Genomic DNA, 57671 nt, shown 5'->3' on the forward strand with positions numbered 1-57671 from the left:
GGGGGGGAGTCCTGCGTCCGGGCGCTGCGGTTGTTGGGCGCGGCCGTCAGTGCCTTGCGGGGCTGCGCACAGCGGTTGTTTTGCGAATCTACGCGCGCTCGCTCACAGGGCCGTTCTCGATCTCATCCTTGGTGAAGCCAAAGAACCACGTGACGATGAACGAGACAGCAAAACCGGCGGAAGCGGCGATGCAGGCGGAAACGAGGTTGCCCGTACCACCTCCCACGAACGTGAGGATGGAAAGCACGCTCGAGGGCAAGCCGGCGACATAAGCCGTCACGCCAAGAGCAAGCGCGAGGGCGCCCGAGACAAAGCTGCCAACCATGCTGCATACGAAGAGCTTGGGGTAGCGGAAGTCCATGCCGTAGATGAACGGCTCGCCGACGCCACCAATGAGCTGTGCGATCAGGTAGCCGGCGCAGGCGCTCTTCTCTTCAGCGAGCTTGAGCTTTAAGAACGAGGCAATCTCTGCGCCAAAGGCCGGCCACAGGCTGATGGTGATTGCCACAAAGATGAAGGGATCGGAACCTGCCTGGAGGAAGGCGACCTGTGCGATGCCGATGAGCGCCACATGCATGCCGGTGATGACCATGGGCAACCAGGCAGCAGCGAGGATGCCGCCGCCGATGATAGAGATGATGCCGCCCGAGGTGCCAATGAAGTTGAACGCAGCGGCGAGTCCGTTACCGAGCCACGAGCCAATCGGCGCGAGCAGGCAGAGCATAATGGGCAGCGTGATACCAAGCGTGAGGAACGGAGTGAAGACGGTCTGCAGCGCATCGGGCATGTTCTTGCGCAGGATGCGCTCGAGTGCGTAGGCAACGGGGATTGTCAGCAAAATGGGGAGCACGGTTTGAGCATAGCTGCCCGGGGTGCAGGGGAAAGCGCCATAAATGCTGAACGCAGTTCCCTCGCTGGCGAGTGCCGAGAAATTGGGCTCTATGAGCATGCCACCCAGAAACGCGCCGAGGATGGGCGTGAGGCCGATTTGTTTGGCAGCGTTGTAACCAAGGTAGATGGGCATGAAGTAGAACGCGGCGTTGTAGATCATGTCCATAAGGCGCACAACATCGCTATCGGCGGCGAGCACGCCCGTCATCGTTGGCCCGAGCACCACACCGACGGTCTTGAAGAGACCAGCTGCGAGAAGCACGGGAATCATAGGCGTCATGGAGCCGGCGAGGTAGTTCATGATGCGCTTGCCAACCACGGAAGGGGTCAGCTTCTCGGCAGGGGCATCGAGGTTCTCGTCGATGGCCGCCTGCTTGGCAAAACCACCCATGGCGCAGAGCTCGTCATAGACCTTCGGCACGTTCTGGCCGATGATGATCTGGAACTGTCCGCCGGATTCCTGAGCACCCAGCACGCCGTTGATCTTTTTGACGGCAGCGGCATCGGGTACGGTGCGGTCCTTCAGCGTGAAGCGCAGGCGCGTCATGCAATGGGTTACGAAACTGACGTTGCTCTTGCCTCCCACAGCTTCGAGCACGTCTGCTGCGATCTGCTTGTTGTCAGCCACGGCTGCTCCTTTCTCTGTCCGCCTTTGCAGGCGGTGGTCGTTTTGTTTCACGACCGCTGATGTTCCCTATGCCCTGGTCGGCGTGCGCGCCGCACCGACCCCGGATAGCAATCTTTTCGCGTCGAGCACCGGGGTATTAACCCTCGTTGGCGCTTGGATGCGAGCAGATACGGTTGATATGGAGGATGAGGTAGAGCTTCTCCTCATCGGTAAGTTCTTGCTGGTACGTGCTCATCAACAGGGCCGCAATGGCTTCTACACAGGTGGATGCCTGCGGATTGTCGGTGGCTGCCAAGGCATACATGCCCGAGTTCTCGCTTGCGATGGCGTCTCCTGTCGCAACGCGCCGAATGAGGTATTGGACGTGCGTGGCAAAGCGCGCAAAACCAAAGCCCTCGCGATCGACCGCTGTGCCCATGGTCTCCTCAACAATGCGCGTGATGTCTTCCAGTAGGCGGTCCTGCGTCTCGGCGGAATCGCTGGATACGGCACCGGCGGAGCTGTATGCACCGTTGATGATGCACATAGCAATGCCGGCTATCTCGTTGCGAGGCAGCGTGACCTCAAACAGGTGGTCAATACGTGTGAGCGCCCACTGCGCGATCTTATATTCCAGTGGATAGTTCTGCTGCAAATCGTAGGAAAGGGGCGTCGAGAGATAGATATGCTCTCGCATGCGCTGCACGGCAAATTGGATGTGGTCGGCTAGCGCTACCTCGATATTAGGCGAGAGCCCATAGGTGAGCATGCTGCGTGCCATGTCGATGATCTGAGCGCTTACCTCCAGATAGGCAAGGTCGAGGTCGCGCATGAGCTCAACATAGCGCGGTTCAACGTCATAGAAGGTGTGGTCGACAAGGTCGAGGTCAAGCTCGCTGCCGAGTGTGGCCTGTGCGAGCCCGCGACCGAGCGCCACGACCTGATGGCCAGCGGAGTCCACGCAGAGCACGGCATTGTTGTTGATGCGCTTAACGACGACCACGGTGCCTCCCCTCGGCATGAAAAAACGGAACAGACATAGTACGCCTCTTAGCGTCCAGTCTGCCCCGTCGCGATTGCGTGGGTTACACCCTGTGCTCCCGCATAGTAGGAGCGCGGGCGCTGGTCTGTCAAGTAAGCTTTATCGCCTACCGCTCGGCGGCGAATTTCTACCGTTTGTCTCTTGTGGATCAGAGTCGGATTCCAAAATAGACAGCTAATCATATAGATAATTATCTATATAATGTAGGGAATATAGATTATCAGGGGAGGTCCCAATGGTTTTTGAGCCGGCAAGCGTGTATCCCATCAGCGCACTTCAGAAAAATCAGCGTGAAGTTCGTGAGGCGGCAAAGAGCAAGCTTCTGCGCATCACGGAAAACGGGGCCTCTGCCTATGTGTTCTGCTCGGAGGAAGTGCTCGAGCAGACCATCGAGCGCGCCGTAGCAGAGGCTCTTTATGAGCGCGAGTGCCTTGAGGCGTACGAGCGCGGGGAAAGCGATATTCGAGAGGGCCGCTATGTGGAGGGCGTCGATGCCCTAAAGTCCGCTGTTTCCGCGCGCCGTGCGCGAGTTGCCTAATGACGCGCCTGATATTCTCCGATACGTTTGTCGATGCGCTGGCAGACGTTCAGTCGGAGCGCGTCTATCAGCGCATCATTACGCTTGTGTCCTACCTTGAGCACATGCCAGAGATGGGCTCCCCCGATGTGCCTGAGGCGGCGCGTCGGCGTTTTGGCGAAGGTGCGCGCAAGCTGGTCGCGAGCCCCTTTGACGTGCTGTACCTATACGATGCCGACCGCGATGAGGTGCATGTTGACGGGTTGGTGCACCAGCGTGCATTGTGACGAGCGGCCGGTTTCGAATACGTTCGAACCGCGTGCGATATAGCAGAGATGGCAGCCAGTCGCCGAATACGTGCGTGCCGTCCGCCGGTGTTCGCCGTCAGCTTGCGGCACAGAGGCAGTAGCTTCGATACAGTTGACTCGCTGTGCAGACAATTCGAGCCAGGAGGTTTTATGGTCAAGCTGGGAGTCTCGGTCTACCCGGAGCAGGAGTCGGCGGAAGAGCTCGCTTCGTATCTCGAGCGTGTGGCGGCTGCCGGTTTCAAAAAGGTGTTTACCAGCATGTTCTCGGTCGACGAGGGGGCAGATGCTCTTGTGGAGCGTTTTGGGTCGCTCGCGGAGCGCGTACATGCGCTGGGGATGGAGCTCTCGGTTGACGTGAACCCCATGCTCTTTGACCGTATTGGGGCTGCGGCCGATAACCTCGAGATCTTCCACCGCATGGGCATCGACGTGCTGCGCATGGACATGCCGTTTTTCGATGAACGCAACGCCGCGCTGATAGAGAACCCCTATGGTATCGGCATCGAGTTCAACGCCATGATGGAGGATCTGCTCTGCCGCTTCATTCCGGCGGAGCTCATGCCCAAGGTCGCGGTGTGCCACAACTTCTACCCGCAGCGCTTCACAGCGGAGAGCGTCGAGGCCTACTGCCAGATGAATACTTTCTGGAAGGCGCGCGGCGCGCGGGTGGGCATGTTCATCAGCAGCCGGAGCGAGGGCGCGCGCGGCCCCTGGCCGGTGCGCGAGGGCCTTCCCACCGTGGAGGACCATCGCGACATGCCCCTTGAGCTGCAACTGCGCCATGCCCTGTTGCTGGGGGACGTCGACGAGATCCTGATCGGCAACGAGCCGGCGACCGACGAGGAGCTTGTCGCCGTAGGCGCGCTCATGCGCAAGCTCGCCGGCGAGGACGAGCCGAAGGCTTCGGACGGCGCCGCATCGCAGTTCGACGGGATCGCGGCGCTCTTCGGTGCGGGCGAGCGCACGCTCCTGCACGTCGACCTCGATGATGATATCTCGCCCATCGAGCGCTCGATCGCGCTGGACTACCGGCGCCACAGCGACGGCGGCGACGGCACCGCGTACATGCTGCGCTCCCGCATGACGCGCATGTCCTACCGCGGCCAGGCTATCGAGCCGCGTGCCTGGGCGGAGCCCATGTTCCATCGCGGTGATATCGTGGTGGTGAACGACAATCTCGCGCATTACCGCGCCGAGCTGCAGATCGTGCTCAAGGATATGCCCAACGATGGACAGCGCAACCACATCGGCCGCATCGCGCCCGAGGAGCTTTTCCTGCTCGATGCGCTGGGCCCGCGCGTCACGTTCCTGCTCGAGGAGGCGTAGCCGGCGGCTGCCGATGCAACAGTTGTACGCGCCCGCCTCATGATGGGGCGGGCACGTGTCTGTGCGGAGCGCCTTACCTTATGTGCAGGACCGTCCAGCTGATCGGCGGCAACGTGACGCGCACCGTGCCGGACGCGGCGTCGAGCGCGGCCGAATCGTTGGCGTAGGGAGCGACGCGCTCCCGGTCGTTAAGGGTGTTGGCGGCAAACGGGTCGCTGTCGTGCAGGGTCGTCGCCTCGACGGTCTCCGCGGTGCCGGGCACCGTGACCTCGAAGGCGGCGGGGGCGTCTTGCGAGCGGTTGGTCGCGAACACGGCCAGCGTGCCGTCCGCGCAGCGCACCGCCACGGCGTTCACGCCGTTGACCGCGCCGTAGCGCGGGGTCGCCACGGTGTCGGCGGTAAGCTTGGGCTCCAGCACGGTGCCGCCCTTCGCCAGGCGCGCGGTCAGGGCAAACGGCCAGAACGTGGTCTGGCGCCACGCCGGACCGCCCGGCTCGGTCATGATCGGGGCGATGACGTTCACGAGTTGCGCCACGCAGGCGGCGCGCACACGGTCGGCGTTTTTCAGCAGCGTGATAAGGAGGTCGCCGAAGACCACGGCGTCGGCGACCGAGTAGATGTCCTCGAGCAGGCGCGGGGCGACCGGCCAGTTGCCCCTGCCCTCGGGGACCTTGCTCGGCTCCTCGCCCTGATACCAGACGTTCCACTCGTCAAACGAGATAGAGACGTCGTGCGTGCTTTTGAGGCGCGCCTTGGTGGCGTCGATGATGGCGGCGACGTCGTTGATGAAGCCGTCCATGTCCTCGCCCGACGCGAGGAAGCTCGCCATGTCGCGCGTGCCATCGTCGTTGAGGGCGGGCTGGTAGTACGCATGGCAGGAGATGAAATCCACGTTTTCGAAGGTCCGCTCCAGCACGGTCTGCTCCCAGGCGCCGAAGGTGGGCATGCCGTGCGACGAGGAGCCGCAGACGACCAGCTCGACATCTGGATCGATCTGGCGCATGCCGGCGGCGACGGAGGCCGCGAGCGTGCCGTAGTCCTCGGCGGTCTTGTGCCCGAGCTGCCAGGGCCCGTCCATCTCGTTGCCAAGGCACCACATGCGGATGTCGAACGGCTCGTCGGCGCCGTTGGCGCGCCGGCGCTCAGAGAGCGCCGTGCCACCGGGGATGTTGGCGTATTCCAGGAGGTCAAGGGCCTCTTCAAGGCCGCGCGTGCCGAGGTTCACGGCCTCCATCAGCTCGTTGCCGCCCGTGGCTGCGAGCCATGCGGCCATCTCGTGCAGGCCGAACTCGTTGGTCTCGGTCGAGTGCCAGGCAAGATCGAGTCGGCGCGGGCGCTCCTCCCGGGGGCCGACGCCGTCCTCCCAGCGGTATCCGGAGACGAAGTTCCCCCCGGGGTAGCGGACGGCGGTGACGCCGAGTTCGCGCACGAGCTCGATCACGTCGCGGCGAAAGCCATGCTCGTCGGCGGTGGGGTGCTCCGGCTCGTAGATGCCGGTGTATACGCAGCGGCCCAGGTGCTCTACAAACGAGCCGAACAGGCGGTCGTGAACGGCCCCCACTTGAAAATCGTCTTCAACGACAAGACGCGCCGAGAGATGGTTCTGCTGATCCATGGGCTTCCTTTCACTTGGGTGTGCGCTCGGAGCGATGCGGACGGGCCGTTGGCGCGCGCCGACGCCCGGTACCGAAACCTTAGTACAACTCGGTGCCGGGGCAGGGGACTCATTTTTGCGGCGCCGCAAGCGATCCTTTCGCGGACGGCGGCGTGGGGCCGGGCCGGGCGAATCGGGGGGGTGCGTGCAGGGCGATTGCGCCGGCGCCCGGCGGGCGGGCCGGTGACGGGATGGGCCGGTGCGCACCCTGTTTTTTCACCTTCTTGCCGCGAACGGTAGCAAACAGGTCGTGAACGGCATTTTGCCGAAATGCATTTTTTCTGGGCCGGCGTCGTTCACGGAATCCCATCCTGTTCGAGCAAGTTGTACGCGACAGGCATAATGCAAATCGGAGTGAGATAGCGGCCGCGTTTCTCTAACCACAAATGTCCTAACTGAGACCCAATCAATTTGAGGGGAGTGGGGTCAATGAAGGTAGATGTGGCTGGAGTCATGAAGCGCTTTTCCGGCGCGATGATTCAACCTGTGATGCTCTTGTCGGTCGCCGGCATCATGTTGGCGCTTGCCTCGGTTCTGCGCCTGAAGAGGCGCGCCGGTGCGTCTCGGGTGCGTAAGACGAGAGCGCCCGGCGATGACCGGGCGCTCTCTTGTAGACGGATGGACGTCGGGCGCGAGCGATATGCCCGCCGCAGCGCGGCACGGGCGACGCTCCTTCTGCCCTCTTAGGCAAACCAGATGGCGGTGTCTTGCACAGTTACCGAGCCGTCGTCGTGCTTGTGGAGGTTGCCTGAGCAGGTGTGCTCGGCAACGAGGCACATGGTTACCGGGTCGTAGCCCGCGGCGCGGATCTTCTCGATATCGATATCGAGTAGCTTCTGGCCAGCCGTGACGCGGTCGCCCTGCGCAACGTGCAGTGTGAAGCCATCGCCCTGCATCTCAACGGTGTCGATGCCTACGTGGACCATGACGGTGATACCGTTGTCGCCGGTGATACCAAAGGCGTGGCCCGTGGGGAAAAGCGCATCGACCGTGCCCGAGACCGGGGCGATAACAGCACCCTCGGTGGGCACGATGGCCACGCCGTCGCCCATGGCCTTACTGGCAAACGCCTGATCGGCGACGGTAGAGATGTCGGCCAGTGTGCCGGTGACCGGGCAGAGGACGCTCGGTGCGGGTGCGGAGGTATCGGCTTCTTTGGTGAAGAGCTTGGAGAAGAGTCCCATGGTGTTTCCTTTCTAAGCGGGCGGCTGGCCAATGCACCGTGCCCGATGGATGTGGGCAATTGCCTGGGGCGGTACTTGAAACCCTAGGCATGCAAAAACCCCGGCTGAGCAAACCGGGTTCTGCGGAAACACGCGACTCTATGCAATTCTTGCGACAAGGACAGTGTAGTTGTCCGTCCTGCCCGCGTTGCGCAGCCATCCTCCGAGCGGGCGCAATCGCTCGGTAGACGGCTGCGGCACGCAGGCGTCAGCGCTCGAGGCTCTCTTCGGTGGCGGCGCAGGTGAGCTCGCCGTGCTTTACGCCCCGCAGCCCCAGGAGCTTGTCGGCAAGCTCGTATACGCGCTCGCCACGGCCCTTAAGGGCAAGAATCTCCAGGCAGTTATGGTGATCGAGGTGCACGTGCATGGTCGAGACGATCTCGTGCGTGTAATCGTGCTGGATGGCGTCGAGCCTGCGGGTGAGGTCGCCCGTGTGATGGTCGTAGATCATGGTGAGCGAGCCTATGACCTCGGCATTGGGCGTGCGCAGCTCGTCTTGCACCAGGGATGCGCGGATGAGGTCGCGAATCGCCTCGGACCGGTTGGCAGGGCCTCCGGCGCGCGCGATCTGCGCATCGAAAGCGGCAAGGAGCTCAGCCGGGATGGCGATGGAGAAGCGGGCAAGTTCGCCTGTGGTGCCGTGGGCTCCCATGGCTACACCAGGCGCACGGAGCCAACGGAGTTGTGGTCGGCCTCGATGGCGTCCTCGTAACCGGCGAGCGCTTCGCGCGCCTCGTCAAGCGCCTTCATGGCGCGGCTGAGCTTCTCCTCAATGCGCTGCATGTCAAAGGCCTCGGTGGCATGGTAGAGGTCGTGGCTCCACGTGCGGGCAAGCGCGATGGTGTCGTCTACCTGCTTGACGCTCATGGCGAGCTGACTCATGTTCATTCCAACGTCATGCATGGTATGTCTCCTTACACGGCGGGGTTTCGCTGCCCTGCGCTTAGTTTAGGTGGTCGTCCCGATTGTACCAGCATCATCAACAGGCGGTGCATACCGTGAGAGGCCGTATATGCAAACGCCCCGGGCCGCATTGGTGCGGGCCCGGGGCGAGAGACGAGGCGCAAGCGCGGGCGGGGGAGTCGCGATCCCGCCCGACGCCGCGCTTACAGGTAGTTCTCGAGCTCGGCGGCAAGACGCGCCTTGGGCATGGCGCCCACGGTGCGGCCCACCTCCTGGCCGCCCTTGAACACCACGAGCGTGGGGATGGACATGACGCCAAACTTCATGGCGAGGTCCTGGTTCTCGTCGACGTTGCACTTGGCAACCTTGAGACGGCCGGCCAGCTCGTCGGCCAGCTCGTCGACGATGGGGGAAAGCGTGCGGCACGGGCCGCACCACGGTGCCCAGAAGTCGATAAGGACGGGCAGCTCCTCGGTCATGAGGGCATCAAAGGACTCGGCGGTTACCGTCGTGATATCTGCCATGGTTCCTCCTCGGGGGAGTGCGCTTATGCGGCGCTTCGGTTGGTTACGTTGGGGCTTATACCCATCCGGCGGCAGCTTACACAAAATGAGGGCGCACAAGAATCCTTTTTCTTGCGGCGAGCGCGTACAATGGGTGGCACGCGCCGCCGACCGGGCGGCGCAGATACGGAGGAGGATCGATGGGCATATCGGCGCGCGAGACACGTGCGGCGTATCTAACTGCGGCGGAGGCCGAGCTCAAAAGCCTGGAGGCGCGGGGCGTCCGTATGGAGGGCGATGGTTTTTCGCCCATCGTGCTCGTTAAGGGTGAGCTCAATGACGCCGAGCGTGCCGGCGCGGCGCTTCTCTCCGGCGCCGACGGTACGGCCCTGCGCGCGGCGCTGCTGCGCCTCGGCTACGCTCCGGAGGATTTCTGCGCGCTCGCCACCGTTGCCGGGGATGCCGACGATGGCAGTCTTGCGGCCGGTGATGAGGTGCCCGTGGAGCTCTTTCGCGAGGCGCTGGAGGCGCTCGACCCCGAGGCGGTCGTGCTCCTCGACGGGAAGGCGGCGCATGCGATGCGCGAGGCGTATGCCGATGCGCTCGCGCATATCGAGCAGTTTGAAGTGGCGATGCTGGAGCCCGGGCTCGTTGCCCGCGTGCTTGGCCGCCGCGTGCTCGCCCTCGGGGGCTTTGAGGCGTCGCTTGCCGATGCGGCCTCCAAGCAGCGCGTGTGGGCCTATCTCAAGCAGCTCCCACCGCTCGGCTCACCATATTAGCCCCATCTTTTTAACTGCATCTCTCTCAGCTCGGCCCCTCCGCTGCCCGGCCGTACATTAGCGCGTACATTGCCGCGTGTTTTGCCCGGGTGGCCGTACATTTTCTGCGGCAAAGAACCCGTCAATGTGCGCGCGAGTGTACGGTGCGTGAAACCGCAGGTAGCGGCCTGTACATTTCCCCTCGCAATGTGCCCTGGGCCCCGCCTCGGCCGTCGGAGCGCGTTTTGCCGTACATTGCGGCCGATATTGCACCGCGGCCCCGGCAAAAGGGCCTGCAATGTACGCGGTAATGTGCGCAATGAGCCGGGCGTGAAAAAGGGGCTCCCCGCGGGGAGCCCCTATGTGAGCGATGTGCTCGAGTCGTGCGGGCAAAGCCGCCATCGACGATGCAAGGCTAAAGACTAGTCCTCGGTGATCTCGGTGATGGCGCCGGCCGGGCAGTTGTCCTGGCAGATGCCACAGGCGATGCAGGAATCCTCATCAACCACGGTGGCAACGTCCTGCATCTCGAGGACGCCCTGCGGGCAGTCGTCAACGCAGACGCCACAAGCGATGCAATCGTCGGCAGAAATAACGGGATGGGCCATGGTAGTTCCTCCTCTAATAGCGCCCGGCGTCCCAGGCGAATGAGCCGGGTCTGATGGGTTCAATATACCCCGCGCGCGTCTATTTGCAAGACCCTAATGCGGCCAATTCATACCGTTCACCGAGTCAGCCATGGTAAACCTTTTGCAGGTCAATGGCCTACGGGATACCGTAGCAGCTCAGAGGCTGCGCTATGGTGGAGCGCGAGCGGAGCGCGGTAACACGCGGGGTTCGTGCGCGCCACTGCGGTTTGTGGTTGGGCCCCTCGGGGATGGCCGCGCGCGGCAGCGCGGCCCATGCGCCTCCGTCGACCTGTTGGTGGTCACGCTAAAAAATCTTATATGAATTGACTTAGATTTTCTGAAACGTGGCGTATAGGGTGCCCCTATGCAGGATAAGATAGGACCGAACGACAACGATGTCGTGATGTTCCGGCGGCGTGCCGGGGCGCGCGGCAGCAACCGGCGGGCGATGCGCCCCCGGCAAAAGGAGGGACATCCTATGAGCAACAAGATCCTCGGTATCGACCTCGGTACCACCAACTCGGCTATGGCCGTCTTCGAGGGCGGCAACCCCACCATCATCGTCAACGCCGAGGGCGATCGCACCACCCCGTCCGTCGTGGGCTTCCGTGCCGACGGCGACCGCGTGGTGGGCAAGGCCGCCAAGAACCAGGCGGTGACCAACCCCAAGAACACCGTCTTCTCCATCAAGCGCTTCATGGGCCGCAAGTTCTCTGAGGTCTCCTCTGAGCTCAAGACCGTGCCGTACAGCGTCAAGGAGGGCCAGGGCGGTCGTGCCGTCGCCTCCATCGATGGCCAGGACTTCACGCCCGAGCAGGTCAGCGCCATGATTCTGCAGAAGATGAAGACCGATGCCGAGAAGTACCTCGGCGAGACCGTCACGGACGCCGTCATCACCGTGCCGGCCTACTTCAACGACGCGCAGCGCCAGGCAACCAAGGACGCGGGCAAGATCGCGGGCCTGAACGTCAAGCGTATCGTCAACGAGCCGACGGCCGCAGCGCTCGCCTACGGCCTCGACAAGCAGGGCACCGACCAGCGCATTCTCGTCTTCGACCTCGGTGGCGGCACCTTCGACGTCTCCATTCTGGATCTCGCCGACGGCGTGTTTGAGGTGCTCTCCACCTCCGGCGACAACCACCTGGGCGGCGACGACTGGGACCAGCGCGTCATCGACTGGCTCGCCGACAAGTTCCAGCAGGACAACGGCATCGACCTGCGTCAGGACCCCATGGCCCTGCAGCGCCTGAAGGAGGCCGCCGAGAACGCCAAGAAGGAGCTCTCCGCTGCCCAGCAGGCCACCGTCAACCTGCCCTTCATCACCGCTGACGCCACCGGCCCGAAGCACCTCGACTACACGCTCTCCCGCACCGAGTTCGAGCGCATCACGCACGATCTGCTCGAGCGCTGCAAGCAGCCGGTGACCAACGCCCTGCGCGACGCCAACCTGCGCCTCTCCGATCTGACCGAGGTCATCCTCGTCGGCGGCTCCACGCGTATGCCGGCCGTTCAGGACCTCGTCAAGAAGATGACGGGCAAGCAGCCCAACATGTCGGTGAACCCGGACGAGGTCGTGGCCTGCGGCGCTGCCGTTCAGGGCGCCATCCTCGCAGGCGACGGCCCGAGCGACATCCTGCTGCTCGACGTCACCCCGCTGTCGCTCGGCGTCGAGACCATGGGCGGCATCATGACCAAGATGATCGACCGCAACACCACGATCCCGACCTCCAAGACCGAGATCTACTCCACCGCCGCCGACAACCAGACTAGCGTTGAGATCAACGTCCTCCAGGGCGAGCGCGAGCTGGCGCGCGACAACAAGTCGCTCGGTAAGTTCCAGCTCACCGGCATCCCGGCCGCCCGCCGCGGCGTGCCGCAGATCGAGGTCACGTTCGACATCGACGCCAACGGCATCGTGAAGGTCTCCGCTAAGGACAAGGGCACCGGCAAGGAGCAGCAGATCACCATCTCCGGCTCCACCGCGCTTTCCGACGAGGAAGTCGACCGCATGGTCAAGGACGCCGAGGCGCACGCCGAGGAGGACAAGAAGCAGAAGGAAGAGGTCGAGGTCCGCAACCAGACCGACAGCCTGTGCTACTCCACCGAGCAGACCCTGGCCGACCTCGGCGACAAGGTCCCCGGCGACGTGAAGAGCGACGCCGAGAGCGCCATCGCCTCCGCCAAGTCCGCGCTCGAGGGCTCCGATGTGGATGCCATCAAGGCTGCGGGCGACAAGCTCCAGGAGGTCGCCTACAAGCTCGCGCAGATCGTCTACAGCGATGCGCAGGCCGCCACGGAGGGCGGTGCGCAGCCGCAGGGCGCCGATGACGACGTGGTTGACGCCGAGTACGAGGTCGTCGACGACGATAAGGACGCGAAGTAATCATGTGCGCCCGGAACGCTCGCACGGAGGCGGCTCACCCCGCCGCCTCCGCTGACTCTGAGGAGAAGGACGTGAAGATTCCCGTAGAGGACGCCGACGAGGTTCGTGCCGACACGCCTGCCGAGCCCGAGCCCGTGGAGGAGACGCCCGCTGAGGGCACGGACACCGCCGCCGCCGATGCGTCGGAGATGTCTGAGGAGGAGATGATCGAGGCCGCCATCCGCGCCGGCGAAGAGGCCGCGGAGAACGACTTCAAGCTGAAGTACGAGCAAGCGCAAAACGAGCTCGCCGAGGTGCGCCGTCAGCTTGCCGAGGCGGAGGAGGTGCGCGAGGGCGCCGATGCCCGCGTGCGCGAGGCGACCGAGCGCGCCGCCCGCCTGCAGGCCGACTGGGAGAACTTCCGTCGTCGCACGGCGGCTGAGCGCCTGGCCGAGCGCGAGCGCGCCACCGAGAAGCTCGTGACGGCGCTTCTGCCCGTGCTCGACGATATCGAGCGTGCCATCGACCATGCCCGCACGCAGGAGATGGCCGACGACATGAAGCAGTTTGTCGACGGTGTGGACGCGGTTCACACCAAGATGGTCGACGTGCTCGCGCACGAGGGCGTCGAGACCATCGATCCGGCCGGCGAGGCGTTCAACCCGCTCGAGCACCAGGCCGTGGGGCGCGTCGAGGACCCGAGCGTCTTTGACGAGACGGTGCGCGACGTGTACCAGAAGGGCTACCGGATGGCCGACCGTATCCTGCGCGCCGCGATGGTGACGGTTACCTACGGCGGGGCAAAGCGCCCTGCGCCGGAGCCCGCGGATGTGGAGGAGCCGGCTCGGGAGCAGCCCTCGGACACGGCGACCGAGGCGCCTCAGGAGTAAGGGCCAAGGGCTCCGGGCTGCAAGGCTCCGGAGCCCTTATTTTCGAACGGCCCCGCAGCGCCCATGCGGCGCGTGCGGGGCGATAATCTGAGAGGAGGCAAGGCGTATGCCGCAAAAGAATTTCTACGATGTGCTCGGCGTCAAGCGCGACGCCTCCGAGAAGGAGATCAAGACCGCCTTTCGCAAGCTCGCGCAGAAATATCATCCCGACGCGGGCGGCGACGAGGCGAAGTTCAAGGAGATCAGCGAGGCGTACGAGACGCTCTCCGATCCCCAGAAGCGCAAAGAGTACGACCAGCTGCTCATGTTTGGCGGCATGCCCGGCGCCGGCGGACGACCCGGTGGCGCATACAGCTATGCGGGCGGCCCGGGCGCGGGCGGTTGGAGCGATATCTTTAGCAGCATCTTTAATGGCGACGGTGCGTTTGGCAGCGATTGGGCGCAGGGCTTCGGCAACATGGGCGGCGCCCGCGCATCGCGCCCGCAGCGCGGTAACGACCTGTCGCTCACGGTCGATGTCTCGGCTGAGGACGCCTTTATGGGCGCCACGCGCAAGGTGACCTACCGCATTCCCTCGACGGGCGAGCAGCAGGTCATCACCGTGTCGATTCCCGCGGGCGCCGTCGATGGCGGCAAGCTGCGCTACAAGCGCCGCGGTGAGTACGGCGCTAACGGTGGCGAGCGCGGCGATTTGGTGGTGACCACGCATGTCGAGGAGCATCCGCTCTTTAAGCGCAAGGGCGCCGATGTAACCATGACGCTGCCCATCTCGGTCGCCGAGGCGGCCCTCGGCTGCCAGGTGGACGTGCCCACCCCGGGCGGCGCGACGGTGCGCCTCAAGGTGCCGGCCGGCACACAGACGGGCAAGACGTTCCGCTTCAAAGAGATGGGTGCGCCCGACGTGAAGCGCCGCGGGCGCACGGGAGCGCTTCTGGTGAAGATCGAGGTCGAGGTGCCAACGCGTCTGAGCGATGCCGAGCGCCGCGCCTTTGAGCAGTTGCGCGATGGCGATACCCGGGATTATCGTGAACAGGTGAACCGGTACCGTGCACGTGTCTAGCTGATGTGAGGTCTCGGCGGCCGTCGGCGCTCTCAGCGCGGGCGGCCGCCGGTTGTACGAGGAGTTGGTTGAGATGGCTCAGGCGGATCGCGACAAGCCGCTGTACATGATCAGCGTGGCGGCGGAGCTGACGGGCATGCACCCGCAGACCCTGCGCGTCTACGAGTCGAAGGGGCTCGTGAACCCCAAGCGCTCGGGCGGCAACACCCGTCTGTACTCACGCTCGGACATCGAGCGCCTGGAGCTCATCAATCAGCTGACGGACGAGGGCATCAACCTCGCCGGTGTGGTGCGCATTCTCGACATGAAGGAGCGCGCGGAGAAGCGCGAGGCAGAGATCGAGGAGCTCCGTGCCCGCGTGCGCGCGCTTGAGGATGAGGTCGCCGAGTACAAGGTGCAGAAGAAGATCACCGCGCTCGTGCCGCGCGGCGGTTCGGCCGACCCCGAGCAGGTTTTGCGCGGGCTTCTCGGCGGGGGGCGGCCTGTAAAACTGCGTCATTTGGGGACGGGGTCGAAACGCAGCATTTGATGTGCGGCGTTTCGACCCCGTCCCCAAATAAGCTACGCGAGCAGCGAGAGAGCGACGAGCGCTGCGAGATACAGCGCGACCCCGAAGGCAAACGGCAGGTCGCGCCGGGCAACGAGCTTGAGTTCGTGATAGTGCGTGCGGCCCGCGCCGCCGGTGTAGCAGCGCGCCTCCATGGCGCGCCCGAGATTCTCCGCGTGGCGCAGGGCGCTGGCGAAAAGCGGTACGAGCAAGGGAACGCACGCGCGTGCGTACGCGATGGCGCCCTTGCCCTCAAGATCGGCTCCGCGCGCCGTTTGGGCCGCAACGATGTTTCTCGTCTCTTGCGAGAGCGTCGGCACGAAGCGCAGCGCGATCGAAAGAATGAGCGTGACCTGGCTCACGGGGACGCCCCACCGCTCGAGCGGAGCGAGAAGTTTTTCGGCGGCGTCGGTCAGCGCGACCGGCTGGGTGGTGAGCATCAGAAGCGATCCCGCGAGCAGCAGCAAGAAGAAGCGGAGCGTGTAGAGGAGCGCTGCCTCGATGCCGCCGGTGAAGATGCGGATGGGCCCGAGGCTCGCGGCAAGGTCGCCCGTCTGCACAAAGAACAGGTTGATAACCGAGGTGACCACTAAAAAGAGCGCGATGGGCTTGATCTGCGAGAGCAGGCGCCCCGCAGGCACATGGGCCAAGGCGATGCACGCGCCGACTGCCACTGCGGCCAGGGCGAGTGTCGCCGCGCTCGACACAAAAAAGCAACTCACCATGAAGACGACGGTGGCAGTGAGCTTGATGCGCGGGTCGAGGCGGTGGATGACGGAGTCTGCCGAGTAATATTGCCCGATGCTAACGCGCAGCGCCATGCGACACCTCCTCAGCAGACGATGCCTCCGCCGTGTGAGGGCGAACGAGCCCGCCAATCTCTGCGACGAGCTGGGAGCGGGTGAGCGGCTCGTGGGGGAGGGGTGCGCCTGCCTGCCCGAGGCGCCGGGCGAACGCGAGCGCGGCGGGAAGCCCCGGTGCGGGACTGTGCGGCGGGCAAAAGACGTCGCGGGGGCTGCCCAGCGCCGCCACGCGCCCGCGCGCCAGCACGATAACGCGATCGGCGAGCTCGGCCACGTCGTCCATGCTGTGCGTGACCATAAGGATGGTCACGCCGTCGGCGCGAAGCCGCCGGATGAGCGCATGCATGCGGCTGCGGCCCTGGGGATCGAGCCCCGCCATCGGTTCGTCGAGGATGAGGATGGGCGTGCGCAGGGCAAGGACGCCGGCAAGGGCGACGCTGCGCTGCTGTCCGCCCGAAAGGGCGAAGGGGGAGCGTCGCAGCATCTCGGGCGTCGCGGAAAGCCCGACGAGCGCGAGCGCCTCTTCCACGCGCCCGCGCACCTCCTTTTCGGTGAGGCCGAGGTTGCGGGGGCCAAAGGCGATGTCGTCAAAAACGGTCTCGGCAAAGAGCTGGCGGTCGGGGAGCTGCGACACGTAGCCAACCTGCGCCCGCAGCTCGCGCCGTCGAGAGAGGTCGTCGGTAGCGATGCCCATGAGCTCGACGCTTCCTGTGCGGGGGAGCTTGAGCGCGCAGGCGAGCTCAACGGTGGTGGACTTTCCGGCGCCCGTGCATCCCACGAGCGCGGTGAGGCTCCCGCGCGGAACGTCAAAGGCAAGGCCTTCGACGGCGAGGGGCGCACCGGCGCGCCCGCGTCGGCCAAGGCCCCGCCGGAGCAGATGCCGTTTGCGGGCAGAGCGCTCATCCACATACGAGAACGACACGTCGCGGAAGACTATGGCGGGCGCCTGCGCGGACGGCGCCGTGCGGTCGGGCACGTGCGAGCCGGCGGGTTTCCCCGGCAGGCTGACGGCGTGGCTGCCGATGCGCTCGGCAAGCTCCTGCGCGAGCGTCGCCGCGTCCGTCTCGCGCGGCAGGGGGCCGAGCGCGGGCAGGTTGCGCTCGAGCGTCCAGGCGAGCTCCTCGGCAAAGGGCAGCTCGAGGCCGAGGCGATGCACCGTCTCGCGATGCTGAAAGACCTCTGCCGGTGTGCCGTCGAGGGCGATGCGGCCCTGTTCGAGTACGATCACGCGACCGGCGGCGAGGGCGTCGTCCATAAAGTGCGTCACGTGGACGATGGTGATGCCGCGCGCGTTCAGCCTGCGCACGATGTCCCGGATTGCCCGTCTGCCGGCGTCGTCGAGCATCGCGGCCGGTTCGTCGAGCAGCAGCACCTCGGGCTCCATGGCGAGCGCGCCGGCGATGGCGACCCGTTGCTGCTGGCCGCCCGAGAGGTCGGCCGGGTCCGCCTGGGCGTGCTCGGACATGTCGACCGCCGTGAGCGCCGCATCGACGCGCGCGGCGATTTGAGCCGACGGCACCCCCAGGTTCTCGGGGCCAAAGGCAACGTCGTCGGCGACGATGCTCGTGACCATCTGGTCCTCGGGATGCTGAAAGACCATGGCTGCGCGCCGTCGGATGGCAGCGGCGGATGCCGGGTCGCCCGCGTTGAGGCCAAAGACCTCGACCGATCCCTCGGACGCACAGATCAAGCCGTTGATGAGCTGGACGAGCGTCGACTTTCCGGATCCGTTTGCCCCGAGGATGCAGACGTGCTCGCCCGCGTTGATGGCAAGCGAGACGCCGGCGAGCGCTTCGGGCGCGTCGGGATCGGCTGCGGCGTCGAGTGCGGCGTCGGCGGCGGCCGAGGGCGCGCTTCCGGCCCTCTCGCCCGCCGTGCCGTACCGCACGTGCACATCACGCAGGACGATCTGCCCTATCGTCGCGTCGCTCGCTTCCACCTGCCTGCCTCTCGTCATCGTGCTGTGCGTATCCCCTTGCGGGTGCGCCCCGCTATCGGGCTCCTCGTACGGGAAGAACCCCGCCCTGCCGGTACGCGCGTCGGCGCTACGCCCGCTTGCTCGTAAGCGGTGCGCCCAGCGCATTCAGCGCGGGGGCGATGAGCACCTGGCCGGCGACCACATTGATAACCATCTTAAGCGTGTTGAAGGGGATGAGGATGGGCATGATCATCGCCACCACATCCATCATGGAGACGGCGGTGTAGAGCGGCGTCACAAAGAGGTTGAGCACGCAGGCGACCGCGATGGAGAGCACGGCGCCGGCGATCATGCCCGCAAGGCTCGCCGCACGGGTGCGGTGCGTGCGGAAGATGAGCGCCGCGGGAATGATGAGCGCGCAGGTCGAGACCATGCCCATGGGTGCGCCAAACGGGTCGAGGAACACGCGCGGCAGCCACGAGATGATGGCGACGGCCGCCCCCATCTTGGGGCCGAAGGCGAGCGCCGCGATGAGGCAGACGATGCCCGACGGGTCGTACATGAGCCACGGGGCGGCAGGGAAGATGGGAATCTGGATAAAGCTCAAGGCGAGCGATGCCGCCGTGAAGAGTGCCGCAAGGGCGATTTTCTTGGTGTCGATAGAGCTGTGCATAAGGAAGCCTCCGTTTCTTCCATCCGGACTGTACCGTCGGCCCCGGACTCTCACCGGGTCAGCCGCTCGCGCGGGTCGCGGGCTTCTGGCGCGCTTGCGACGGAAATCTCGTCCCGCCGCTCCGCCAGTTACCGCCGGTAGGGAATTTCACCCAACCCTGAAACTGTGCAGCGCCACTATACCCCTTTTTCGCGCCGAGATACAACCGCGCGCCGGCACGCACGCCCGCTTGTGGGGCTCAGGGCTGGATTCCGCGAACATATGAAGCTGTCTTGTCAGGTGTCTTGTCAGCTTGCGGCAACCGTGCCATACTTGCCCGCGATCAACCGTTGTCATTCAGGGGGACGTATGGAGTACCGACAGCCGTCATCGCGCTCCGCCGCGCCGGGCGCCGATGCGCTCGCCGTGCAGGTGCGCCGTCTCGCCGCCGCGCGCGACGCCGTAATCCTTGCGCACTACTACGCGCCGGCCGAGGTCCAGGCCGTGGCCGATTATGTGGGAGACTCGTTTTACCTGGCAAAGCTCGCCGTGGAGCTGCCGCAGCAGGCGGTGGTGCTTGCGGGCGTCGCCTTCATGGGTGAGAGCGTCAAGCTGCTGAACCCCGCAAAGACGGTGCTCATGCCCGAACCCGCCGCCGACTGCCCCATGGCCCATATGGTGCGCCCCGAGACCATTGCGCGGGCGCGGGAGCGGTGGGGGAGCGACCTCGCCGTGGCGTGCTACGTGAACTCGACCGTGGCTGCCAAGGCGGCGAGCGATGTGTGCGTGACCTCCTCCAACGCCGTCAAGATCGTGCGGGAGCTCCCGCAGCGCCACGTGCTGTTCATCCCCGACCGCAACCTCGGACGCTATGTGGCCGAGCAGGTCCCGGAGAAGGACATCATCCTGAACGACGGCTGCTGCCCGCGCCATGAGGCGGTGGCGCTTGCCGAGGTGCGCGCGCTCAAGGCGGGGCATCCCGCGGCGCCGGTCCTCGCGCATCCCGAGTGCACCGCCGAGGTGCTTGCCGAGGCGGACTATATCGGTTCGACGGCGGGTATCATCGGCTATGCCGAGCAGAGCCCGGCCGAGGAGCTCATCGTACTTACCGTGCGAGGCGTGGGCTATGAGCTCGCCCGGCGTTGCCCCACCAAGCGCTTCATCTTCCCTCCTACGCCGCTTACCTGCGCCGATATGGATTCGGTGACGCTCGAGAAGGTCGCTCGCTGCCTCGAGACGGGCGCGGGCGAGGTCGTGCTGGACGCGGCGTCGCCTGAGGCGGTTGCCGCCCAGCGCGCGCTCGACCGCATGCTCGAGTTGGCGGGGCGGTAGCGGTGGCAGGCGTGCGCGCGGAGGAGACGGCCTGCGACGTGCTCATCGCCGGCTGCGGCGTGGCGGGGCTCTATGCCGCGCTCAACCTGCCCGCAACCTATCGAGTGGTCCTGCTCTCCAAGGGAGCGGTGGACGAGTGCGACTCCATGCTCGCCCAAGGAGGCATCTGCGTGCTTCCCGAGGCGGGCGATTACCAGGCGTTCTTCGACGATACCCTGCGCGCTGGGCATGGCGAGAACCGCCGCGAGAGCGTGGACATCATGATTCGCTCGAGCCGTGCGGTCATCAACGACCTCGTGGCGCTCGGCGTCGATTTTGAGCGCGAGCGCGACGGCTCGCTCGCCTTCACGCGCGAGGGCGCGCACTCCCGACCGCGCATCTGCTACCGTGCCGACATCACCGGCCGCGAGATCACGACCAAGCTCCTCGCCCAGGTGCGCCGCTTGCCCAACGTGGAGATCTGGGAGCACGTGGCGCTCATCGACGTCATCGAGGAGCGCGACGCCACTACGGGCGTGCGCCGCTGCACGGGGGCTCTGGTGCGCCGCGTGAACGAGGAGGAGTCCACGCAGACGGTCGAGGAGCTGCGCGTCGCCCCGCCGTGTTCTGCGGCGGCAGGTAGCGCCGGGCCGACGGGGGAGGTGCGCGCCATCCGGGCGCGGGCGACCATCCTCGCCTGCGGTGGCATCGGCGGCGTGTACGCGCACTCGACCAACTACCCACAGCTCACGGGCGATGCGTGCGTCATCGCGCACGAGCACGGCATCGCGCTCGAGAACCCCGATTACGTGCAGATTCACCCCACGGGCCTCTACTCGACCAAACCCGGGCGGACGTTCCTCATCTCGGAGAGCTGCCGTGGCGAGGGCGCGGTCCTGCTCAACCGGCAGGGCGAGCGCTTCTGCGACGAGCTGCAGCCGCGCGACGTGGTGGCCGCGGCGATCCGCGAGCAGATGCGCGCCGACGGCACCGACCACGAATGGCTGTCATTCGCGCCGGTCGAGCCAGAGGTCGTGCGCACGCATTTTGCAAACATCCGGGCGCACTGCCAGGACGAGGAGGGCATCGACATCTTGGAGCGGCCCGTGCCCGTGGTCCCCACGCAGCATTACTTTATGGGCGGCATCCATGTTGACCGCGACTCGGCAACGTCGCTCGCCGGGCTCTTTGCGGCGGGCGAGACGAGCTGCAACGGCGTGCACGGTGCCAACCGGCTGGCGAGCAACAGCCTGCTCGAGTCGCTCGTGTTCGCCCGGCGCGCGGCGGCGCGCATCGCCACGGGCGCATCGCTTGCGGTTGAGGAGATCGGAGAGCCCGCGCTCGACGGGCGCCACCGCTCGACGGGCGTTGCCGGAGCCGCAATCGATATACTGTGCGGAGCGGACGGAACAGTGCGAAAGGACTGACGATGGACCCTATCTATATGCGCCTTCACGGTGACGAGGTGCTGTTGCGCGCCCTGCGCGAGGATATCACCTACGAGGACGTGAGCACGGACGCCGTCTGCCCGACGGCGCGGCCCGCGTGTGTGGATCTGATCGCCAAGGCGCCGGGGGTCATTGCGGGGCTTGCCGTGTTCGAGCGCGTCTTCGCGCTGCTCGACCCGGCGACGCGCGTGGAGGCGCGGGTGGCAGACGGCGATGAGGTCGTGCCGGGCGAGCTTCTGGCGACGGTGCGCGGCGACGCCCGGGTGCTGCTCTCCGGCGAGCGGGTGGCCCTCAACTTCCTGCAGCGCATGAGCGGCATCGCCACCTACACGCGCCGCATGGCCGCGGCGCTCGAGGGAACGCGCACCCGCTTGGTGGACACGCGCAAGACGACGCCGGGGCTCCGCGCCTTCGAGCGAGCGGCGGTGGCCGCAGGCGGCGGGCACAACCACCGCTACAACCTCTCGACCGCGGTGATGCTCAAGGACAACCATATCGACGCCGCGGGCGGCGTGGCCGAGGCGGTGGCGGCCGCCCGGGAGCGCGCCCCCTTCACCTGTACCGTCGAGGTCGAGTGCGAGAATCTCGAGATGGTGCGCGAGGCGGTCGAGGCGGGCGCCGATATCATCATGTTCGATAACATGACGCACGACGAGATGGCGCGCGCCATCGCGCTCATCGACGGCCGCGCGCGCACCGAGTGCTCCGGCAACGTGGACGCCGGGAGCATCCGCGCCCTTGCCGACCTCGGGGTCGACTACATCTCGTCCGGCGCCCTCACGCATTCCGCACCCATCCTCGACATCTCGCTCAAGCACCTGCGCCTGCTCGACGAGGCGTCTGCCGATGCAAACCCGCTCTCGGAGGACGCGCGATGAGCGCCGGGTCGGGGCGGGGGCGCCGCGAGCGCATCGTCGAGCTGCTGCGCGCCTCCGAGCTCCCGCTCTCGGGCGGGGCGCTCGCGCGCGAGGTGGGCGTGAGCCGCCAGGTGGTGGTGCAGGATATCGCGCTTTTGCGTGCGGACGGTCGCGATATCGTCGCCACGAGTCGCGGGTACGTGCTCCGTGAGGGCAGCGCGCCCGCCGTGCCCACGCGGCTCGTCAAGGTCCACCACACCCCCGAGCAGCTCGGCGATGAACTCACCTGCATCGTCGACTTGGGCGGAACGGTGCTGAACGTCATGGTGAACCACCGCGTGTACGGCATGATCTCGGCCGACCTCAACGTGCGCACGCGCCGGGATGTGGAGCGCTACCTCGAGGGGATCCGTTCGGGCAAGAGTTGTCCGCTCATGACGGTGACCTCGGGATATCACTTTCACCGGATTATGGCGGACACCGAGGAGGCCCTCGATGAGATCGAGGCCGCCCTCGCCGCGCGCGGCTACCTTGCCGAGGTCTTTCCCTACGAGTTGGAGATGTGACGGAGCGGCGCCGTCTGCGCCGCGCTGCCCCGCTGGGGTAGAATCGGGGGCGGCTGCCGTCCACTGTCGGGCGGCGATTCCGTGACGCAGCGACCCGAAGGGGTATCCATGCACGATTACGATAGCTTCAACGAGGACGTCATCTGCACGCTCGCCATGGCGGTAGGCGAGGACAACGTGGCGCTCGTCGAGCCCATGAGCCGGCACACCACGTTCAAGATCGGCGGTCCGGCCGATGTGCTGGTAACGCCCGAGACCCCCGAGGCGCTCGTCAAAGCGCTCGATACCTGCGCGATCGCCGGGGTGCCGGTGACCGTGGTGGGCAACGGGAGCGACCTTTTGGTGGGTGACCGCGGCATCCGCGGTGTGGTGGTGCTTCTGCGCGAGAACTTCTCCGGCATCTCGGTCGAGGGCACGCGTGTGACTGCCGAGGCGGGCGCGCTGCTGCGCGACGTGGCGCTCGCGGCGGCCGATGCGGGGCTCTCGGGTCTGGAGCCACTCTGGGGCATCCCTGCCACCGTGGGCGGCGCGTGCTTCATGAACGCGGGCGCCTACGACGCCTGCACGGCCGACGTGCTGGAATCGGTGACGGTTTACGTGCCGGGCGGTCCCGACGAGGGCGGTGCGCGCCTGCGTGGGACGGTCCGCACCCTCGGGCGTGACGAGCTGGGCATGGGGTACCGCAAGAGCCGCGTGGCGAGCGAGGGGCTCGTCGTCATCTCTGCCACCTTTGCGCTCGCGCCCGGCAACAGCGCCATGATTCGGGCGGACATGGACAGCTACCAGCGCCGTCGCGAGGAGAAACAGCCGCTCGAGCTGCCGAGCGCCGGCTCCACCTTCAAGCGGCCGCAGGGTTATTTTGCCGGCAAGCTCATCATGGACGCCGGTCTCGCCGGTGCGCGCGTGGGCGCCGCCGAGGTCTCGACCAAGCACTGCGGCTTTGTGGTCAACGCGGGAGGTGCCACCGCCGCCGACGTTCGCGGGCTCATCGCCCACGTGCAGGATACGGTGCGCGAGAAGTTTGGCGTGGAGCTCGAGCCCGAGGTGCGGATGATCGGCGAGTTTTAGCGCTCGGTGTCGTCGCGTGGCGTGCTGTGTGACGCCCCACGCCCCGTCTCCGTTTCTGCGGTTTGACGCGTCTCGCGCTCCATCGCTTGCAACCTGTCACAAACGATCCGTTCGATGTCATAAACAGTAACCTCCCCTCCCCTGGTCGCGGATACCCCGCCGATACAATGGATGGGTATCGTGACCAGCCATATCTCTGTGGCTGGCTGGGAAGGGGATACCATGAACCGAACCGGGTTGATCCGTGCGGCGCTCGCCGTGCTTCTGATGGGGGTCGCGGTGTGCGCACCGGCGGCCGTGTGGGCCGCGCAGCAGGCAGACGGCCAAGCGAGCTTGCAGGAAAGCGCTGCTCGGACCGACGCGCAAGAGGGCGCCACCCAAGCAGGGGAGCAAGACTCGAGCGCGGCGGTCCTGCAGGATGACCAGTCGTCCGACTTCGTGATTGACGAGAACGGCGTGCTCACCGCGTACGTGGGCCCGGGCGGCGACGTGGTCATTCCCGATGGTGTGACCAAGATTGAAAGCTGGGCGTTTCAAGATCAGACCAGTGTTACCTCGGTGGTCATTCCCGATTCCGTGAAGGAAATTGGGCTTGGGGCGTTCTCGGGCTGTTCTTCGATATCGAGCGTTGACCTAGGGCATGGTGTTGAGTACCTTGGCACGGCCGCGTTTGAAAACCTGAACGTGCAAAAGTTGGTCATTCCCTCGTCAATTACGAAAGGCGGGGGCGTCGGTGGCTTTTTGGGCGCTACGATCGATACGGTCATCTTTGAAGAGGGGACAGAGGTCATCCCTCACTTCATGTTTGGTAATGGTAGTTCCATCGGGAATGTTGTCATCCCTGACGGCGTGACCAAGATCGGGTATGACGCATTTAGTTATGTTGCCGGACTAGAGGAGATTGCTCTCCCGGATTCCGTTACCATCATCGAGCATAATGCCTTTGCGCATATGCCCGACCTGCGCTCCGTCCACATCTCAGCAGGTCTTGGTTTGGATGAGGCGTCGGTAGCAAACCCCTTTGAGGGTAGTTTCGGCATCGAGTCCGTTACGTTTGGTGGGGGTATCGCATCGCTTCCCGATACACTCTTCGATGGTGCGGGTATTACTGAGCTGCATATTCCCGATACCGTTACTTCCATCGGCTCTCAGGTCTTCACGTGTTCGAATGACGACGAGACAGGAGCGGGCATCGGAGATCTGTACCTTCCCGCATCTGTTGCGCTCATTGATGAGTCGAACACACTCGACGGCGTGACGGTCCACTGTGTGAAAAACTCGGTTGCCTGCCAGTTTGCCGAGCCGCGGGGATACACGTGTGTTCATGATATGACGCACGAGCATGAGTATGGGGACTGGACGACGGTCAAGGAGCCTACGTGCACCGAGCCTGGTGCGCAGCAGCGCGTTTGCTGGTGTGAGGCGATCGACGAGCGCGCCTACCCCGAGGCACTCGGGCATGACTTCTCGGGCGAGGTCGTGGTCGACACCGAGCCGACCTGCACGGAGCCCGGATTGGGGCATAGGGTGTGCACGCGTTGCCAGGTGGCGTCTGCCGCCGAGGAGATCGCGCCTCTCGGCCATGCCTACGCCGATGAGTGGACCGTCGACACCGAGCCCACCTGCACCACGCCCGGCGAGCGTTCGCACCATTGCGAGCGCTGCGGAGACCGCGCCGATGTGGAGGCCGTGGATGCGCTTGGCCACGACTACGGCGACTATGTGATCGACACCGCGCCCACCTGCACCGAGCCCGGCGAGCGCTCTCGCTACTGCAGTCGCTGCAACGACCGCACCGATGTGGAGACGGTCGACGCGCTCGGTCACAGCTACGGCGACTGGATCGTCGACACGCCGGCAACCTACTTTGCCGCCGGCGCGCACCACCGCGTCTGCGACCGTTGCGCTGTGCGCGAGGACGGCGTGATCGCCCAGCTCGAGCCTGACTTTGAGGCGCATCCCGACTACACCTTCGCCACCTTCCGGGTGGTTAACGCTCAGACGCTCGAGCCGCTCACGGGCGCGACCATCACCCTCACGCCCACGAGCGGCTCGGCCGAGTCCCAAGAGCTCACAACCGAGGACCTCGGCCGCGCGGCCCTCTTTGCCCCGGCGGGGACGTATGACATCACGGTCGAGTACAGTCAGTTCCAGGTGCGCGGGTTTACGTACACCTTTGCGGTGGGCGAGGTCGAGGTGCCCGACATCGGCCTTTCGCCTGAGGCGCTCGTCCAGGGTGAGCTCACCGGTCGCGAGATGACGCGAGAGGAGATCGAGGCGGCGGGCATCGACACCTCCGACCCCGACAACAACCACGTCTACCAATATGGTGGGGCAATCCGCTTCAATCAGGGTATCGAGGGCATCGACCTCGGGTTTGATACCTACGTCTACAAAAACGAGAAAGGCGAGACCGTCGGTGCCGTCTTTGACGGCGAGCGCGTCGAGCAGGACGAGGACGGCAACGATAGGCCCATGACCATCACCGTGAGCGACCCGGAGGAAGAGGCGCCCACCAAGGTCACCCGTATCAACGAGTACCTCTATCTCGTGACGCAGGGCGAGGTCAAGTGGCTGAAGGAGATGTTCCACGTCCAGCTCATTGTGGTCAACATGTCCAACACCGACACACTTGCCGGTTGCACCGCCGCGCTTAACCTGCCGAGCGGTCTTACGCTCGCCAGCCTGACCACAGGTGAGCAGAGGGCGGAGCAGGAGGTCGGCACCGTCGGCCACCTCGAGACCAAGACGGTCGACTGGTACGTGCGCGGCGACAGCGCGGGCGACTTTACGCTCGAGGCCTCGCTCACGGGTATGTTCCAAGAGCTCGGTGCGCCCTTTGCCTATACCTTCCGCAGCGCCGAGCCGCTGCACGTCTATGCCGGCAGCGACATGCGGCTCACCATTCACCTGTCGGACGCGGCCTACTACAACGAGCCCTACACCGTGCTCTACGAGCTCAAGAACGTCTCGGACCGCACTATCTACAATGTCTCGCACAGGATCAAAGAGCTCTCGCAGTTTGAGGGGCAGTACACGCACCTCACGAGCGACGAGGCGGTTGAGGACGCGCAAGACTGGACCGAACTCACCACCGAGGAGCTCGGGAAAGGTGCAACGATAGAGGCTGACGAACTCAAGCCCGGCGAGCGGCTGATGGTCGCGCTCACCACCAACGTCATCTGGAAGTCGTCCATGGTGCAGGCGGGTGAGAACGCCGAGATCACGCACAAGATCATGGTGGCGATCGGCGCCAACAAGGGCCTTGGGGCGGGCATCGATACGATGCTGCAGATCATGGCCAACATAGACATCCGCTATTACCTGGAAGATACTGTGATCTCCACGCTCGAGGGCTCGACGGCGGAGATTCCCACCGACTTTGAGATTGATCATCACGCAGGGCCGTCGCTCACGGACGTGGCGGTCAGCACCGCGATCGAGCAGGTGTGGGACAAGGGGTCGAGCTTTGGACTCAAGTACCTGATGGGCGGCATGTACGACACCCTTTCGTGGGTCAAGCGGACCTACAAGGGCATCACGAGCATCTTTAGCGTCGAGACGGCCGAGGAGAGCCAGCGCTGCATAGCGTGGGTCGAGACGCAGGAGGGCTCCAACGTGATCCAGGTGAGCATCGACGGCCTCGAGCCCGACGAGAACGGGCGCTACACCTTTACGGGTGATACCGAGATTTCGGTCGATGCGCTCAACACCGGCACGGCCTACCTCATGGTGCAGGACGAGGACGGCAATGTGACGGCGCAACGGTTTGAAGTGGCGGAGACCTTCCCCGGGCAGGAGCACATCTTAAGCTCCATCCAGGACCCCGTGGGCCTGAACGACCTGCTGATGCCGTCGGGCAGCGTCTTTACCGAGGACTACTACGAGCTCCTCGACGAGATGGGCTGGGAACTCTTCTACGGTGACCGGGAGCTCAAGGACGGCGACGTGATTCCCACCGGGGCGGTGCTACGCGACCCGGTGAGCGGGGCCGAGGTAAACATCTTTGTACCGGGCGATGTGACCGAGGACGGCGCGGTCGACGTGGCCGACGCGGCGGCGATGGCGGCGGCGCAAGCAGGCGGCGGCGTGTCGCGCGCGCGGGTGGCGGCGACGGCCGGGGCGGCGCGGGATGCCGGCGATGGCCTCGATGCCATGCAGCAGCTCGCGGGCGATCTGAACGGCGACGACCTCGTTGACTACCAAGATGCGCTCGAGCTTATGGCGTACCTGACCAACGGGGGCATCAACACGCGTCTGACTGATGCCGAGGCATCTGCCGGCGGCGATGAGGGCACAGTGCTTACGGCGACGCGCGTCGAGGACGCGGAGGGACGGCCCATGGTGGCGCTCGACCTGTCCGGTCTTCTTGAGGGCGCGACGGCCGTGCAGGTAGACCTGCTCGATCCCGCGGCTGCGGGGCTCGAGGGACTTACCGTGGAGCTCGCAGGGACCGGGGACGCCGATTTCTCTGGTGCCGCGGTGAGCGACGCGGGCGACTACGTCCGTGCGATCGCTGCGGATGCGGACGGTGCGCTCGAAACGTCGGGTGCGGTGCTGCGCCTCTCGTGCGATGCGGTGCCGGAGGCCGGCTCGGTAACGCTGCCTGCGCGGGTGGTTGTGCAGACGGCGTCGGGCGCAACGGTCGCTGCGGTGCGCGCGGTGACGCTCGACTTTACCGAGCCGGAGCCCGAGCCGGTGCCGGGTGAGACGACGCTTGCGGTCGACCTCCCGGCCGAAGGCTTCACTTATACGGGTGAGCCGCTCGACCTGTCCGGGCGAGTGACGGCCGCGTATGGGGACGAGGATGCTACAGCGAAGGTCATGTGGTCGTGGCGCACAGCCGATGCGGCCGATGATGCGGCGTGGCAGGCGGGCCTTCCGAGCGACGCGGGCGCGTACGAGCTCCGGGCCGAGCTGCCGGCGCGTCCGGCTGAGGACGGCGTGTACTTCGATGGGACCTCATGGGAGGGCGAGACCGTGATTGCGGCCGCGCCCACGGAGGCGCCCGAAGGTGTCACCGGCATTGCGGAGTCCGTGGTCGGGTCGGGCGGTACGCTCAGCGATTTGCCCGCGGGCGCCGAGTGGCGGCTCAAGGGTACGGATACCTGGACGGCCGCGACCGGCGATGCCGTTTCGGTGGCGCCCGGCGTGTACGAAGTGCGCCTCGCGGCGTCGGCCGATGGAAACCATGCGGCGTCCGCGATCGTCGAGGTGCGCGTGGCGTCCTTTGCAGACGAGCACGGCAGCATCACCTTCCCCACGGGCTCGACCGAGGACGATGCCGGTCTCGTAGTGCTTCCCGCAGAGGGCGGCGCGGTGGTGTTCCCCGACGGCTCGTCGGTCACCCTGCCCGGGGACTCGCGGGTGGATAGCGAGAACCAGCTTGCCGAGCTGCCCGGGGGCGCGACCGTGGCGCCCGATGGCAACGGGAGCTTTACGGTGACGCGGCCGGACGGTACCGAGGAGACGGTTTCGAGTGGCGCAGAGCTTGCCGAAGACGGATCGGTGGTACAGACGGGCGAGCCGGATCCGGATGAGCCCACCGTGCCCGGTGGCTCGACGGAAGACGGGGACGGCAGCCAGACCGGTGGCGACGGCGGCCAGACAGGGGGCAATCAGGCCGGCGGCACCGCGCAGGGTATGCCCGCCACGGGCGATCCCGCCTTTGCGTGGTGCGCTGCGAGCGCGCTCGGTGGCGTCGCCGTACTCGTCGCGGCGCGGCGCCGGCGGCGGTAACGCGCCGGTCTACGCTTCGAAGTCCGTCAGCGCGTCCCAGCGCGCGCTCTCACGGACGGTGCCGTCGGTAAGGATGAAGTACGCCGCCGTGTCATCATAGGCGTCCGCGACCTCGGCGCCGCGGACGCTGCCGTCCACAAAGAGCGTGGTGGAGAGAGCGTCTGCCTGCGTGGACGAGGGCGATACCACGGTCACGCTCGCGGTGTCGGTAGCGACGGGCATGCCCGTTGCGGGGTCGAGGATATGCCAGTAGGTGACTCCGTCGAGCTCGAAGGTGCGCTCGTAGAGGCCGCTCGTCACAAGCGAGACCGCCTCGCCTGCACCCACCGACAACCGCGCCGTTCCCACGGTGGCCGTGCCGCCGGGGTCATTAGGGTCGCGCACGCCAACGCTCCAGGCCGTGCCGTCCGGCTTCTCGCCCCAGCAGACGATGTTGCCGCCGAGCGAGATGATGGCGGCCGTGGCGTCGGTCTCGGCGCGCAGGGTCTCCACCAGTTTGTCGGCGATAAACCCCTTGGCGATGCCGCCGAGGTCGAGCGCTGCCGCGGGGTCGGCGAGGGTGATGGTGGGAGCGGTGGGGTCGGTGGTATCGACCGTCACGCCGCGCCAGTCGACGTGGGCGAGTGCCGCCGCGACCTCTTCGTCGGTGGGGCGGACGCCCTCCTCAAAATCCCAGAGGCGCGAGACGGCGCCAATGGTGATATCAAAGCGTCCGTCTGCCTCGGCGCAGAAGGTGAGCGCCCGTTCGACGACCTCGGCCGTTGCGGGATCCACCTGCGTGGGCGCGCCGCCGGCGGCGTTGACGCGCGCGATATCGCTCTCGGCGTCGTACAGGTCGAATAGCCCGTCATAGCGCGCGCACTCCCGGGCGAGGAGGGCGGGCGCGGCGTCGTCGCCGTAGATGGAGAACGTGCAATAGGTGTCGAAGGCAAAGGTAGAGCTCGTCGCGGGTTCAGATGCGGCGTCGCCTTGCCCCGCAGCGCCCGATCCTTCGGTCTTCTCGCGCACGCAACCGGCGACGAGCGGCGCGCCGGCGAGGAGGGCGAGCGCCGCCCCCAGGGCCCCGGCGCGCGCCGCAAAGGCTCGGCGCGTGCAGGTAGCGGCGGTGCGAAGGGACACAGGGGTCTCAGGCTGATTAGGCATGGCGGTTCTCCTCGGGTACGGCGCGCAGGATAGCGTGCACGAGCAGGCCCACGGCGGCTCCGCAGATAAGGCCTGCCACGGCCAGAACCGGCGCGTTGACGAGGGCGACATGGGGCGAGAGCACGAGTGCGACCGCAAGCAGCTGACCGGCATTGTGCGCTATGCCGCCGAGAATCGAGGTAGCGAGGACGGAAAAGAGGCCGCTGCGCCACGCAAGCGACATAACGGCCCAAGAGACCACGCCGCCCGCGAGGCTGAAGACGAACATCTGCGGGTTGGCGAAGAGAATCGTCGAGCAGAGCACCTTGGCGAGCATGAGGAGGCCGGCGGGGCGCGCCCCCAAGCGCACGAGGGCAAAGAGCACCACGGTGTTGCCGAGGCCGAGCTTCACGCCCGCCACGGTGACGGGAAGCGGCACGAGCACCTCCACGTAACCGGCAACGAGCGCAAGCGCGGTGAGAGCGCCCATGAGCGCGGCGCGCCGAGCAGGGGAGGTGGGTATGGTTTCGCGTTTCGTCATGCGCACCAGTATACCTATGTCCAGCGTGTTACCGGAAGGGATATGGTTTCCGCATAGGGCACTCCAGTATGCTAAAGTATCGCGAACGATTGTCGCTTGTCCGTGCGGGGCATGCCGAATCTCTTCCCGCACGGTGCCTGACGAGGAGGCCCTGGTAATGTCAGCTACGCCGAGGGGATTTCGCGATATCCTGCCCGAGGAGGCGCTGGTGCGCGAGGATATCGCCGATACCGTACGCCGCGTATTGCGCAAGGCGGGTTACCTGCCGGTCGAAACGCCGCTTCTGGAGGACCGTGCGGCGCTCGAAGGGCGGGGCCGCGCCGCAGAGACGCCATTTCAGCTGTTTGATGACGATGGGCGCCTCATGGTGGTGCGCCCCGACAACACGCGCTCGGTCGCGCGTCTCGTGACGGCGCGCCTGCGCGAGGCCGCCTTGCCGCTGCGTTTGCGCTACGAGGCGCCCGTGGTGCGAGGGCGGGTGCGCTTGGCGGGCGGCGCGCGCCAGTTCACCCAGCTCGGCTTCGAGCTCATCGGCGCCGGGGGGGCGGTGGGCGATGCCGAGGCCGTGCGGCTCGTCCTCACCGCTCTCCAGGCGCTCGACATTTCCGACGTGCGCCTGGTGTGCGGGAGCGTGCGCCCCTTTACGGCCTTGCTGGCGCACGCCAACGATGCGGAGCTCGCCCGTGACGCGCTCGCCCTCGTGCACGCCAACAACTTGGTCGACCTGGACGAGCGCGTGGCCGAGGCGGGGCTTGCACCGGAGCTTGCGCGGGCCATCTCGCAGGTGCCGCGCTTGGCGGGCGGCGTCGAGGTGCTCGACGAGGTCGACGCCCTGAGTGCGGCGGCGGGCGCAGGCACGGGGTCCACAGACGAGCTGCGCGCGCTTCTGGACGAGCTCGCACGGACGGGGGTAGACGCTGCGCCCCTCACGTTCGACTTTTCCGTCATGAGCTCGTTTGCGTATTACACGGGTCTTGTGCTCGAGGTCTATGCGGCGGGGCTTGCCGACCCCGTGGGGTCGGGAGGTCGGTACGACGCCACGTTCGAGGGTGCGTTTGCAGCCGCGCCGCACGTGCCCGCCGCTGGCTTCGCCTTCTCGCTCGAGCAACTGGCGGCGGCGCGCGCCGCGTCGCGGAGACGCTGCTCGGCATCGGGCGGTGCCTGCGACGAGGACCCCTTGCGCATAGCGGTGCCCAAGGGGTCGCTGTTTGCGGACACGCTTGCGGCTCTTGAGGCGGCGGGGCTCTCGGTGGACGAGCTGCGCGATCCGGGCAGGCGCCTTATCGTGCGCGGCGCCGACTGCGCGCCGGGAGCGCCCGGCGGGCACGTGGGGCCGGTGGAGTATGTGATCGTGCGCGCCTCCGATGCACCCGCCTTTGTAGCCTGCGGAGGCGCCGCCTGCGGTCTGTGCGGACGCGACTCGCTCATCGAGGCGGGTCTCGACCAGCTCGAGCTGCTCGATATGGGCTACGGTGCCTGCCGGTTCATCGAGGCGGAGAGCGCCGACCGTGCCGGCGAGGCAGAGCGCGCCTACGCGCAGCGGGGGAGTCTCCGCGTCGCCACCAAGTACCCCCGCATCGCCGCGGCGTGGTACGAGGGGCGCGGCATCACGGCGGATATCATCGCCTTGCACGGCAATATCGAGCTCGGTCCCATCGTGGGGCTCTCGGATCGCATTGTCGACATCACGGCTACGGGGACGACGCTCAGGGAGAACAACCTGGTCGTGACGGGCGAGGTCATGGCCTGCACGGCGCGCTTCTTCGCCAATCCGGGTCCCGCCCGGCTCGATCCGCGCGTGCGTGCGCTCGCCGCGCGCCTGTCGGCCGTCGCGGCGGCGCGCTAACGGTCGGCGCGCCCGCGCCGCCATCGTCTTTCGCTGGGCGCGTCGGCGGTACGCTGGGCGCGTTACAATAGACGTATTGTCAAGAAGAGCGCAGGCACGAGGCGGAGGGTTTCACCTATGATCACCATATCGCATGTCATCCTATCGCCGCAGGGCCTGCATGCGCGGCCCATCGCGCAGCTCTGCCGCTGCGCGCTCGACCACGCGAGCGCCATCGCCGTGGCGACGCGCGGCAATGAGGCGGATGCCCGCGATATGGTCGCCCTCATGGGGCTCGATGCGCGCGCGGGCGACGAGCTCATCATCACGGTGGAGGGACCGGACGAGGAACCGTGCGCTGCGGCCGTCCGTGAGCTCTGCGCGACCGCGCTCTGAGGCGCTGCGCCTGCACCTGCGGCCCTCTTACGGACCCATCGCCGGTCTCCCTATGGTCTTATCTCAGCCCGAGCGCGCGAGCGGTATCGAGCCGCTGCTGCAGTCGCTCGTGCAACGTGGCGATATCAAAAGCGCCCTCGTCGACGGTGACGCGTGCAATGGTGCCGTCGCGCATGGCTGCGATCACTGCCGAGCCATCCGGGCTGAACGCCAGCGCCCGCACCTCACTTGCCTGCTCGCGCACCGTCGAGCCGGGACAGAGGTCGCTCTCGCGCAGGAACGCCACCGTGCCGTCGGAAAACCCAGCGGCAAAGACCGAGCCATCGGGCGAGACGGCGAGTGCCCGGGCCTGCTGTGCCTGCGTAGGTGTCCAGAACGCAAGGTAGCCTGTCGTGAGTCGCCACGATCCATCGACATTCGTCAACGCAAGCGAGCCGTTCTCCGCAAAGCCATCGCCCACGCTCACGGCATGCGTGGCACCCACGGCGAGCGCCCGCGGTGAGGCCCCCGGCGTCGGAGAGGTGCTCGAAATCCCGTCGATGCCGACCGCCTCGGTCTTTGCCGGTACGATCGAGCCGGGTTCCACCACCGAGAGTCCGCCACCGCCCAAGCTGCCGATAAACACGCGGCCCTCCACGTCAACGGCGAGCGCGGAAACAGAAACGCCCTCGATACGCCGCTCCTCCTCTCCGCTGGCGAGATCGAGCACCACGGTCTGCGCCCCATCGCTCAGCGCCATGATCCCCGCCTCAGGGGAGGTGGCGACGTAGAGTGGTGCAAGGTCCTCCGGCACCGCAACGGGCTGTGCCGTGTGCGCGGTAAGATCTACCAGGCAGAGCAGCGGTGCTCCCTCAGTATCGGCACCCACTACGTAGACCTCGTTTGCCGAGATGCCCGGTGCGATGTCTGTTGCCAGCGTCAGGGTATCCACCAGGCACGTCTCGGTACCGAGCAGCTCGCCCGTCGTTGCATCCACTACGGCAAGCGAGCCATCGCGCGCAAGGAAGACCGCCTGCGCGCCGCCCACGGCGGACACCCCGTCCATGAACCAGAGCCCCGTGTGTGCGGTCACCGTCGTGCGGGGATGCGGCTCCCACACCGCCGCAGAACCGTCGGGCGCGCGCATAGCGAGACGCTCGCCGTCTGCGCTCCATGCGAGCACGCAGCCTTTTGAAGTCGGTGCCCCCGTGAGTTCTGTGAAGCACGTGCCGAGCTTGGGGTCGAAGAGCTCTACACCGCGCGCGGTCACCACCGCAAGCGTGCGCCCGTCGGGTGAGGCGACTATGTCATCGCACGGTGCGTCGAGCGCGACCGTCACCGCGGGGGCTGCGGAGACGGCGCCGGCGGCATCCGTCCGCCTCACGTAAAGGTTTCTCCTGTTGGGGGAGCTCGTGGCGTACCAGCCCGCGCCGCTCGCCTCGGCACGCCCCGCCTCGGGGAAGGCGAACGCCTCCGCATCCACGGTCGCCCCGCTCGCGGTGGGTGCCCCACCTCCCGCCATGTAAGCCACCGGCACGCACCGCTCGAGCGCCTGCTGGGCGTCGACGAGTGTCGTGTATCCGTCCGACGATGCGTCTTCGGCAAGCGCCGCCTCGGCACCGGCGTAGGGGCTAGCGGCAAGTGCGGCCTCAAACGTCGCGCGCTGCGCAAGCAGTGCGCCGTTGGCCCGATCGGCTTCGTCGACGCGCGCCGTCTGATAGGCGCCGAGCGTCACGAACGCCCCGCTTGTGATGACGCCCACCGCAAGCGTGGCAAGCGCTAAGCGCACGATCCGCCGCCAACGCCGCGACTGGCGCACAAAGTCCTCCGCCAACTCCGTCACCGTGTCCGCGCGGGATGTCAGAGGTACAAAACGGCGCAGGTTCTGGCGACGGGCAAGGTCGCGCACCCGCCGTCCGCCCTCCGCCCATTGCGCAGCTTGTACCTCAAGGTCGGCCACCACGTCGCCCTCCGGCGGGCGCGCGGCAAACCGACCGGCTACAAAAGCGGCTGCCGCTTCGAGATCGAGCGCCTCGTCGTGCGCTGAGAGCGTCACGATGGGCCGGTGGTAGTAGCGCGCCTGGTCGGCCTCGCTTCGGCACGGTCCGGAGGCAAACCAATCCTCCGACTGAAAGAGCACGACCATGGCCGCCCCGCGAATCGCCGCCGTCACGCGGGAATCCCACGCGGTGCCAAAACGCAGTTGCTCGGTGTCGCGCCAGACCTCAATGCTGCGTGCCTCGAGAAGCGCTTGCAGGCGGGTGACCACCTCGGCTTGACGGCGCGGGTACGAGATAAAGAGATACGCCATGGTGACCCCTACCGTTCCGCCGGCGCCGCGGTTGCGCACATCATTCCCAATTGCTGGCGAACGTCTTTGGGAAACGTCTGCCACTGTGCGAGCGGCCAACGCTTGGGCTGTCGCGCGCGCAGCAGCGAGACGAGGCCCTCCATGCTCGTACAGCCGCTGTTAGACCAGGGATGCCACCAGCGACCGGCGGCCTCCACTATAAGTCGCGCGCCGTCGCTGGAGAACCCCACCTGCTCCACGCCATCCGCCGTCGGCACCTGCCAAGCGCGGCACAGGTACGCCTGTCCGTTTGACGCGAGGTCGAACACAAGCACGTGTCCCGTGTCAAAACCGAGGGCGACCGCACCTCCATACGGAGCTATGCACACACTGGTTGCCGTGCCGAGGTCGCCGTACGGAGCAAGTGGTATATCGAGCGTTGTGGGCTGGGTGGCTGACACGGGGGAATCTCCCTCGACTGCCTCCGGGGCCGCGTCAGATGCGCTTCCAGACGCACCCAAGGCAAATTCTGGTTGCGCGATGCGCAGCGTCTCGGCGTCCGCGAGCTCCGCTGTTGCGCTTTCTGCCGCATAGGTGGTTTTCGCCGAGGTGACGCCAGAGACCGTGGCGATGTCGGGTGCAATCGGCAGGAGCGACCAGATGCTCGTAACAAAGCCGTTTCCGCAGGCCACGACGCCGGTGTCCGAGATGGAAAGATAGCAGACGCCCGCCAGGTCGCGCGCGATGGTCTCGAGTACCGTGCCCGTGGCGAGGTCGACCACCTGCACGCCGTCTTGCTCGGTGGCCACCACCAGCACGTTGCCGTCCGACGCGAGGGCAGACGGCGCGTCGCGCGTGGTGAATCCCACGGGCTCGAGCGCGCTGGCGGCAGAGAGGCGCGAGACGGTACCGTTCGAACATACGAGCGCCTCGCCTGCGGGTAGGATGGTTCCCGTGAGTATCTCGGCAGCGGGAAGCGGCGCCTGCGCGACGACTTCGCCCATGGTAAGGTCGATGAGCTGCACCGTTTCCCCGGCGGCGGTTTCTTCGGCCGTTGTCGCGGTGCCCGCCGCTTCCGCTGAGGTCGCACGGAGCGCCCGAAGGCCCGCCGCGGCGCGGGTGAGCGCCAAGACGTCCGTCCCGGCGAGGTCGATCTCGCGCGCTCGCGCGCCATTTTCGTATACCGCAATCGCGCTTGCGGTTTGTACGGCGATCTGGCTGCCGTCCTCGCTGCACGCTATGGCGACGCTATCGGTGCACGCCGTGTCAAGCGCTGTGCGCTCCCCGGTTTTAAGGTCGATCATGGCCACGCCATCGGCATCGGCCACCACGGCGGCTGCGCCGTCGGCCGTCACGTCGAAGACGAACGCGTCTGAGGACGACACACGGATAGTACTGACGGGTTCGAACGCGAGGATGTTCCACTGTTGGAGCGTCCCGCCATCCGCGCGCACCCAATACTGCGCCCCCGTTTGCGCAAAGACGCCCTCGCCCTGCCAGCCGCCGGCGTTGAAGTCTTCCGTTCCCAAGATGCCCATCGCCCACGGGCGCTCAAGCCCCGCGGTGAGGGCGTGCACCTGCTCTGGCTCGACCCCGCCCGCATCCCTCATGGCGCAATACGTTTGGAAGGAAAAGAACGCTGGATCAGTCTCGAGACGCATGCTGTAGGCCGACTGCGCGGATTGAACCGCATGCTCGACGTGCGCTGCTACGACGCCGCGCACGATGACGACCGTCGCGACCGCCGCTGCAATCGCCGCGACGAGCACGAGGCTGTGCCGGCGGGTGCGCTTCCGCTGCCGCCGCGCAAACGTGTGGGAGGCATGCGCGTACCGGACCATGGCGTCGGACGGGCGCTGAAAGGAGTCGTCGCGCATCTCGTCGATGAGGGCACAGGCTTGCTTTGCCTGGTTGACGCTTTGCATGAGAAAGCTGTCGTCGCGCCCGCAGGTTTCCCAGCGCGCCGTACGGGCGGCGAGGTCGTCGTAGGCGGGGTAGAGCCAGACGTGCGAATGGAAGATCTCCTGCCAGATGCTCGGATGGTTCCGAGCGTCCGCCCAGTGCCGCTCGCGGATAGGGGAGCCGGGTGCACCGCACCGCTCCGGGGTAATGCCGTCGAGCCGGACGGGAATGGTCGCCGGCATGTGCTCGGCGAGGGCGTTGGCACGTTCGAGAAAACCGGGCGCGGCGGCAGCCTCCTCGGAGAGGAGCACCACGCAGAGCGTGATGTCACACGGGGTGTCGCAAGGCTGGTTAGAAGTCGGGGCGAGGTTCTCGCGTCGCACCTCGTACCCCGCACGACGCGCCGCGACGGCAGCCGTCGCAGCGGCTTCCTCGTCCGCATCGCACGCACAGAGCAACACACCATGCTCCCGCAGACGGGCATCCATAGGCTCCCCCAACCCTCGTGGCCGTTGCGACCATCATAGCGCACCGCCGTACGGAGAGCTCGGGTCCGTCGCCGTGGGGAAGGCGCGTCCGCTGAGAGCGCCTCGCTCCCTTTGGTGGGGCGGGGGCACTGGCTTGACAACCTGCGCTTCTCAAGATAGTCTGAATACGGACTAAAATACCGTTCTCGTATCCCCTCAGGAGGATTGATACCATGCCGGCGGAGCGCGTATCTCGCCCGCAGGTGGCGCCGCATGCCGTGCGTCACGCCCTTTCTAGCCTTTACACCCGCGCCCTCACGCGACGCAATCTGCGCCGCGTGGCCATGATCGCGCTGGGGGCGGCCATCCTCACCTTCGGCATCCACAACGTCCATCAGGTCACGGGCATCACCGAGGGCGGTATCATCGGCGGCATGCTCCTCATCAACCACTGGTTCGGCATCCCGTCATCGGCGGCGACGTTTGCGCTCGATGCCCTCTGCTACGTGCTTGCCCTGCGCTACCTGGGCTGGCGCTTTCTCGTGTGGTCGGCCGTCGCCACGTCGTGCACGTCGCTGTGCTACACCCTTTGGGATCAGCTGCCGCACCTGTTGCCCGACCTTGCGGCGCATCCGCTGGCGGCAGCGCTGGTGGGCGGCTGCTTTGTCGGCATCGGCTGCGGCCTCATCGTCCGGCAGGGCGGCTCGTCGGGTGGCGATGACGCCCTCGCCCTCGTTATCTCGCAGACAACGGGTATGCGCCTTTCCCGCTGCTATCTGGCAACGGACCTGTCGGTGCTCGCTCTGTCGCTCACGTATATCCCCGCTGGCAAGATCGCCTGCTCGCTCGTCACGGTTACGCTCTCGTCCCTGCTGATCGATCGTGTGGTGACGGCGGGCCGCGCCGACGGCGACGCAGCGTAGGAGCGCGGCCTGTCACGCGTGCGGCGCGCGAGCGGTCGTATGGGCGGCTGCGTGCCGCGATATGCGCTGCGGGCGCGCCGCCGCTATGCCAGCACGATGTTGTGCAGGGTATAGCGCTCGCCTACGTTGTGCGAGATGGAGTACTCAAAGGGCTCGCCGTTATCGAGATACCCTACCTGCTCAAATTCCAAGAGGGGCGCCCCTGCTGCCACGTCGAGGCGCTCGGCCTCCTCGGGCGTGGCTGCCACGGCGCGCACGGCGCGGTTGAAGTTGGCGATCTTGAGCCCCAGGTCTTCGCGGATGTAGCGGTAGATGGAGCCCTCCACATGCGAGCGCTTGAGGCCGGGGATGACATCGATGGGCATGTAGGTGTACTCGATGCAGATGGGCACATCGTCAAGGCGGCGCACACGGCAGTCGTAATACGCAAAGGCGTCGGGGGCGATGTCGAGGCACTGGGCGATCTCTGCCGTGGGGTTGACCACGCAGAAGTCGTAGACATCCGAGGTGACCGGGGCGCCCTCGTGCTCCTCGGTAAAGCCGCTCGCGCGGTCTGAGCGGGCAAATTGCAGGGCGTCGCGTTTGATGGCGCTCGCGTTTTTCACATAGGTGCCCGATCCGCGCCGGCTGCTCACCAGGCCCAATTCAGTTAAGAGGTCGATGGCGCGGCGCACGGTGATCTTGCTCACGCCGTAAAGGCTGCACAGCTCGACCACGGTGGGGAGCTTGTCGTTGGGGGCCAGCGTGCCATCCTCGATGCTTTGCTGCAGGTCACGCGCAATGGATTCGAATTTGAGCATGGCACCACCTTTCCTAGGGTCGACAAGGGACATGATGAGCCTATGCCCATGTTGCCGGTTTTTGCAAAGTGCGAGACAAAAAATAAGAAACACGCTTCACAGTGAGAAGTATAGCGCTATATTTTGAAACCGACGCGAGACCGAACGCGATCCTAGATGAAAGGGGGAGGCATGGCGCAGTACGAGCTCCCGCAGAATTTCTTCTTTGGCGCGGCGATGTCCGGCCCGCAGACCGAGGGCGGCTGGAACACCGGCGGCAAGCTTGAGAACCTGTGGGACACCTGGTCTAACGAGGACATCTCCTCGTTCTACAACCGCGTGGGCAGCTACGTGGGCAACGATTTCATGCATCACTACAAGGAGGACCTGGCCCTGCTGAAGGACCTCGGTCTCGACAGCTACCGCACCTCGATCCAGTGGAGCCGCCTGATTGACCAGGACGGCAACATCAACCCCGAGGGCGCCGCTTGGTACCACGAGCTCTTCCGCGCCTCCCGCGAGGCCGGCCTCGAGGTCTTCGTCAATCTGTATCACTTCGATATGCCCACCTACCTCTTCCGCCGCGGCGGCTGGCAGAACCGTGAGGTCTGCGAGGCGTACGCCAACTACGCCGCGAAGGCGTTTGAGGAGTTTGGGCAGGAGATCCGGTACTGGTTCACGTTTAACGAGCCCATCGTCGAGCCCGAGCAGCGCTACTGGCACGGCGTGTGGTATCCCAGGCACCACAACTTCCAGGAGGCCTGCGAGGTCCAGTACAACATCTCCATCGCGCACGCACTCGCCGTTAGTCGCTACCGCGAGCTTTACCGTGCCGGCAAGATCCGCGAGGACGCCCGCATCGGCATGATCTGCAACTTCAGCCCGAGCTACACCAAAGACGACCCCTCCGAGGCGGACCTCGAGGCGCTTCGCATGAACGACGGCCTCACCAACCGCTGGTGGCTCGACCTCGTGACGCGCGGCAAGCTTCCCGCAGACGTCATCAAGACGCTCGTCGACGACCTCGGCATCGTGCTGCCGCAGCGCCCCTATGACGAGGCAGTGCTCGCTGGCGGCGTGGTGGACTGGATCGGCTGCAACTACTACCAGCCGAGCCGCGTGCAGGCGCCCTCGAAGACGCATGACGAGTGGGGCAACCCGCTTTTTGCCGAGCCCTATATCTGGCCCGAGCGCGTTATGAACGAGAGCCGCGGCTGGGAGATCTATCCCAAGGGCATCTACGACTTTGGCATGAAGTGCAAAAACGAGTATCCCGAGCTCGAATGGTTCGTGTCGGAGAACGGCATCGGCATCGAGCGCGAGTACCTCAACAAGGACCCCGAGACCCAGCAGGTGATGGACGACTACCGCATCGACTTCGTGCGCGACCACCTCACCTGGGTCGCCCGCGCCATCGCCGACGGCGCCCGCTGCGTGGGCTATCACTACTGGGGCCTCATCGACAACTGGAGCTGGGCCAACGCCTTCAAGAACCGCTACGGCTTTGTGGAGGTCGACCTCATGGAGAACTATGAGCGCCGGCCCAAGAAGTCCGCGACGTGGCTCAAGCAGGTCGCCGAGACGCACGTGGTCGCGTAGGCCCGCGCCGGCAAGAGACCGAGCCCATAGGGGCACATCGGCCGCGGGGGAGGGGGAACCTCCGCGGCTGTGCAGATGGGGAAGCCAGATTCAACAGTTAAGAGCAATCATGGCTAATCAGAAGGGGCGGGCGTTCCTCGACAAATTTGCCGAGATCTCTGCCAGGGTGGGCAACCAGGTCCACCTGAGGACGCTGTGCGACTCGTTCGCGGCCATCATGCCGCTGTACATCCTCGCCGGCATCGCCGTCCTCATCAACAACGTCGTCTTTGCCTGCATCTGGGGCGAGACGGGCTTCATGCCCAACGCCGAGATCCTCGCCAACGCGCAGGAGGGGATAGTCGATGGGCGCGTGGCCTTTGTCGATGCGTATCCGGCGCTGCTGGATGCCGCGGGCTCCCCGCTGGCGACACTCTACCGCCCGGGCGACGGCCTGCACATCAACGATGCTGGCTACGACCGCGTAACCGCCGTGCTCGAATCGAAGCTGCGCGCGTTGCTCGCGGCCGCCGATTAGTTGTAGACCCCCAGGGGCATAGGGCACTAACCGGGGTATGCTGACTACCGTAGGGGCGGCACCCGCCGGTGCCGCCTGAGACCGAGAAAGGGTTGCCATGGATTCCATCATCACGCTCGAGCCCGTCTTCAAGAACATGCTGTGGGGCGGGCGCAAGCTCGAGACCGAGTTCGGTTACGACATCCCCGAGGGGCAGGTGGGCGAGTGCTGGGCCATCTCGGCGCACCCCAACGGCGACTGCACCATCGCGAGCGGGGCATACGCCGGCCATACCCTCTCGTGGCTTTGGGCCGAGCACCGCGAGCTCTTCGGCAACGCCGAGGGCGATCGGTTCCCGCTGCTCATCAAGATTATCGATGCGGCTGACGACCTCTCCATCCAGGTGCATCCCGATGACGCCTACGCCGCGGAGCACGAGGACGGGTCGCTCGGTAAGAAGGAATGCTGGTACGTGCTCTCCGCCGAGCCGGGCGGCACGATCATCGTGGGGCAGCGCGCCCGCTCGCGCGAGGAGTTTGCCCAGATGGTTGAGGCAGGCCGCTGGGATGAGCTCGTGTACGAGATTCCCGTGCATGCGGGCGATTTCTTCCAGATCGATGCGGGCACCGTCCACGCTATCAAGGGCGGCACCGTCATCCTGGAGACGCAGCAGTCGAGCGACATCACCTATCGCGTGTACGATTTCGATCGCAAGCAGGCAGATGGCAGCCTCCGCGAGCTCCATCTCGATAAGGCGCTCGATGTCATTAACTACGGCGCCGAGCTGCCGGCATCCGGTGAGGTCGCCGCTTCGGAGGGCCCGCTCACCACGCTCGAGCAAAATGAGTGCTACACCGTGGTGCGCGCTACCGTTGCCGGAGAGCTCGCCGTGCCGGTCTCCTATCCCTTCACCTGCGTGAGCGTCATCGAGGGCGAGGGCACGCTCTGCGGCGAACCGGTGCGCAAGGGCTCTAACCTGCTGGCGCTCTCCGCCTGCAGGGAGCTGGTGTTTGCGGGCGACATGCAGGTGATCATCTCGCATCCGTAAGGGTTGCGCTGCGACCCGCACAGCAAGGTGGCAGGCACGCGGCGCGGCGGCGTTGAGCCTCCGCGCCGTTTCTTGTGCGCAGAAGCGAGCATACGCGTCACTTACAGAAAAAATAACCCCCCTTGACCAAAAAAGCGCTTCAAATAGCGATTGGACGCGGCAATGAGCCGCTCTGACGGGTTCGAACGGTCGGGCTGTGCCATGGTAGAAGCGCGTTTCCTGCGGAAACGCCAGCTCGGGCGGAGTCGTATGCTGTTCAGGCGTCCGGATCGGCCGTCAATCGAGGGGCGAATCGTTATTTCGATACACTTTTTGTCCACGGGGGTATCCATCTCCCCATCGGTTCGGTCATGATTCCTTTTTGTTACCTATGGCTAATTTGTGCTTCACATGACAGCTTCGCCGTGGTAGTTTACTGAGGTGAACAAACACGTGAGCGCGTGCCCCTGCATGGGCAGCGCCTGCGTGCTTGGCTTGACGGTCGGGATGACGAGCGCAAAGAAGGTGATAGTAATGGCAGCAGGTCCCACGATGCCGGCAATGCCGCTCTCGTTGGTGCGTGCTGGCGAGACGGTCACCGTTGCGCGCGTGCGGGGCAACGAGGATATGAAGCACCACCTCGGGAACCTCGGGTTTGTCGAGGGATCAGAGGTCCATGTGGTCTCTGCCAGCGGCGGCAATATCATCGTGACCGTCAAGGGCGCGCGCTTTGGCCTTGACGCCAAAGTGGCGCAGCACGTCATGACCGTGTAGCCTCTTGCGTCAGCGTTTGCGCTTTGGCGGGGCAGGTAGATGAGGTTGAAAGGGGGAAACCAATGAAGACGATGGGAGACGTGGCAATCGGCGACTCCGCGACGATTGTCAAGCTTCATGGCGACGGTGCGCTGCGCCGCCACCTCATGGACCTGGGTCTTATCAAGGGGACGCAGTTCAAGGTGGTCAAGGTGGCGCCGCTTGGCGATCCGATCCAGATCACCGTGCGCGGATACGAGCTCTCCATCCGCAAGGAGGAGGCCGCTATCGTCGAGGTGCAGTAGGGCCTCTTTTTTTACCGGTAGAGTTAGGCGTGTCTAACAATTGATACTGCAGAGGCATCATTTGTTAGACAAGGCAAATTTCCTCGCGCCCACGCGGTGCGCCGCCCAGCTCAGAACATTCGTTTCAAAGCCAAGGAAGAAGGACACATGGCAGCTTCAGAGCTTCATGTCGCGTTGGCGGGTAACCCCAACTGCGGAAAAACAACCCTCTTCAACCTGATCACCGGCCAAAACGGCTACGTGGGCAACTGGCCCGGCGTGACGGTTGAGAAGAAGGAGGCGCGCCTCTCGAGCGACAAGAGCGTCATCGTGACGGACCTCCCCGGCATCTACTCGCTTTCCCCGTACAGCCCCGAGGAGCGCGTGAGCCGCGACTATCTGATGAGCGGCGAGCCCGACGTCGTCGTCCAGCTGATCGACGCCACCAATCTCGAGCGCAACCTCTATCTCGCGCTCCAGGTCATCGAGACGGGCCTGCCCGTTGTCGTGGCACTCAACATGGCCGACCTCGTGGAGAAAAACGGCGACAAGATCGACACCCGGGCCCTCTCCCGTCGGCTCGGCTGCCCGGTGCTCATGGTCTCCGCCCTTAAGAACAAGGGCATCGACGAGCTCTTCGCCGAGGTCAAGCGTGCTGCGGGCAACAAGGGTAAGGTTGCCGAGCACAAGTTTGACTCCGCCATCGAGGAGGTGCTCGACAAGATCGAGGCGCTCCTGCCGGGCTCTGTTCCTGCAGAGAAGCGCCGCTACTGGGCCGTCAAGCTCTTCGAGCGCGACGCGGACGCCCAGAGGCTCGTCAATCTCACCAAAGATGCGTCCGCGGCGGTCGAGCGCCTCATCGCGCAGTGCGAGCAGGACTGCGACGACGACGCCGAGTCCATCATTACCGGTGAGCGCTACGCCGTCATCGCGCACATCATGGACGAGTGCGTAAAAAAGGCGCCGTCGCGCATGTCGACCTCCGAGAAGATCGACCGGATCGTGACGAACCGCATCCTGGGTCTTCCCATCTTCATCCTCATCATGTGGGCGGTGTACAGCATCGCCACCGGTGCGGACGCCTTCGGCACCGCGGGCACCGATTGGGTGAACGACAACCTCTTTGGCGAGGGTTTCGAGCTCTTCGGCATGGCGTTCCCCTCTATTCCGGGCGCCATCGAGGGCTGGCTCGTCTCCCTCGGGGCGAGCGATCTTGTCCAGAGCCTCATCTTGGACGGCGTCGTTGCGGGCGTGGGCGCGGTGCTCGGCTTCATTCCGCAGATGTTCGTGCTTTTCGTGTTGCTCTCCTTCCTCGAGGACTGCGGCTATATGGCGCGCGTCGCCTTTGTGATGGACCGCGTGTTCCGTCGCTTCGGCCTCTCCGGCAAGTCGTTCATCCCCATGCTCGTCGCCACCGGCTGCGGCGTGCCCGGCGTGCTCGCCACCAAGACCATCGAGAACGAGAAGGACCGCCGTATGACGGTCATGACCACGACGTTCATCCCCTGCGGCGCCAAGTTGCCCATCATCGCGCTGCTCATGGGCGCGCTGGTGGACGATGCCGAGGCGAACTGGATCAGCCCGCTCTTCTACTTCCTCGGCGTCCTCGCGGTCATCGTCTCGGGCGTCATGCTCAAGAAGACCAAGCTCTTCGCCGGCCGCCCGACCCCGTTTGTCATGGAGCTCCCGAGCTACCACTTCCCTTCGGTCCGCTCGTGGGCGCTGCACGTGTGGGAGCGCGTCTCCGCCTACATCAAGAAGGCCTTCACGATCATCTTCGCGTCGACCGTGGTGGTGTGGTTCCTCACCAACTTCGGCGTGTTCGAGGGCGCCTTCGGCTTCCTTCCCGCCATGGAGGGCATCCCGGAGGAGTTCACCGACTACTCTGTGCTCGCCATGCTCGGTGGCGCCATCGCCTTCATCTTCAACCCGCTTGGCTTTGACACCTGGCAGGCGACGGCTATGTCCATCACGGGCCTCGTTGCCAAGGAGAACGTCGTCGCGACGGCGAGCTCGCTGCTCCACATCGCCGACGGCACCGAGACCGACCCGAACCTCTGGGCTGCGTTTGCCGGCATGTTCCCCACGGTGGGCGCCATCGCGGCCTTTGGCGCGTTCAATCTGCTCTGCGCCCCGTGCTTCGCGGCCATGGGCACGATCCGCGCCCAGATGAACTCCGCCAAGTGGACCGCTATCGCCATCGGGTACGAGTGCGGTTTCGCATGGGTCGTCGGTCTTATCATCAACCAGTTCTACCTGGCTGCTACCGGCGTGTTCAGCTTCTGGACCATCGTTGCCGTGCTGTTTGCGGCCGCAATTCTCTTCCAGCTCTTCCGTCCTATGCCCAAGTACGCTTGGACCGACGAGCATGACGATGCAATGGCACCGGCTGCTGCGTAGCGCGAGCGCGCGGTGATGCGCTCCGGCTCACCAATGGATTGTCGAGGCGGCGGGTGCCCTGGGGTGCCCGCCGTCTTCCTGTTGCGGGTGGGGCGGGGCGTCGGTGCGCTAGACGGCGGGGGAGCCCCTGACGGGTCGTCGGTGTTTTTGCCGACGTTCGGCAATGTCGCTGACGGAGGTCTCGTAAACGGGTAAAGTTAGCAATAGCAAACTAAGGAGGGGCTATGTCTCTTGCAGATATCGTCATACTGGCTCTGGTTGCCGCGGCCTTTGCGGCGGTGTGCGTGCGCATCTGGCGCAAGGGCACGTGCGCAGACTGTGCAGATGCCGACGCGTGTACCGGGCACTGCTCTTCGGCGCAGAAAAAAAGCTGCCCCGCCTGTAAGGGTGTGGATGCCATCGCCGACGAGCTGGGCCGCGGTGTGAGGTAGCGGTCCTCCGCTGGTATGTAGTTATACTCACGAGTGTAATACTCGTGAGTATACATAGTGCCGCGTAGGGTCCGTTGCGTTGCCGACGCCAACGAGCTCTATCGCGAGCGGTAGCCTGCGGATGGAGTGCGCGTCCCGTCCGCGCCGCACGTTGGGCGCATGGGCATCCTAGGTGAGAAACGCCGCCGTAACAAACATATGAGAGAGTTAACCAGTTCTGTGACATGCCGGAAGGTGCCGGCTGCGGGGCGAAAGGATTCCCATGGACCAGCAGCAGTACATCGACTTCGTTCTGCGTACCGTTGAGGAGCGTGACATCCGCTTCATCCGCCTGTGGTTCTGCGACGTGCTCGGACGCCTCAAGAGCTTCGCCATCGCGCCCGAGGATCTCGAGGCTGCCTTTGAGGAGGGTATCGGGTTCGACGGCTCCGCCATCGAGGGCTTCACGCCCAAAGAAGAGGCCGACATGCTCGCCTTCCCCGATCCGTCGACCTTCCAGGTGCTGCCCTGGCGTCCCAAGCACGATGGCGCGGCGCGCATGTTCTGCGACATCTGCACCCCCGACCGCCAGTTCTTTGCCGGCGACCCGCGCGAGGTGCTGCGCCGCATGTTCTATCGCGCCGAGGCGCGCGGCTATCTGCTTAACGTGGGCGCCGAGCTCGAGTATTACTACTTTCCCAACGACCATACGCCCGAGCCGCTCGACGAGGTGGGGTATTTCGACCTCACGCCGGACGACTCGGCGCGCGACCTGCGTCGCGAGACCGTGCTCATGCTCGAGAAGATGAGCATTCCCGTCGAGTACACGTTCCACTCCTCCGGTCGCTCGCAGCACGGCATCTCGCTGCGCCACGCCGAGGCGCTGACGGCCTCAGATGCCATCACCACGGCCAAGCACGTCGTCCGTCTGGTGGCATATCAGGCGGGCATCCATGCGTCGTTTATGCCCAAGCCCATCAAGGGCGAGGCGGCGAGCGCCATGATGCTCCACCAGTCGCTCTTCGACCACGACGGCAACAACGTCTTCTGGGGTCCGGATGATCCGGTCTACCATCTATCGCCCATCGCTAAGAGCTACATGGCGGGCATCTTGGCCCATGCGCGCGAGATGGCGGCAATCACCAACCCCACCGTCAACTCCTACAAGCGCATCTTGGGCGACGAGGGCCCGACGCCCAAGGCGGCGACGTGGGGCCTGCGCAACCGCGCGGCGATGATCCGCGTGCCCATCTACAAGCCCGACAAGGAGCTCTCCACGCGCATCGAGCTGCGCTCGCCCGATCCGATGGCCAACCCCTATCTCGTCAACGCCGTTACCCTGGCGGCGGGCCTCGACGGCATCGAGCGCGGGCTCACGCTTCCGGCGGAGACCACGTCGGACGTACTCAGCATGTCGTCTGACGAGCTCGAGGCGGCGGGCATCGCGCCGTTGCCGCGCAATCTCGACGAGGCGCTCGACATCTTTGAGGAGTCCGCGTTCATGCGCGACGCGCTGGGCGAGCACATCCACACGTTCTTCTTGGCCAAGAAGCGTGACGAGTGGAATAAGTTCGCCTCGACGGTCACGGAGTGGGAGATTAAGCACTACCTGGCCAATTCGTAGCCTATCCTGTGGAGATTTGACCGGCGAGACGCGTTTTACGACATAAAAACAAGCGCTAAGCTCCGGTCGGAGACCCTGCCTGCGCTAGTATGAAATCCAAGTTTGAGGAGGTTGAGCATGGCGGAGAACAGCATCTTGTTTATGGCGCGCACGACGCGCTTCAACGACTTCGCCCGCACGCTCGCCGAGACCGGTGTCTACGAGGTGGTTCTTGCCACACCCGATTCGCCGCATGCCGTGCACGATTTCTGTCTGCTGCTGCTTGATGCCGATGGCGTGCGCAACGATCGCGTCGAGCAGATCGCCAAGTGGCTCGAGGACCGCGGCGGCATTCCCATGCTCGTGATCGCCGACGACGAGGCGCTCTCCTCGCTCAGGCTGCCGGCTCATTCGCATTCCGATTTCATCTGCCCCACGGCCACGCCTACCGAGCTTGCCGTGCGCGTGCAGCGCCTTGTGGGGCATGAGGAGACCTACGCGGCAGACGATGTGCTCCGCATCGACAACATGGTGGTTAACCTCGCAACCTACCAGGTGACGATCGATGACGAACCCGTCGACCTCACGCTGATGGAATACTCGCTCCTCTCGTTTTTGGCAACGCATCCCAACCGTGCCTACAGCCGCGAGGTGCTGCTCCATCGCGTGTGGGGCTTCGAGTATTGCGGCGGCACGCGCACCGTGGACGTGCATATCCGTCGCATCCGCTCCAAGGTGGGCCCGCAGATCGCGGCGCACATCACCACGGTTCGCGGCGTGGGGTACCTGTTTAAGGACTAAGATGGCGACTATACAGGACATCGCGGATGAGGTTGGCATCTCTAAGGCTGCCGTCTCCCGTATCCTCAACAACAAGGGATCGTTTAGCCAAGAGACGATACGCAAAGTTGAGCGAGCTGCCCGCCGCCTCAATTACGTTTCTGCTCACGCCCTGCGCGATGCTCTCGAGCGCGACGTCCGCCGTATCGCTGTGGTGCTTCCACCCAGTCATGCACCGTATTATGGGCTGCTCGCCACACAGATCGAACGTGTTGCGTTTGATTATCAATATGAAGTTGTGCTCTGCGGCTCCCTTTTTGACCGGGGAAACGAGGACCAGTTTTTCACGGAGCTTGCCAACCGCGGCGTAAGCGGCGTGTTCATGGCGACGTTCGTAAACAACGCATCGACCATTGTAGATCAAGGCATACCAGTGGTGACCCTCGGCTTCTCCTGTTCGCCAGATGTGTGTTCGGTGCGCTCGATGAACGTAACGGCGGGTAAGTTGGCGGCGCGGCACCTAGTGAGTCGTGGCTGCGAGCGGCTGCTGTATGCGACGCGTTTTCCCGACGGACTGAAATACGATGAGCGATGGCGTGGCTTCGAGGCTGAGGCCGCATCGGTGGGCGCGGTGGTATATCCCTATCAGTTTTCGACGCACGGTGCGTTTTGGCAAGAGAAAAACGTCATGACCCAAATGCTGCTCGACCACCCCGATGCGCAGGGCATATTTCTCGAGTCGTTCCGGCTTATGGCTTGTGCGTATCAGACGTTCTGCGAGCTTGGTTGCAATATTCCAGCCGACCTCAAGATGATCGGTCACGGCACGCCGGAGCTGGCGTCGTACAGCGGGATCGATTTCTCCTATATCCAAGAGAATATGCAGCAGATTGTGGATGAGGCGGTTGCGCTGCTGGTTGACATGATTGAGAACCCCGGTCAGCGCCGGGCCGCCTCAACGCAACTGCAGGTACCGGTTTCTCTGCATGTGGGAAGCACGAGTTAGTTGCCCAGCGGCTTCGCGCCTCTAAGTTGCTTAATAAGTAAACAAATTGCGTAAGAATATCAGCGTATGTAAATTGCGTTATGCTGGTAATTCGCTTACTTTGAGACCGTTTGCCGTCTGGAAGCGACCATTTGCAGATTTGTAGGAATTACTACAGATAAAATAGTTGACTAAATAAGTAAAACAGTTGAGTATCAAGTCACTTCGAATGCGCGTTTCGATAGTTCCAAGAGGATGCTGGTCTAAGGAGAGCGGTATGGCGAGTAAAGACTATGCGCAGCTGGCCAAGATGGTTGTGGAGTTGGTTGGCGGTAAGAATAACGTAGTCAAGGCGTTTCATTGCGTGACTCGATTGCGTTTCAACCTGCGTGATGAGACGAAGGCGGATGAAGAGGGGCTCAAGGCGACCGAGGGTGTGCTCGGAATTGCCCATGCCGGCGGGCAGTTTCAGGTTATCATCGGGCCGGATGTAGAGAATGTCTACAACGAGGTGGTGGAGGTGCTCGGGGTCAATCCAGAAATGGCCATTGAGGAGAATCTCGACGCTAAGAAACCCCTGACGCCTAAGGCGGTCGGCTCGGCAATCTTGGACGGTTTGACTGGAAGCTTGGTCCCTATTATTCCCGCCATCGTTGCGTGCGCCTTCTTTAAGATGTTGGCATCGCTGCTCGGCCCCGACATGTTCAACGTTATTTCGACGGAGAGCTCGCTTTATACCGTCTTTACGTTTGTAGGCGATGCGGGATTCTACTTCTTCCCGGTGCTTATTGGCTGGTCTGCGGCGAAGAAGTTCAACGTGATGCCCGTCTTGGGCATTTTGCTCGGGTGCATTATGATGCATCCAACGTTCGTCGGTATGGTCGACCAGCCATTCGATGTGTTTGGTATACCTTGCGATGTTCAGAATTACAGCTCTACGGTTCTTCCTATTATCGTATCCGTGTGGGTTATGTCCTACGTCGCGAAGTTCTTTGACAGGGTGCTGCCTTCGTCTATTCGCAGCGTGTTCTCGCCGGCTTTCACGATTCTCGTAATGCTCCCCATCACCCTGTGCATCGTGGGTCCGGCAGGTGCCTTCTTGGGCAATTACGTGGTTGCCCTGCTGCTCGGCATCGGAAATATAAGCGGAGTACTGGGAGTTGTCGTCATCGCCGCGCTGTATCCGTTCCTCGTGATGACCGGCATGCATATGGTGCTTATCGCTGCTATGTTTCAGATTTGGGCTGCACAAGGGTTTGATGGGTTAGCAAGCCCGGCTTGTGCTGTTGAGGCCTGCGCCATCATGGGTGTGTGCATCGGTGCAATGTTGCGCATTCGCAATCGCGAGCAGAAATCCCTTGCCGCGGAGTTTGCGGCGACGGCAGTCCTTGCCGGAACCTCAGAACCGTGTCTCTATGGCATCTGCATGCGCTATCGCCGTCCGTTTATTGGTCTCGTTGCCGGCAGTGCCATCGGCGCGCTCTATATCGGCATCACGGGCGCGTACTCGGCAACCATGATTCCCTCGACGAATTTCCTCACATTGCTGAACTTCGTTGGCGCTTCGAATGCGAACCTGATTAACGGTGTCATCGGCTGCGCTATCGGCTTGGTGGTCGCAGCTGCAATCACGTTTTTCTTTGGCTTTGCCAAAGACGATCCGGCACTGCAGAAGGAGTAGGTTATAGATGCTGTGCGAGCGAATCTCGCTGCAGACGGGTGGCGAGCTCATCACCTATGTGCAGGACTCCGAGATAGGACACGGGTCGTACCGGGAGAAGCCTGCGCTCATCATCTGTCCCGGGGGCGCGTATCTCATCTTGGCAACGCGAGAGGGCGAGCCAGTGGCCGTGGAGTTTATGGCGCATGGATTCCAGTGTTTTGTACTGCGGTATACCACGGGTATCGATCGCGTCCATCCCGAGCGGCCCTTTAACGACCGCACGCCGTATCCCGCGCAGGTGTTACAGCTGATGGAGGCACTCCATGTGGTGCGAATGCATGCTGCGGCGTGGCACGTGGATCCAAAGCAGGTGTATACGATGGGCTTCTCGGCAGGCGGACACGTGTGTGCGACTGAAGGTGCGCGCTATGCCGATCCCGCGTTGCTGCGGCAGCTCCCGTTTGCCGTGGAAGGCGATGAGCTAAAGCCGACAGGCGTTCTGCTGGGTTATCCGATGTTGCGCGCAAACGATGAAGCATGGCCAGCAAGTCAAGACGCTCGAGATAACACACACGCTATGTATCGCGCGCTATTGGGTACGGCGCATCCAACGAGTGACCAGGTGCGGGCGCTAGAAGTAAGGTCTTACGTGACGCCGGACGCGGCGCCCACGTTCATATGGGGAGCGGTCGATGACGAGGTGGTTGACTGGCACGGAGCGCTTGCGTACGTACGCGCCCTGGCGGATGCGGGCGTGTCTTGCGAGTATCATTTATTTAGTCGCGGAGGGCATGGGCAACCGCTCGATAACGTGCTAACGCTTAAAGATAACGAAAGAAGAGATGGCGGCCTTACGCTATGGATTGAGCTTGCTTTGCGGTGGCTGGCGGCACTGAGGGAGGGGGCACGGTGAACGAATCGGACGCGGCGGTGTTTGCCTATCGAGCTGAAAAAGCGGAGAAGTATGCATCTGTGCTTAAGGAAGAGCGGTTGCATGGCATCTATGTAAAGGACACAGTTCGTACAAAGACAGCCGGTTATGTCGACTTCTGCGTGTATCGCCCTGTTGAGGCGCCGCAAGGTAGGCTGCCAGTCGTTTTCAGCTTCCATGGCGGTGGGTTTGTTTTGGGTTTTTACGAAGCGGACGGCAAATATTGCCAACGCCTTGCGGACGCTACGGGTTGTGCTGTCGTAAATGTAGACTACCCATTGGCGCCGGAGTTCAAGTATCCCAAGCCCCCGCTGGCGACATATGAGGCTGTGGCTGGAATTGTGCGCCGAGCGGCTGAGTGGAACCTCGACCCCGATAGGGTGTTTGTACTGGGCCATAGTGCGGGCGGCTGCATCGCAGCGGATCTCTGCCTTCTTGACCGTGATCGTCAGGAGATTGGCATCTCAGGACAGATTCTGGATTACGCTCCGTTGCGCCAAACGGTTAGCGAGGAACACCGCAAGGTGCTGGACGCGAGCAAAGCGATTAAGCACGAGCGCGTCCTCCAGTATCTGGGCTGGTATTTTGAAAACAGTGCTCAACTTGATGAGCCCCTTGCGTCACCGGCGACGGCCGACTTGCACGACCTACCTGACACCTTGGTGATATCGGCGGAATATGATTCGCTGGCAGGTGAGGAGGAGGAATTTGCGCGGCGCGCGGCAGAGGCGGGCACTACGGTGACACGGGAGGTCTTTCTCGGTTGCCAGCACGGCTTTACACACGAGGAGTTTAAGGAACATCAACCTGTCCAAGCGGCGCGTGCTTGGGAGCTCATGGCTTCTTTTATTCGCGAGAGGTTGTAGCGTCAGGCTGCCCTCGGGCAGTCGGCGACGTTCGGGCGCGCCCAATCTCGGAGATTGGGCGCGCCGCTCTTTTGCGGACGGGCGCCGTGTGCGCGGCAATAGGGATGGCAAACATCGGGGGCCGTGCAACCGAACCGCCGACATACCCAGGAGTTGGCGGCCGGATGCTGCCGTGCAGGCATCCTATAGCTCCGTCCCGCCGCTGCTCAGTCGCCCCGTTTCGCTATCTTAAGAACCAATAAAAACTCGATTAGTCGGTGCTTATGGTAAGCGGGTAGGGTACAACGTAGCCGTACTTCACGTGTTGGAAAGGAAGCACAGCTATGGATTCCGAACACACCCCCGAGCGTCCCGAGGCGACGTCCACCGGTAACGGCCCCACGCCTCCGCGCATGTCTGTTGAACCCACCCCCGAGCCCGATCACACCGAGGGGACGGATAGCGCCGGCAAGACCGACTACATCCCCTTTGTCCCGTCGACGGCGACCGAGCGGCATACCGTCGTTAAGACCAAAACGAAGAAGCTCCCCGTCTTCTTGGCTTCGCTTGGCGGTCTCGTCGTGGGCGCGGTGCTCGTGATCGCGCTTGTCATGACGGGCGCCTTCCGCATCTCGGATACCGACGTGACGGCCGACGTGCCGACCACGCAGACTATCGATATCGACGCCGAGGATACGACGCTGGCCGAGGCCGTCGCCGCCAAGTGCCTGCCCTCGGTCGTCTCCATCTCAACCGAGACGCAGGAGGGCGGCGGTGTTGGCTCTGGTGCCATCATCGATGCGGACGGGAACATCCTCACCAACTACCATGTCATCGAGGGTGCGACTGCCATCTCGGTCACCGTTAACGACGAGACGAGCTACGAGGCCGAGGTCGTGGGCACCGACGAGTCGAGCGACCTTGCCGTCATACGTCTGGCGAACGCCGATGATGCGCAGCTCACGCCCATCGAGATCGGAGATTCCGACAACCTCACCGTCGGCGAGTGGGTCATGGCCATCGGCAGCCCGTTTGGCAACGAGCAGTCCGTCTCGACGGGCATCGTGAGCGCGCTCTATCGCTCGACCGCCATGCAGTCCTCCACGGGAACGTCGATTTACGCCAACATGATCCAGACGGACGCCGCCATCAACCCGGGTAACTCCGGCGGCGCGCTCGTCAACGCCGAGGGCCAGCTCATCGGCATCAACTCCATCATCGAAAGCTACTCGGGCTCCAGCTCGGGCGTGGGCTTCGCCATCCCCATCAACTACGCCATGCAGATCGCCAGCCAGATCATCGCCGGCGAGACGCCCGCGCACCCGTACCTCGGTGTGAGCGTGAGCTCCGTCAACGCCTTCACCGCACGGCGCGAGAACCTCTCCGTCTCCGAGGGCGCGCTCGTGTCCCAGGTGAACGAGGGGACGCCGGCGGCGGACGCGGGTCTTCAGGTGAACGACATCATCACCGCGGTCGACGGCGATGCGGTGACGTCTGCCGACGGCCTCATCATCGCGCTGCGCGAACATGCGGTGGGGGACACGGTGACGCTCACGGTCGTGCGCGGCAGCGACACGATGGAGGTCGACGTGACGCTCGGCTCCGATGCGGATCTTCAGACCGAGCAGCAGGATACGTCCTCGGGTAACGGTTCCACCATGACCGAAGAGGAGTTCCTACAGTATCTGGAGGAGCTCATGGGCGGTCGCTACGGCATGGGCGACCAGGGCGGCCAGATCGGCTAGCGATGCGCAGCAACACGAGGAAACGGTATCTACGCTATCCCGAAGGGAGTGTCTTGTCGTGGTAAGCGTCCACGTGACGCTTGGGAATAGAAATAAATAACCCCCTATGGACAAAAACGCCACCGCAATAATAAAGAACCCCCTGCAGAAGCCGTGTCTGTGCGGCCAAGCACTGCGAATCGGGCGCTGATCGGCATCATTTACCGGCGTCCTGGTCGCAAAGTGACTATATGGAGGTGGCTTCGAGCGGTATTTCTGGTAATTGCTAGGGGGTCATTTATTATTGCGATGCGGTTTTTGTCCATGGGGTGTCAATTAATTAGGCGAGATAAGTTGCGGATGGCTAAATGACTCATGTGGGGACGGGGTCGTTTTGAGCCACGTTGGGCCCGGCTGTGTTTGCGACACGGCCGGGCCTTGGTAGAATGGCGCTATCGTCGTGAGGAGGAGGTCGGCTATGCCGGGCAAGCGTCAAGACGTCATCAGCTGGGACGAGTTTTTCATGCGCGCCGCCATCGCGGCGAGCCTGCGCTCTAAGGACCCCAACACGCAGGTGGGGGCCTGCATCGCCGACACCAACCACCGCATCCTCTCGGTGGGGTACAACGGCACGCCCTCAGCGCTCAACGACGACGATTTTCCGTGGGGTACGGCCGACGACCCGCTGCATGACAAGCACAACTATGTGATCCACGCCGAGGCAAACGCGATCTTGAACTACCGCGGCTCGCTCAAAGACATGGCAGGGGCGACCGTCTACGTAACGCTCTTCCCGTGTCACGAGTGCGCCAAGACCCTCGTGCAAGCGGGCATCGGCGAGGTCGTCTACCTCGATGACAAGTACGCTGGCACCGAGGACAACCTCATCTCCAAGAACATTTTTGATCGGTGCGGGATCACGTATCGACAGGTCGAGCTAGAGGGCTGAGACGGCAGCCGAATCGCCATCTTTATCCTCCAAATAGAATAATAAAGAGCGCATCTGGACGGTTTACCCCTCTAATCGTGTGTTCAAAATGTGCAGCCATCTCGTTACAATAGAGAGCATGCATGTGTAAACACCGTCTATCCGGCTGCTTCGTCTACGCGCCGGATAACGAGGGGGAAGGGGAGTTGATGTTCTCTCTGCACAAGACGTTAGGCGGTGTGCATCCGCCGCAGTGCAAGGACACGCGCGACTGCCCCGTCACGTCGATTGAGCCGCCCCGGCAGGTACGCATTCCGCTGAACATGCACATCGGTGCACCTGCCAAGCCGGTGGTAAACGTGGGCGACCACGTTTACATCGGTACGCTCATCGGCGATGGCGAGGGGCTGTGCGCACCCGTGCACGCCACTGTCTCGGGCACCGTTACCTCGGTGGCCGAGGAGACGCTGCCTACCGGGCAGCACGCTCCGGTCGTCCAGATCGAGTCTGACGGCAAGATGGAGAACGATCCGGCGCTCGAGAAGCCGACGTACGCCAACAAGGACGAGTTCATCGAGTGCGTCCGCAAGTCGGGCGTCGTGGGCCTCGGCGGCGCATCGTTCCCGTCGTGGTTCAAGATGAAGTGCCCGCCGGGCAAGAAGTTCGAGTTCCTCGTCGTCAACGCCATGGAGTGCGAGCCGTTCATCACGAGCGACTACCGCCAGATGATGGAGCATGCCGAGCGCATTATCGACGGCGTGACGCGCATCGCCCGCGCCCTCGAAATTCCGGCTGCCGTTATCGGCGTGGAGGACAACAAGCCTGAGGCTGTCGACAAGCTCAACGCCACCATTCAGGAGAAGGGCGTCGGCGACATCGTCGAGGTTCTCATGGTTCCCACCCGCTACCCCATGGGCGGCGAGAAGGTCCTCATCCAGACCACCACGGGCCGCGCGGTGCCTGCCGGCGGGCTTCCCGTCGACGCGGGCTGCCTGGTGTTGAACGTCACGACCGTCTCGCGCATCGAGGAGTACTTCCGCTACGGTGTGCCGCTCGTGCGCAAGACCGTCACCATCGCCGGTGACTGCGTCAAGAACCCGGGCAACTACCGTATTCCCATCGGTATGAGCGTGCACGACGTGGTCGAGGCCACGGGCGGCCTCATCAAGGAGCCGCGCAAGATCATCATGGGCGGCCCCATGATGGGTCGCACGATCACCGACATCGACTGCCCGATTCTGAAGGCCAACAACGCCATCCTCTGCCTGGAGGACAAGGCGATCCTGCCCGACGAGACGCCCTGCATCCGTTGCGGCCGCTGCGTGAGCGTGTGCCCTCTGGGCCTCATGCCCTTCCAGCTCGACGCCGCCTCGCGCAGCCATGACGTGGTCAAGCTCGACGAGTTTGCGGTCATGAACTGCATGGAGTGCGGCAGCT

The 57671-nt window shown here is 64.5% G+C and carries 50 protein-coding genes and 1 riboswitch (1 of these 51 running past the window's edge); of the genes, 34 read left to right on the top strand and 16 right to left on the bottom strand.

All coding sequences use genetic code 11. The features are described from left to right. Positions 1 to 88: 88 nt before the first annotated feature. Together B5F70_RS06580 and B5F70_RS06585 are read right to left on the bottom strand one after the other, a co-directional pair. The gene (locus B5F70_RS06580) at positions 89 to 1519 is read right to left on the bottom strand and encodes a PTS transporter subunit EIIC (protein WP_158094952.1); all 1431 of its coding nucleotides are present in this window, start codon (positions 1517 to 1519) and stop codon (positions 89 to 91) included. A 136-nt stretch (positions 1520 to 1655) separates the two neighbouring features. Further along, complete coding sequence (locus tag B5F70_RS06585; protein WP_158094953.1) at positions 1656 to 2501, bottom strand: PRD domain-containing protein; 846 nt, start codon at positions 2499 to 2501, stop codon at positions 1656 to 1658. Between the two features lie 274 nt (positions 2502 to 2775). On the opposite strand from B5F70_RS06585, the gene B5F70_RS06590 reads away from it, so the two are divergent. From B5F70_RS06590 to B5F70_RS06600, 3 genes are all read left to right on the top strand, one after another. Further along, entirely contained in the window at positions 2776 to 3078 is a 303-nt protein-coding gene (locus B5F70_RS06590; RefSeq protein WP_087204783.1) for a hypothetical protein, read from the top strand. After that, on the top strand, positions 3078 to 3344 hold the full coding sequence (locus B5F70_RS06595) for a hypothetical protein (protein WP_087204784.1): 267 nt from the start codon (positions 3078 to 3080) through the stop codon (positions 3342 to 3344). Before B5F70_RS06590 ends, B5F70_RS06595 begins: the two co-directional genes overlap by 1 nt. A 171-nt stretch (positions 3345 to 3515) precedes the next feature. Continuing rightward, entirely contained in the window at positions 3516 to 4691 is a 1176-nt protein-coding gene (locus tag B5F70_RS06600; protein ID WP_158094954.1) for a MupG family TIM beta-alpha barrel fold protein, read from the top strand. Positions 4692 to 4764: 73 nt separating this feature from the next. On the opposite strand, the gene B5F70_RS06605 is transcribed toward B5F70_RS06600, so the two are convergent. Next, positions 4765 to 6306 (bottom strand): alpha-L-arabinofuranosidase C-terminal domain-containing protein, encoded by a 1542-nt coding sequence (locus tag B5F70_RS06605; RefSeq protein ID WP_087204786.1) that lies wholly within the window; start codon positions 6304 to 6306, stop codon positions 4765 to 4767. 468 nt (positions 6307 to 6774) lie between these two features. Here B5F70_RS06605 and B5F70_RS06610 point away from each other — a divergent pair, with 468 nt between their 5' ends. Then, a complete protein-coding gene (locus tag B5F70_RS06610) occupies positions 6775 to 7032 on the top strand; it encodes a hypothetical protein (protein WP_087204787.1) in 258 nt (85 codons plus the stop codon). Here the strand turns inward: B5F70_RS06610 and B5F70_RS06615 are convergent. From B5F70_RS06615 to trxA, 4 genes are all read right to left on the bottom strand, one after another. Continuing rightward, positions 7029 to 7529, bottom strand: a complete 501-nt coding sequence (locus B5F70_RS06615; RefSeq protein ID WP_087204788.1) for a PTS glucose transporter subunit IIA — start codon at positions 7527 to 7529, stop codon at positions 7029 to 7031. The two genes, B5F70_RS06610 and B5F70_RS06615, sit on opposite strands and share 4 nt — an antisense overlap. A gap of 247 nt (positions 7530 to 7776) precedes the next feature. Continuing rightward, a complete protein-coding gene (nikR, locus tag B5F70_RS06620) occupies positions 7777 to 8220 on the bottom strand; it encodes a nickel-responsive transcriptional regulator NikR (protein ID WP_087204789.1) in 444 nt (147 codons plus the stop codon). Positions 8221 to 8222: 2 nt separating this feature from the next. Next, the gene (locus B5F70_RS06625; protein ID WP_087204790.1) at positions 8223 to 8471 is read right to left on the bottom strand and encodes a hypothetical protein; all 249 of its coding nucleotides are present in this window, start codon (positions 8469 to 8471) and stop codon (positions 8223 to 8225) included. A 203-nt stretch (positions 8472 to 8674) separates the two neighbouring features. Then, entirely contained in the window at positions 8675 to 8995 is a 321-nt protein-coding gene (gene trxA / locus B5F70_RS06630) for a thioredoxin (RefSeq protein ID WP_087204791.1), read from the bottom strand. Between the two features lie 179 nt (positions 8996 to 9174). On the opposite strand from trxA, the gene B5F70_RS06635 reads away from it, so the two are divergent. Beyond that, complete coding sequence (locus B5F70_RS06635; protein WP_087204792.1) at positions 9175 to 9753, top strand: hypothetical protein; 579 nt, start codon at positions 9175 to 9177, stop codon at positions 9751 to 9753. 401 nt (positions 9754 to 10154) lie between these two features. Here B5F70_RS06635 and B5F70_RS06640 read toward each other — a convergent pair whose 3' ends face one another. Further along, complete coding sequence (locus tag B5F70_RS06640) at positions 10155 to 10340, bottom strand: 4Fe-4S binding protein (protein ID WP_087204793.1); 186 nt, start codon at positions 10338 to 10340, stop codon at positions 10155 to 10157. Between the two features lie 499 nt (positions 10341 to 10839). On the opposite strand from B5F70_RS06640, the gene dnaK reads away from it, so the two are divergent. From dnaK to B5F70_RS06660, 4 genes are all read left to right on the top strand, one after another. Further along, a complete protein-coding gene (dnaK, locus tag B5F70_RS06645; RefSeq protein ID WP_087204794.1) occupies positions 10840 to 12744 on the top strand; it encodes a molecular chaperone DnaK in 1905 nt (634 codons plus the stop codon). A gap of 71 nt (positions 12745 to 12815) precedes the next feature. Then, a complete protein-coding gene (locus B5F70_RS06650; protein WP_241145928.1) occupies positions 12816 to 13613 on the top strand; it encodes a nucleotide exchange factor GrpE in 798 nt (265 codons plus the stop codon). Positions 13614 to 13719: 106 nt separating this feature from the next. Continuing rightward, complete coding sequence (locus B5F70_RS06655; protein WP_087204796.1) at positions 13720 to 14673, top strand: J domain-containing protein; 954 nt, start codon at positions 13720 to 13722, stop codon at positions 14671 to 14673. A gap of 73 nt (positions 14674 to 14746) precedes the next feature. Continuing rightward, positions 14747 to 15202, top strand: a complete 456-nt coding sequence (locus B5F70_RS06660) for a helix-turn-helix transcriptional regulator (RefSeq protein ID WP_087204797.1) — start codon at positions 14747 to 14749, stop codon at positions 15200 to 15202. 32 nt (positions 15203 to 15234) lie between these two features. On the opposite strand, the gene B5F70_RS06665 is transcribed toward B5F70_RS06660, so the two are convergent. From B5F70_RS06665 to B5F70_RS06675, 3 genes are all read right to left on the bottom strand, one after another. Then, positions 15235 to 16041 carry an energy-coupling factor transporter transmembrane component T gene (locus tag B5F70_RS06665; RefSeq protein WP_087204798.1) on the bottom strand — a complete coding sequence of 269 codons (807 nt, stop codon included), beginning with the start codon at positions 16039 to 16041 and terminating at the stop codon, positions 15235 to 15237. After that, the gene (locus tag B5F70_RS06670) at positions 16025 to 17980 is read right to left on the bottom strand and encodes an energy-coupling factor transporter ATPase (RefSeq protein WP_087204799.1); all 1956 of its coding nucleotides are present in this window, start codon (positions 17978 to 17980) and stop codon (positions 16025 to 16027) included. The genes B5F70_RS06665 and B5F70_RS06670 overlap by 17 nt, the downstream gene beginning before the upstream one ends. An 88-nt stretch (positions 17981 to 18068) precedes the next feature. Continuing rightward, a complete protein-coding gene (locus B5F70_RS06675) occupies positions 18069 to 18614 on the bottom strand; it encodes an ECF transporter S component (RefSeq protein WP_087204800.1) in 546 nt (181 codons plus the stop codon). 7 nt (positions 18615 to 18621) lie between these two features. Further along, positions 18622 to 18783: riboswitch (FMN riboswitch) on the bottom strand. Between the two features lie 179 nt (positions 18784 to 18962). Here B5F70_RS06675 and nadA point away from each other — a divergent pair. The 6 genes from nadA (at position 18963) to B5F70_RS06705 (ending at position 29582) form a co-directional block, all read left to right on the top strand. After that, positions 18963 to 19925 carry a quinolinate synthase NadA gene (gene nadA / locus B5F70_RS06680; RefSeq protein ID WP_087204801.1) on the top strand — a complete coding sequence of 321 codons (963 nt, stop codon included), beginning with the start codon at positions 18963 to 18965 and terminating at the stop codon, positions 19923 to 19925. Between the two features lie 2 nt (positions 19926 to 19927). Next, the gene (locus B5F70_RS06685) at positions 19928 to 21331 is read left to right on the top strand and encodes an FAD-binding protein (RefSeq protein ID WP_241145929.1); all 1404 of its coding nucleotides are present in this window, start codon (positions 19928 to 19930) and stop codon (positions 21329 to 21331) included. A gap of 2 nt (positions 21332 to 21333) precedes the next feature. Further along, a complete protein-coding gene (nadC, locus tag B5F70_RS06690; protein WP_087204802.1) occupies positions 21334 to 22230 on the top strand; it encodes a carboxylating nicotinate-nucleotide diphosphorylase in 897 nt (298 codons plus the stop codon). Then, the gene (locus tag B5F70_RS06695) at positions 22227 to 22775 is read left to right on the top strand and encodes a transcription repressor NadR (RefSeq protein WP_087204803.1); all 549 of its coding nucleotides are present in this window, start codon (positions 22227 to 22229) and stop codon (positions 22773 to 22775) included. Before nadC ends, B5F70_RS06695 begins: the two co-directional genes overlap by 4 nt. 108 nt (positions 22776 to 22883) lie before the next feature. Further along, positions 22884 to 23843, top strand: a complete 960-nt coding sequence (gene murB, locus B5F70_RS06700) for a UDP-N-acetylmuramate dehydrogenase (RefSeq protein ID WP_087204804.1) — start codon at positions 22884 to 22886, stop codon at positions 23841 to 23843. 222 nt (positions 23844 to 24065) lie between these two features. Continuing rightward, the gene (locus B5F70_RS06705) at positions 24066 to 29582 is read left to right on the top strand and encodes a leucine-rich repeat domain-containing protein (RefSeq protein WP_158094955.1); all 5517 of its coding nucleotides are present in this window, start codon (positions 24066 to 24068) and stop codon (positions 29580 to 29582) included. Positions 29583 to 29591: 9 nt separating this feature from the next. On the opposite strand, the gene B5F70_RS06710 is transcribed toward B5F70_RS06705, so the two are convergent. Then, a complete protein-coding gene (locus tag B5F70_RS06710; RefSeq protein WP_087204806.1) occupies positions 29592 to 30725 on the bottom strand; it encodes an FAD:protein FMN transferase in 1134 nt (377 codons plus the stop codon). After that, positions 30718 to 31245 carry a Gx transporter family protein gene (locus B5F70_RS06715; RefSeq protein ID WP_087204886.1) on the bottom strand — a complete coding sequence of 176 codons (528 nt, stop codon included), beginning with the start codon at positions 31243 to 31245 and terminating at the stop codon, positions 30718 to 30720. The genes B5F70_RS06710 and B5F70_RS06715 overlap by 8 nt, the downstream gene beginning before the upstream one ends. A gap of 157 nt (positions 31246 to 31402) precedes the next feature. Here B5F70_RS06715 and hisG point away from each other — a divergent pair, with 157 nt between their 5' ends. Continuing rightward, positions 31403 to 33091, top strand: a complete 1689-nt coding sequence (hisG, locus tag B5F70_RS06720; protein ID WP_087204807.1) for an ATP phosphoribosyltransferase — start codon at positions 31403 to 31405, stop codon at positions 33089 to 33091. A 117-nt stretch (positions 33092 to 33208) separates the two neighbouring features. Continuing rightward, entirely contained in the window at positions 33209 to 33466 is a 258-nt protein-coding gene (locus B5F70_RS06725; protein ID WP_087204808.1) for an HPr family phosphocarrier protein, read from the top strand. A gap of 58 nt (positions 33467 to 33524) precedes the next feature. On the opposite strand, the gene B5F70_RS06730 is transcribed toward B5F70_RS06725, so the two are convergent. Further along, positions 33525 to 35756: a TIR domain-containing protein gene (locus B5F70_RS06730; protein WP_143753936.1), complete on the bottom strand. Its 2232-nt coding sequence runs from the start codon at positions 35754 to 35756 to the stop codon at positions 33525 to 33527. A gap of 8 nt (positions 35757 to 35764) precedes the next feature. Then, positions 35765 to 38125 (bottom strand): hypothetical protein, encoded by a 2361-nt coding sequence (locus B5F70_RS06735; RefSeq protein WP_087204810.1) that lies wholly within the window; start codon positions 38123 to 38125, stop codon positions 35765 to 35767. Positions 38126 to 38337: 212 nt separating this feature from the next. Here B5F70_RS06735 and B5F70_RS06740 point away from each other — a divergent pair, with 212 nt between their 5' ends. Next, positions 38338 to 39027, top strand: coding sequence for a YitT family protein (locus B5F70_RS06740; protein WP_087204811.1), 690 nt, complete (start codon positions 38338 to 38340; stop codon positions 39025 to 39027). A gap of 83 nt (positions 39028 to 39110) precedes the next feature. On the opposite strand, the gene B5F70_RS06745 is transcribed toward B5F70_RS06740, so the two are convergent. Beyond that, a complete protein-coding gene (locus B5F70_RS06745) occupies positions 39111 to 39827 on the bottom strand; it encodes a GntR family transcriptional regulator (RefSeq protein WP_087204812.1) in 717 nt (238 codons plus the stop codon). Positions 39828 to 39998: 171 nt separating this feature from the next. On the opposite strand from B5F70_RS06745, the gene B5F70_RS06750 reads away from it, so the two are divergent. From B5F70_RS06750 to rsxC, 16 genes are all read left to right on the top strand, one after another. Next, entirely contained in the window at positions 39999 to 41405 is a 1407-nt protein-coding gene (locus B5F70_RS06750) for a glycoside hydrolase family 1 protein (protein ID WP_087204813.1), read from the top strand. Positions 41406 to 41514: 109 nt separating this feature from the next. After that, the gene (locus tag B5F70_RS10760; protein WP_087204814.1) at positions 41515 to 41922 is read left to right on the top strand and encodes a hypothetical protein; all 408 of its coding nucleotides are present in this window, start codon (positions 41515 to 41517) and stop codon (positions 41920 to 41922) included. A gap of 97 nt (positions 41923 to 42019) precedes the next feature. Further along, entirely contained in the window at positions 42020 to 42949 is a 930-nt protein-coding gene (locus tag B5F70_RS06760; RefSeq protein ID WP_087204815.1) for a type I phosphomannose isomerase catalytic subunit, read from the top strand. A gap of 513 nt (positions 42950 to 43462) precedes the next feature. Then, positions 43463 to 43702, top strand: a complete 240-nt coding sequence (locus tag B5F70_RS06765) for a FeoA family protein (protein ID WP_239463222.1) — start codon at positions 43463 to 43465, stop codon at positions 43700 to 43702. A 62-nt stretch (positions 43703 to 43764) separates the two neighbouring features. Continuing rightward, positions 43765 to 43986, top strand: a complete 222-nt coding sequence (locus B5F70_RS06770) for a FeoA family protein (RefSeq protein WP_087204816.1) — start codon at positions 43765 to 43767, stop codon at positions 43984 to 43986. Between the two features lie 147 nt (positions 43987 to 44133). Then, entirely contained in the window at positions 44134 to 46365 is a 2232-nt protein-coding gene (gene feoB, locus B5F70_RS06775; RefSeq protein WP_087204817.1) for a ferrous iron transport protein B, read from the top strand. 224 nt (positions 46366 to 46589) lie between these two features. Further along, entirely contained in the window at positions 46590 to 46796 is a 207-nt protein-coding gene (locus B5F70_RS06780; protein ID WP_087204818.1) for a hypothetical protein, read from the top strand. Positions 46797 to 47058: 262 nt separating this feature from the next. Next, the gene (locus B5F70_RS06785; RefSeq protein WP_087204819.1) at positions 47059 to 48399 is read left to right on the top strand and encodes a glutamine synthetase family protein; all 1341 of its coding nucleotides are present in this window, start codon (positions 47059 to 47061) and stop codon (positions 48397 to 48399) included. 117 nt (positions 48400 to 48516) lie between these two features. Beyond that, on the top strand, positions 48517 to 49179 hold the full coding sequence (locus B5F70_RS06790) for a winged-helix domain-containing protein (protein WP_087204820.1): 663 nt from the start codon (positions 48517 to 48519) through the stop codon (positions 49177 to 49179). Between the two features lies 1 nt (position 49180). Then, the gene (locus tag B5F70_RS06795) at positions 49181 to 50164 is read left to right on the top strand and encodes a LacI family DNA-binding transcriptional regulator (RefSeq protein WP_087204821.1); all 984 of its coding nucleotides are present in this window, start codon (positions 49181 to 49183) and stop codon (positions 50162 to 50164) included. Positions 50165 to 50420: 256 nt separating this feature from the next. Continuing rightward, positions 50421 to 51824 (top strand): PTS transporter subunit EIIC, encoded by a 1404-nt coding sequence (locus tag B5F70_RS06800; protein ID WP_087204822.1) that lies wholly within the window; start codon positions 50421 to 50423, stop codon positions 51822 to 51824. Between the two features lie 7 nt (positions 51825 to 51831). After that, positions 51832 to 52719, top strand: a complete 888-nt coding sequence (locus B5F70_RS06805; RefSeq protein WP_087204823.1) for an alpha/beta hydrolase — start codon at positions 51832 to 51834, stop codon at positions 52717 to 52719. Next, entirely contained in the window at positions 52716 to 53603 is an 888-nt protein-coding gene (locus B5F70_RS06810) for an alpha/beta hydrolase (RefSeq protein ID WP_087204824.1), read from the top strand. Before B5F70_RS06805 ends, B5F70_RS06810 begins: the two co-directional genes overlap by 4 nt. Positions 53604 to 53926: 323 nt before the next feature. Further along, entirely contained in the window at positions 53927 to 55327 is a 1401-nt protein-coding gene (locus B5F70_RS06815; RefSeq protein ID WP_087204825.1) for a trypsin-like peptidase domain-containing protein, read from the top strand. A gap of 457 nt (positions 55328 to 55784) precedes the next feature. Continuing rightward, on the top strand, positions 55785 to 56255 hold the full coding sequence (locus B5F70_RS06820) for a dCMP deaminase family protein (RefSeq protein ID WP_087204826.1): 471 nt from the start codon (positions 55785 to 55787) through the stop codon (positions 56253 to 56255). Positions 56256 to 56443: 188 nt separating this feature from the next. Continuing rightward, a protein-coding gene (gene rsxC, locus B5F70_RS06825) for an electron transport complex subunit RsxC (RefSeq protein WP_087204827.1) crosses the window boundary here: on the top strand, positions 56444 to 57671 show its 5' portion. The gene runs 110 nt beyond the window's last position; 1228 of the gene's 1338 nt are visible here — the first part of the coding sequence; the start codon lies at positions 56444 to 56446; its stop codon lies beyond the right edge, outside the window.

The sequence above is a fragment of the Collinsella sp. An268 genome (assembly GCF_002159765.1).
GTDB lineage: Bacteria > Actinomycetota > Coriobacteriia > Coriobacteriales > Coriobacteriaceae > Coprousia.

What these genes read in the sequence shown, in the direction of transcription:
- B5F70_RS06600 (WP_158094954.1), top strand. Translation starts at nt 3,516, where the DNA reads ATGGTCAAGCTGGGAGTCTCGGTCTACCCGGAGCAGGAGTCGGCGGAA.
- B5F70_RS06785 (WP_087204819.1), top strand. Translation starts at nt 47,059, where the DNA reads ATGGACCAGCAGCAGTACATCGACTTCGTTCTGCGTACCGTTGAGGAG.
- B5F70_RS06640 (WP_087204793.1), bottom strand. Translation starts at nt 10,340, where the DNA reads ATGGCCCATCCCGTTATTTCTGCCGACGATTGCATCGCTTGTGGCGTC.
- B5F70_RS06590 (WP_087204783.1), top strand. Translation starts at nt 2,776, where the DNA reads ATGGTTTTTGAGCCGGCAAGCGTGTATCCCATCAGCGCACTTCAGAAA.
- B5F70_RS06595 (WP_087204784.1), top strand. Translation starts at nt 3,078, where the DNA reads ATGACGCGCCTGATATTCTCCGATACGTTTGTCGATGCGCTGGCAGAC.
- nadA (WP_087204801.1), top strand. Translation starts at nt 18,963, where the DNA reads ATGGAGTACCGACAGCCGTCATCGCGCTCCGCCGCGCCGGGCGCCGAT.
- B5F70_RS06770 (WP_087204816.1), top strand. Translation starts at nt 43,765, where the DNA reads ATGAAGACGATGGGAGACGTGGCAATCGGCGACTCCGCGACGATTGTC.
- B5F70_RS06715 (WP_087204886.1), bottom strand. Translation starts at nt 31,245, where the DNA reads ATGACGAAACGCGAAACCATACCCACCTCCCCTGCTCGGCGCGCCGCG.
- B5F70_RS06670 (WP_087204799.1), bottom strand. Translation starts at nt 17,980, where the DNA reads ATGACGAGAGGCAGGCAGGTGGAAGCGAGCGACGCGACGATAGGGCAG.
- B5F70_RS06745 (WP_087204812.1), bottom strand. Translation starts at nt 39,827, where the DNA reads ATGCTCAAATTCGAATCCATTGCGCGTGACCTGCAGCAAAGCATCGAG.
- B5F70_RS06805 (WP_087204823.1), top strand. Translation starts at nt 51,832, where the DNA reads ATGCTGTGCGAGCGAATCTCGCTGCAGACGGGTGGCGAGCTCATCACC.
- B5F70_RS06660 (WP_087204797.1), top strand. Translation starts at nt 14,747, where the DNA reads ATGGCTCAGGCGGATCGCGACAAGCCGCTGTACATGATCAGCGTGGCG.
- B5F70_RS06610 (WP_087204787.1), top strand. Translation starts at nt 6,775, where the DNA reads ATGAAGGTAGATGTGGCTGGAGTCATGAAGCGCTTTTCCGGCGCGATG.
- B5F70_RS06730 (WP_143753936.1), bottom strand. Translation starts at nt 35,756, where the DNA reads ATGGCGTATCTCTTTATCTCGTACCCGCGCCGTCAAGCCGAGGTGGTC.
- B5F70_RS06710 (WP_087204806.1), bottom strand. Translation starts at nt 30,725, where the DNA reads ATGCCTAATCAGCCTGAGACCCCTGTGTCCCTTCGCACCGCCGCTACC.
- B5F70_RS06635 (WP_087204792.1), top strand. Translation starts at nt 9,175, where the DNA reads ATGGGCATATCGGCGCGCGAGACACGTGCGGCGTATCTAACTGCGGCG.
- nikR (WP_087204789.1), bottom strand. Translation starts at nt 8,220, where the DNA reads ATGGGAGCCCACGGCACCACAGGCGAACTTGCCCGCTTCTCCATCGCC.
- B5F70_RS06800 (WP_087204822.1), top strand. Translation starts at nt 50,421, where the DNA reads ATGGCGAGTAAAGACTATGCGCAGCTGGCCAAGATGGTTGTGGAGTTG.
- trxA (WP_087204791.1), bottom strand. Translation starts at nt 8,995, where the DNA reads ATGGCAGATATCACGACGGTAACCGCCGAGTCCTTTGATGCCCTCATG.
- feoB (WP_087204817.1), top strand. Translation starts at nt 44,134, where the DNA reads ATGGCAGCTTCAGAGCTTCATGTCGCGTTGGCGGGTAACCCCAACTGC.
- B5F70_RS06820 (WP_087204826.1), top strand. Translation starts at nt 55,785, where the DNA reads ATGCCGGGCAAGCGTCAAGACGTCATCAGCTGGGACGAGTTTTTCATG.
- B5F70_RS06735 (WP_087204810.1), bottom strand. Translation starts at nt 38,125, where the DNA reads ATGGATGCCCGTCTGCGGGAGCATGGTGTGTTGCTCTGTGCGTGCGAT.
- nadC (WP_087204802.1), top strand. Translation starts at nt 21,334, where the DNA reads ATGGACCCTATCTATATGCGCCTTCACGGTGACGAGGTGCTGTTGCGC.
- B5F70_RS06675 (WP_087204800.1), bottom strand. Translation starts at nt 18,614, where the DNA reads ATGCACAGCTCTATCGACACCAAGAAAATCGCCCTTGCGGCACTCTTC.
- dnaK (WP_087204794.1), top strand. Translation starts at nt 10,840, where the DNA reads ATGAGCAACAAGATCCTCGGTATCGACCTCGGTACCACCAACTCGGCT.
- B5F70_RS06705 (WP_158094955.1), top strand. Translation starts at nt 24,066, where the DNA reads ATGAACCGAACCGGGTTGATCCGTGCGGCGCTCGCCGTGCTTCTGATG.
- B5F70_RS06665 (WP_087204798.1), bottom strand. Translation starts at nt 16,041, where the DNA reads ATGGCGCTGCGCGTTAGCATCGGGCAATATTACTCGGCAGACTCCGTC.
- B5F70_RS06740 (WP_087204811.1), top strand. Translation starts at nt 38,338, where the DNA reads ATGCCGGCGGAGCGCGTATCTCGCCCGCAGGTGGCGCCGCATGCCGTG.
- B5F70_RS06695 (WP_087204803.1), top strand. Translation starts at nt 22,227, where the DNA reads ATGAGCGCCGGGTCGGGGCGGGGGCGCCGCGAGCGCATCGTCGAGCTG.
- B5F70_RS06655 (WP_087204796.1), top strand. Translation starts at nt 13,720, where the DNA reads ATGCCGCAAAAGAATTTCTACGATGTGCTCGGCGTCAAGCGCGACGCC.
- B5F70_RS06760 (WP_087204815.1), top strand. Translation starts at nt 42,020, where the DNA reads ATGGATTCCATCATCACGCTCGAGCCCGTCTTCAAGAACATGCTGTGG.
- B5F70_RS06725 (WP_087204808.1), top strand. Translation starts at nt 33,209, where the DNA reads ATGATCACCATATCGCATGTCATCCTATCGCCGCAGGGCCTGCATGCG.
- B5F70_RS06750 (WP_087204813.1), top strand. Translation starts at nt 39,999, where the DNA reads ATGGCGCAGTACGAGCTCCCGCAGAATTTCTTCTTTGGCGCGGCGATG.
- B5F70_RS06790 (WP_087204820.1), top strand. Translation starts at nt 48,517, where the DNA reads ATGGCGGAGAACAGCATCTTGTTTATGGCGCGCACGACGCGCTTCAAC.
- murB (WP_087204804.1), top strand. Translation starts at nt 22,884, where the DNA reads ATGCACGATTACGATAGCTTCAACGAGGACGTCATCTGCACGCTCGCC.
- hisG (WP_087204807.1), top strand. Translation starts at nt 31,403, where the DNA reads ATGTCAGCTACGCCGAGGGGATTTCGCGATATCCTGCCCGAGGAGGCG.
- B5F70_RS06795 (WP_087204821.1), top strand. Translation starts at nt 49,181, where the DNA reads ATGGCGACTATACAGGACATCGCGGATGAGGTTGGCATCTCTAAGGCT.
- B5F70_RS06625 (WP_087204790.1), bottom strand. Translation starts at nt 8,471, where the DNA reads ATGCATGACGTTGGAATGAACATGAGTCAGCTCGCCATGAGCGTCAAG.
- B5F70_RS10760 (WP_087204814.1), top strand. Translation starts at nt 41,515, where the DNA reads ATGGCTAATCAGAAGGGGCGGGCGTTCCTCGACAAATTTGCCGAGATC.
- B5F70_RS06765 (WP_239463222.1), top strand. Translation starts at nt 43,463, where the DNA reads ATGGCAGCAGGTCCCACGATGCCGGCAATGCCGCTCTCGTTGGTGCGT.
- B5F70_RS06605 (WP_087204786.1), bottom strand. Translation starts at nt 6,306, where the DNA reads ATGGATCAGCAGAACCATCTCTCGGCGCGTCTTGTCGTTGAAGACGAT.
- B5F70_RS06780 (WP_087204818.1), top strand. Translation starts at nt 46,590, where the DNA reads ATGTCTCTTGCAGATATCGTCATACTGGCTCTGGTTGCCGCGGCCTTT.
- B5F70_RS06815 (WP_087204825.1), top strand. Translation starts at nt 53,927, where the DNA reads ATGGATTCCGAACACACCCCCGAGCGTCCCGAGGCGACGTCCACCGGT.
- B5F70_RS06615 (WP_087204788.1), bottom strand. Translation starts at nt 7,529, where the DNA reads ATGGGACTCTTCTCCAAGCTCTTCACCAAAGAAGCCGATACCTCCGCA.